The following is a 52506-nucleotide window of genomic DNA, read 5'->3' as shown; positions in this document are numbered from 1 at the left end:
AACGCCTTCTGGCGCGACGGGACGGTCCGATCCTGCCCCTGATCCCGGGCTTGCCCGACCGCGCCCGCGTGTTGGGAGAGCGCCACGTCTGCGTCGATACAACCGCCGCCGGAGGAAACGCGGCCCTTTTGGGGGGTGCGGCGTAAGCATATCTTGACGCTGGGCCGGGAAAAGCCCAGCGTCGCCCCATGTTTCCGATCCGAGATCATAACCCTTCGGGGCGCGCGCCGTATGTCGTCTATATTCTGATGGCGGCCAATATCCTGATTTTCCTCAGCTATGTCGGCGTTATGGACAACGCGCGACTGATCAACCAGCTTTACTACGACTATGCAGTCATCCCCGCGCACATCACGGACGGGTTCAGCTTTGAAACCCTGGTGACCTCGATGTTCTTGCACGGCGGCTGGATGCATCTGGCGGGGAACATGCTGTTTCTGTGGATCTTCGGCGACAATCTGGAAGACGAGATGGGCCACCTGCCCTTTCTGCTATTCTATGTACTGTCCGGCATCGGAGCAGGCCTGATTCATGTCCTGACCGCGCCAGACTCCATCGTGCCGACCATCGGAGCCTCTGGCGCCATTGCTGGTGTCATGGGCGGTTACCTCTTGCTGTTCCCCAAAGCGCGGGTCGATGTTCTTCTGATCCTGATCATCTATTTCCGCGTCTTCACCATTCCTGCCTTTATCATGCTGGGCATCTGGCTGGGGATGCAGTTTTTGGGTAGCCTGGCCAGCAACCCTGATGAGGGTGGTGTCGCCTACTGGGCGCATACCGGCGGCTTTGTGGTCGGATTGGTGCTGTGCATTCCGGTTTGGCTGCGCCGGGGCGGACCCGGTTTCTGGAACCGGACCCATGGCCACCCGCCTCACCCCGAACACAAGTACAAGCTGACCCAATCCCGCATTCCGAAAGTGCCTCGCAGATGACCAGAATGACAGCCACCTGCCATTGCGGCGCAGGGGAAATCGAGGCCGAGTTTCCTGAAGGCCTGTCCTCGGCCGCCCGTTGTGATTGCTCATTCTGCCTGCGGCGCGGAGCAGCGGCGGTCACTGCGACCACCGAAAGTCTGCGCGTATTAAAGGGTGCTGAGAACCTCAGCCTGTACGCCTGGGGCACGCACACGGCCAAGCATCACTTCTGCAAGACCTGCGGCATCTACGTGTATCACCAGCGCCGGTCCGACCCCGCCGAATGCGGCGTCAATCTGGGTTGTATCGAAGGCGGCAATCCCCGCATGCATGGGCCAATACCATGGAACGACGGCGTCAATCACCCGTCTGACAGATCGGAGTGATCCAGGGGGCGCCCCCCGCTCAGGAACGTGATTTCAGCAGCGGCCTTTGTCACAAGGCCTGCCAGTTCCGGCGCACGTGTTTCGTCAAACCGCACCGACGGGCCAGAGACAGATATTCCCGCACAGGGTTCACCCCGGTCATTGTAGATCGCGGCACCGATGCAGGACATGCCCTCATACCGTTCTTCCCTGTCCAGCGACCAGCCACGCCTGCGCGTTTCGACCAAATCCAGCAACAACTGCGGTTCGGGCACGTGCGTATGCTGGGTAAAGGCGGTCAGTTCCGTGCCGCGGAGGACTTTTTGCAGGGAAGCTTCCTTCATAGCCGCCAGAATGGCTTTGCCTGTTCCTGATGCGTACATAGGTGTTCGCGCCCCGGGCGGAAAGAAAGCGCGGATCGGGTTCGATGTTTCAACCTGCCCGACAAAGACCACCTCGGCGCCATCCGGTACCGCCAGATTGGCCGTTTCCCCACTGTCCTGCATGAGACGGCGCAAAATGGGGCGGCCAATCTCCAAAACACTGTTGCGCCGCAAAAAGGATGCGCCGGTCCGGTAGGCTTCGATCCCGATCATCCATTCCTGCCGTTCATCGTCAAAAGTCACATAGCCGTGCTTTTGCAGGGTCGTCAGAATCCTGTGTGTCGTGGCCGTTGGCACATCGATTTCTCGGGCCAGATCGCTGAGGGCCGCACGTTCGAAACGGGCAACCGCGCTCAGAACACCCAGCGCCCGGTCCAGCGATTGCATGGTCCCGGCCGAACTTTCCTTGAACAGGGATTTTGGTCTGCCGCGTGGTCGTTTTTGATTGTTCATTTCTGTTTCCTGTTCGCAATTTCGCCTGGCCATAGATTGGAAATTTTCAGGCCATATTCCGGCTTACAAATTTGAGAAACTGAAAATCTCATAATTTCAGGGTATTACATATTTAATTGCAAAAATGAAAATATTTTTCAAGAAAATTGCAAGCTGACGCCTGCGCAGTCACAATTCTGACAAAGCGGAGGACTCAGTCATGTCAAACCAGAATCCGGTCTTCATACCCGGCCCGACCAACATCCCCGATCGTCTGCGTCTGGCCATGCATGTTCAGACACAGGATCACCGTGCGCCGGATTTCGTCGAAACCTTTGCCCCCGTGCTGGAGGACACAAAGAAGGTGTTCGGCACCGCCGATGGCAAGATCATCACATTCCCGGCCAGCGGAACCGGAGGGTGGGAAGCGTCGATAACCAACACGCTCAGCCCCGGCGACAAGGTTCTGGTCGCGCGCTATGGCGTATTCAGCCACCGCTGGATCGATATGTGCGAGCGGCACGGGCTGGACGTACAGGTCATTGAATGCGCCTGGGGAAGCGGCGCGCCGGCGGATCAGTTCCAAGCCGCCCTTGCTGCAGACACGAACCACGAAATCCGCGCTGTACTGGTCACTCACAACGAAACGGCGACCGGTGTGCGCTCGGACATCGCTGCAGTTCGCAATGCTATGGAGGCGGTCGGCCATCCGGCGCTTTTGATGGTCGATTGCGTCAGCTCGCTTGCCTCGATGCCGTTCGAATTTGATCAATGGGGTGTCGATATCGCCGTGTCGGGCTCGCAAAAGGGGTTCATGCTGGCAACCGGAATGGCGATCCTGTGCGCCAGCCCCAAGGCGCTGGAAGCGATGCAATCCGCGAAACTGCCGCGCACCTTTTTTGACTTCCGCGACATGCTTGCGGCCAACGCATCCGGCGGCTTTCCATATACCCCGCCCCTGCAACTGATCTACGGTATGCGGGAAAGCCTGAGAATGTTGTTCGAAGAAGGGCTCGAAAATGTCTACGCCCGCCATTTCCGCCTGGCCGAGGGCGTTCGCCGGGCCGTGGATGCGTGGGGGCTGAAGCTGGTGGCGCAAAGCCCGGATCTGTTTTCGGATACCGTCAGCGCGGTTTATGTTCCCGATGGGTTCGACAGTAACGCCCTGACCGACCACGCCTTCAACGCCTATGGTGTCTCGTTCGGAGTTGGTCTGGGGCAACTGAACGGCAAGGCGTTCCGTATCGGGCATCTGGGATCGCTGACCGACGTTATGGTTCTGTCTGGCCTCGCCACGATCGAGATGGCCATGGCCGATCTGAACTACCCCATCAAACTGGGCAGCGGTGTTGCCGCGGCACAGGATTACTATCGCAGTGGTCCGTCCGGCCATGCTCAGGCTGCAGCGTAGGAGGCGAAGATGCTGGATCAAGTCACCGCAGCCGATCTGACCATCGCCGACATGCGCGCGGCGCATGAGCGGATCAAACCCCATATCCGCCGCACCCCGGTCATGCGTTCGGAATATCTGGATGACCTCACCGGTGCACAGTTGTACTTCAAATGCGAGAACTTTCAGGAAGCCGGCGCCTTCAAGGTGCGCGGTGCGTGCAACGCCGTCTTCGGGCTGAGCGAAGAGAAGTCCGCCAAGGGCGTCTGCACGCATTCCAGTGGCAACCACGCCCTGTCCCTGTCCTACGCGGCAGGCCGGCGAGGCATTCCGTGCAACGTGGTCATGCCCCGCACTGCACCGCAGGCCAAAAAGGACGCGGTGCGCCGCTATGGCGGTACGATCACCGAATGCGAGCCGTCGACTTCGTCCCGCGAAGCAACGTTCGCCGAAGTACAGGCCCGAACCGGTGGCGAGTTCGTGCATCCCTATAACGATCCTCGCGTCATTGCGGGTCAAGCGACATGTTCGGCGGAATTGCTGGAACAGACGGATGGCGTGGATGCCGTCATTGCCCCGATCGGCGGTGGCGGCATGGTGTCGGGGACTTGCCTGACCGTCTCCAACCTAGCCCCGGAAACTGCGATTTACGCGGCTGAACCGGAACAGGCGGATGACGCATATCGTTCATTCAAAGCGGGTCGGATCATTGCAGATGACGCGCCCAAGACGGTGGCCGACGGCCTGCTGGTGCCTCTCAAAGAAAACACATGGCATTTCGTTTCAAACCACGTCACCGACATTTTCACCGCGACCGAGGATGAGATCATCAATGCGATGAAACTGACATGGAAGTACCTGCGCGTGGTGATGGAACCTTCGTCGGCGGTGCCGCTGGCGACCATTCTCAAAAACCCCGAAGTGTTCCGGGGCAAACGCGTCGGGGTGATCATTACCGGCGGAAATGTGGATCTGGACAAGCTTCCCTGGCTGGCAGGGTAAGGAGGATGACAATGAACAAACCTTTAAACATGGACGAACTGGAAGTTGGTTTTGACGTCCCCGCCGCCATTGGCATGGATGAAAGCGAAATCCAGACCCCCTGCCTGATCCTGGACCTTGACGCGCTGGAGCGGAACATCCGCAAGATGGGCGACTATGCCAAGGCACACGGGATGCGCCACCGGGTGCATGGCAAGATGCACAAATCGGTGGACGTCGCCAAACTGCAGGAAGAGCTCGGCGGCGCTGTTGGCGTGTGCTGCCAGAAAGTGTCCGAGGCCGAGGTGTTTGCCCGCGGCGGCATCAAGGACATTCTGGTGTCAAATCAGGTGCGCGACCCGGCCAAGATCGACAGGCTGGCGCGACTGCCAAAATATGACGCCCACGTCATCGTCTGTGTGGATGACATCGACAACGTCGCCGATCTGTCCGCCGCGGCAGTGCGGCACGGAACGGAACTGAGTGTTTTTGTCGAAATCGACTGCGGTGCGGGGCGCTGCGGTGTGACGACAACAGCGGATGTGGTTGCGATTGCGCAAGCCGTTGATGCCGCTGACAACCTTAAGTTTCTGGGCATTCAGGCCTATCAGGGCGCAATGCAGCACATGGACAGTTTTGACGATCGCAAAGCCAAGCTCGATGTTGCAATCGCCATGGTGGCGGATGCGGTGCAGGGGCTGAAGGCCGTCGGACTGGAACCTGAACTGGTTTCGGGCGGTGGCACGGGGTCTTACTACTTCGAATCCAATTCTGGCGTTTACAATGAACTTCAGTGTGGGTCCTACGCCTTCATGGATGCCGACTATGGCCGGATCCTCGACAAGGACGGCAATCGGATCGATCAGGGGGAATGGGAGAACGCGTTCTTCATCCTGACCAGCGTGATGAGCCATGCCAAAGCCGACAAGGCGATCTGCGATGCAGGTCTCAAGGCCCAGTCAGTCGATAGCGGGCTGCCCTTTATCTATGGGCGCGACGATGTGGAATACATCAAATGCTCGGATGAACACGGGGTGATTTCCGATCCCGGCGGAGCGCTGAAGGTGAATGACAAACTGCGGCTGGTGCCTGGCCATTGCGACCCGACGGCCAACGTCCATGACTGGTATGTTGGTGTGCGCGACGGCAAGGTTGAAACGCTGTGGCCGGTTTCTGCCCGTGGCAAAGCCTACTGACCGGTATCCAATCTGACGGACGGGGCAGTTTACAATCTGCCCCGTTTGCTACGTTCTTCGCCAACACTCAGGAAAGGCGCAAACGATGTACATCGTTCCCGAAAAGGAAATCGGAGCCCTGATGGGCCGAAAGGAAAGCTATGCGGCTGTCGAACAGGTATTTGCCGCGATGGCGTCAGGGGATGCATACAACTTTCCGGTTGTGCGCGAAGCCATTGGCCATGCGGATGCGCTATACGGGTTCAAAGGCGGATTTGACCGGGCAAGTATGACATTGGGCCTGAAGGCCGGGGGATACTGGCCCAACAATCTGGAAACGCACGGTGTGATCAACCATCAGTCCACCGTTTTCCTGTTTGACCCGGATACCGGACGGGCAAAGGCAATGGTTGGTGGCAATCTGCTGACCGCCCTCAGAACCGCAGCGGCCTCGTCCGTGTCGATCAACCATCTGGCCCGGAAGGATGCCAAGGTGATTGGCATGGTTGGCGCAGGGCATCAGGCTGCCTTTCAACTGCGGGCGGCGCTGGAACAGCGCAAGTTTGAAAAGGTCATCGGCTGGAACCTGCATCCGGAAATGCTGCCCAATCTCGCCAAGGTTGCCGAAGACGCGGGATTGCCGTTCGAGGCCGTGGACCTGCCGGGTCTGGCCGAAGCGGATGTGATCATCACCATCACGTCGTCCTTCGCACCTTCACTACTGTCGCAACATGTGTCGGATGGCACGCATGTCGCGTGCATGGGCACCGACACGGTTGGGAAACAGGAAGTGGAAACGGATCTGATCATTCGCGCCAGTGTCTTCACGGACGAAGTAGCGCAAGCGGTGACGCTGGGTGAGTGCCAGCACGCGGTCGCGGCTGGGGCAAAATCCGAAAAGGACATTCGGCAGATCGGCGAGGTCATCAACGGCACGCATCCGGGCCGCACCTCGGCAGAAGAGGTCACGTTATTCGATGGTACAGGCGTGGGCCTGCAGGATTTGGCCGTCGCCAGCGCGGTGGTCGATCTGGCGATCGAAAACGGCGTCGCCATCGAAGTCGACTTCTGAAACGAGAAACGCGCCCTGATTGGGGCGCGTCATCGAAAATTTCGCTGTGGCGGGATTGTTCCGTTATCCCCGGATCACCTTGGCGAAACTGTCAAAGATCGGCTCGTTGGCGCAGATGACTTCGCCGTCGGACAGAATTTCGCCCTCAGGGTCCAGCGCCTGAACCAGCCCACCCGCTTCTTTCACGATGATGATGCCTGCAGCCAAATCCCAAGCGTTCAGGCGGCGTTCCCAAAACCCTTCGTACCGGCCAGCCGCGACATAGGCCATGTCCAGCGCAGCGGCACCCCAGCGGCGTACGCCGGCGCACACCGGCATCAGCCGGGCCAAATCCTGCAACGTCGCAGGCAAATCGGAACGACCGCCAAACGGCAGACCCGTGGAAAACACGGATTCGATCATGCGGTGCCGGCCCGAAACCCGGATACGATGGTCATTCATCCATGCGCCTTCGCCCTTTTCGGCAAAGAACATCTCGTCCTTGGCCGCATCGTAGATCACACCGGCGACGATCTTGCCCTTGTGTTCCAGCGCGATGGAAATCGCCCAGTGCGGAAGGCCGTGCAGAAAGTTGGTTGTGCCGTCCAGTGGGTCCACAATCCAACGACGGGTCGGATCTTCGCCGTCGATCGAACCGCCCTCTTCTGCCAGCCAGCCATAGGTTGGACGCGCGCCGAGCAGTTCCTCTTTCAGGATCGCCTCGGCTGCAATATCGGCCTTGGAAACAAAGTCTCCGGCACCCTTCATCGACACCTGCAGGTTCTCGACTTCACGAAAATCCTTGACCAAAGAACGCCCCGCCTTGCGCGCGGCCTTGATCATGATGTTGAGATTTGCACTGCCAACCATTGTGTATGGGCTCCTGTCCGGTCAAACCGCGCGTATACTGATGCATTGCGCCGTTGCCAAGAGGGTTGATGCGCATAGCAGCCCCACAGCTCGCGCCGTGGCTTGGACCTATTGCGCCTGAAGCCTGCGTGCCTCGGTCCGGGCCAGATTGACCAGTTCCTGCACAAACGGTTTTTCCAGATCTTCTGACCGGACCGCCGCGTACAATCTGCGCGTGATCCCTTCGCTGGTCAGGGGCCGGGTGACGTAGTCCGAGTTGTACTTGACCTCGCGCACGACCCAGTCCGGCAGAACCGAAATACCGCGGTTTGAGGCCACCAGCAGCAGGATGACGGCAGTCAGCTCCACCTGACGGATCGATGCAGGCTCCACGCGGGCGGGTATCAGCAACTGGCTGAACACGTCCAGCCGCGTGCGTTCGACCGGATATGTGATCAGGGTCTGACCGCGAAAATCCTCGGCCTCGATAAATTCCTTTTGCGCCAACGGATGGGCCGAGGCAGCGACGAAAACCGCGTTGTAGTCGAACAGTTCCACGAACTCGACACCCGGCAGGTCCTCGGGGTCGGAAGAAACAACCAGGTCGACCTCTTCTTTCTGCAAAGCCGGAAGCGCGTCAAAGGCCAGGCCCGGGCGAATGTCCACGTCGACATCCGCCCAGGATTTCCGGAATGATTCAAGCACCGGAAACAGCCATTCGAAACAGGCGTGGCATTCGATTGCGATATGCATGCGCCCGGTTCGCCCGTCCCGAAGCGATGAAAACTCGTGCTGGGCTGCCTCAACCTGCGGCAGGATCTGTTCGGCCAGACGCAACAGGCGTACACCCGCCGCCGAAAGCTTCATCGGTTTCGAGCGGCGCAGGAACAGTTCAACACCGGCCTGATCCTCTAACCCCTTGATCTGATGGCTTAACGCAGACTGGGTAATGTTCAATTGATCTGCAGCCCGCGCCAGTCCACCGCAATCATGGATCGCCTTGATCGTACGAAGGTGGCGGAATTCAATGTGCATTACTGTTCGACTCATGTTGTTCTTGAATTATATGAGTTTGTCTCACATAGCGGGACGTGGCACAAGGGATCCAGGTTGTTAAGACGAGGCCACGATGACCAAGCCAGATATCTCATTCGAGTTCTTTCCGCCGCAGACGCTCGAAGCTTCCTTTCGGTTGTGGGACACGGTTCACATTCTAGCACCGCTGGCACCACGGTTTGTCTCCGTCACTTATGGTGCAGGCGGCACCACACGCGAACTGACACGCGATGCCGTGGCGACCCTGCACAAGTCGCTGGATCTGCCGGTGGCCGCGCACCTGACCTGCGTCGATGCCTCGCGTCAGGAAACCCTGGAGATCGCCGACACGTTTGCCCGCGCGGGCGTTCAGGACATCGTTGCCCTGCGCGGTGATCCGCCCAAGGGTCAGGATCAGTTCGTTCCGCACCCGGACGGGTTCGCAAGCTCGGTCGAGCTGATTTCCGCGCTGGCCGAAACCGAGATGTTCTCGATCCGTGTCGGCGCCTATCCAGATATCCACCCAGAAGCCTCCAACGCGCAGGCGGATATCGATTGGCTCAAGGCCAAACTGGACGCAGGCGCGGAAGAGGCCCTGACACAATTCTTCTTTGAGGCCGAAACCTATTTCCGGTTCCGCGACGCGTGCGAAAAGGCCGGCATCGACAAACCCATCGTGCCCGGCATCCTGCCCATCGAGAACTGGAAGGGCGCACGGAATTTTGCCCGCCGCTGCGGAACGCGCATTCCGGCCTGGGTCGAAAACGCTTTCGAAAAGGCCGTGCGTGATGATCGCGAAGACCTGCTGGCGACGGCAATGTGCACAGAATTGTGCTCGGACTTGCTGGAGGGCGGCGTGGACAAACTGCATTTCTACACGCTGAACCGCCCCGAGCTGACCCGTGATGTCTGCTTTGCGCTGGGAATTACGCCGAAAACTGAATTGCAGAACGTCGCCTGACCCGGTTGGCACGTTCCATTCTGCCCCTGTTTGGCCACCGCCAGACAGGGGCTTTTTTTCGAAGGCTCCTTTATTTCAGACGGGATGCCCCTTCCGGGTGCGCCTGACGGACAATCCAAGATGGAATTGCCGCATTGTTCCCGCAACGCCTTAAATTTACCTGAAAATTTGACAAAGCCATGAAGCTGCTCAATGTGGTTTCAGTGTAGTGTTTAATGAGTGATTTGAGTATGGAGCCTGCTGACAAGATAAGGGCGCGCCAGGATGCTTTGGCACATCTCGGCCTGGACCCGTCTGCTAATTCCGATGACATCCGCGAGGCGTGGAGACATATCGCGTTTCATGCCCATCCGGACCACACCGAAGGTGACAGTTCCGGCTTTGCCAATGCCAAGGCGGCCTACGATCTGCTGCGCCGAGAGGGCATGGTTGCAAAAGGGACTGCCGGGTCAGCCGCCCGAAAGCCACGCCGTCCGAAAATTCGCAAACGGGTCATCGAACTGGACGCAACCGCAATCGACGCCTGCCGGGATATGCTGCGCAACGTCCTGTCGCAATCGAATGGATCAGATGCTGATCCGGTTTCTTCCGGAAAAGGTGCCAAGTCTGCATTGTCCGACCACATCCCCGAGGCTGTCGGGTGCAATGGTCGGCATCTGACTTATTTTGTGACCTCCTCAGTTTGCGAAGGGGCAAACCGCGTGGCCCTGCCTACATCGGTCCTGGCCGGTTGCCGGCACGCCGAAACCGAGGTTTTGAGTTTTCAGTCGAAAGAGTCAGGCGCAGGAGAGGTTGTGGTTCCTGACGCAATCATGGCCCGCAAGTTTCCCGGTGCCAAAAGTGTCAGGATCCGGTTCGAATCCGATCAGCGCACACGCGACGATTATTGCATGGCAAGTTGAGCCCTTGCCGCAAAGCCAAAGCCCGGCATCGGTGGGGAGCCGGGCTTTGGTGATTTAAACAGGTAAGGCTCAGTTTGTTACAGGGCCTTCCGAAGTGAACTTTGGGATCACACTGGTCGAGGCGGCGTCGGGTTCGATACCCGGCCAGTTGCCTTCGGCCAGATTGATGTTGCCGGGCACGTCCTCTTCCCAGAACCCGACCACAACATCGGTAATGTTGAGGTACAGCTTGTCATCCACGATGCGCCACAGGTTCGGATTGCCCGGGACTTTGCCGCCTTTGGAAACGCCATAGGCGCAATGTCCGTCATATTGCGGAGCGTAATAGGCAGGATTTTCAAGGAACTTGTCGCGGTTTTCTGCGCTTGAAAAGGCCCACGTGGCACCATTGTATTCTGCCGTGAAGTTTGCGTTGCCGCGAACGGCTTCGGGCTGAGACTGCCCGACCGGAACCTGATCCAGGCCGCGATAAGCGACAACGTCGTAGCCCGAGACGGCAAATCCGGTTCCGTCAATATACTGATCACCGGCAAAGGCGGGCACGGCCAGGGTCAGCGCGGTGGCAAGGGACAAGGCAAAGCGTTTCATGTCATAAATCCTATTGGGTCCGGGGTTAGCAGGATCGCCCGTTTGGCGGGTCTGGTCAGAGAATAGGCAATACACGGTCAAAACATAGCCCCGCTCGCGCCGCTGTGAGGTCGAATGAGATTTCGTGACGGGTTTTGCAGCCATTGTTACAAAACAGACCTGTTAACCGGGGTTGGACTCTGCCGATTGCAATATTAGCTGTTGGGATGTCGGACAATTCCTCCCACTTTGCTGAGAAAGGCAAGATAGAGATGAGCGAGCAACCCACCTATGAACCCCCGAAGGTCTGGACATGGGACAGCCAAAGCGGCGGACAATTCGCCAATATCAATCGCCCGATCGCAGGCGCGACCCATGACAAGGACCTTCCGGTCGGTCAGCATCCCCTGCAGCTTTATTCGCTGGCCACGCCCAACGGGGTCAAGGTCACTGTCATGCTGGAAGAACTTCTGGCGCTGGGGCACAAGGGTGCCGAATACAATGCGTGGCTGATCAATATCGGTGAAGGGGATCAGTTCAGTTCAGGATTTGTCGAGGCCAACCCGAACTCGAAGATCCCGGCCCTGTGGGACCGGTCGGGTGACAAGCCGGTGCGCGTGTTCGAAAGCGCCTCGATCCTGTTCCATCTGGCCGAGAAATTCGATGCGTTTCTGCCCAAGGAAGGGCCTGAACGCACGGAAGTCATGAGCTGGGTGTTCTGGCAGATGGGAAGCGCGCCCTATCTGGGCGGCGGGTTCGGCCATTTCTATGCTTACGCGCCAGAGAAATGGGAATATCCGATCAATCGGTTTGCAATGGAAACCAAGCGGCAACTGGACGTGTTGGACCGGGAACTGGCCAACAAGACCTTTATCGCGGGCGAAGACTATACCATTGCCGATATGGCAATCTGGCCGTGGTACGGGCAACTGGTTCTGGGCCGCCTTTACAGCGCAGCCGAGTTCCTGGACGTTGAGTCCTACAAGAACCTGATGCGTTGGGCCAAGGCGGTCGATGCGCGGCCCGCGGTACAGCGAGGCCGCATGGTCAACCGGGCCTTTGGCGAGCCGCACACGCAGTTGCACGAGCGTCACGACGCCAGCGATTTCGAAACCCGGACGCAGGACAAACTGGAACCTGCCGCCGAATAGTCTTGCCGCCCTGCCCGTCACGGTAGGGAGTATCCGGCTAGCGAATTACTTCAGAATTGGCGGCCGCTCGGGATCACTACCGGGGGCAGAGCGCCCGACATCACGTTTTTCGGGCTGCGGCAGGTCAAACCGCAGCCCGACTTTTTCCAACCTTAACGTGACTTGGTCCCCGGACGCGAAAAAGCCGACATCCATCGCGCCAGCTTCGATTCCGGAAAATGTCAGCGCTTCGGACGCGGCTTTGGCAAGGGCCGGTTCTGCGCCTTCGACCGCCCCGACAAAACCCAGCAAATGACCAGATGCTCCGCTGGCCGATCTGGTTCCGGCCAGGAAAGCAGCCTGCGCCAACCCCACCGCCGTCGCCAGTTTGGTATCAAGCGCCGTCAGCAGTTCATCCGGCAGACCCGCCGGGGGAAAGAACTCGGCGAGTTGTTCCTGAACCTCTTGCGGGGAATGCTGAAGGGTCTCCGTCAGCCATCCCAAAGCCTCTGGCGGAATCAGCATCGAGGACGGGGCGACCTCGAGGTTGAGCCCCAGACCAATTCGCTGCCCTGCCAGCAGCGATGACAGAACCCGCCCGGACAGGGCCACATAAGGAACGGGACGATCTGCAAACCGGGCAAGCCGGTCTTCGCGATCAAACGCCAGCACAAAACGTCCGTCCGCCACATCGAAAACCTCGGGCGAGACGTTATCGTCCCGCGCTTCTTCCGTCAGCAGCAGGAACAGTTCAGCGTCTGCCAGCCGTTCAAAGAACTTCAGCCGGGCTGCGTCATCCTGTGGGGCAGCCTCCATCGCGGAATGGGCGGCATCCAAGGCCGTTGTCTCAGTCATTCAGAACCTCTTGCACCCTGGCGCGCAGAACCGGCAGCAGGTCTGCCTCGAACCAGGGGTTCTTTTTCAGCCATGCCGTATTGCGCCAGGACGGATGAGGCAAGGCAAAGACCTGCGGCGCGTGGTCTCGCCAGTTCCGGACCGTCTCTGTCACGGACGTACGCGTACCCAGATGGTAGGTATGGGCATGGGCACCGACCAGAACAGTCAGCGGAACCGCTCCCAATGCCTGCATGACTCTGTCATGCCAAGTCTCGCCACAGATTGCGGGCGGCGGCAGATCGGCATTGCGCGCATCATAGCCGGGGAAACAGAAAGCCATCGGAACGATTGAAACACGGGATCGGTCATAAAACACGCTCTCATCAATCCCCAACCAGTCTCGCAATCGGTCGCCCGAAGGGTCTGTGAAGGGACGACCTGAGTCATGCACCCGCGCGCCCGGTGCCTGTCCTGCAACAAGGATCGGCGTTCCGGGACGGAACCAGACTACCGGGCGTGGCTCATGCGCGGTCTGCGTCGCGGCAAAACGCGCTTCGCAGATCCGGCAGGACCGGATTTCCTGGGCAAGAGTGGTCATCTGGTGGCAGCACTTCCTGAGACAAGTTTCCAAACGGGCTTCGCTGAAAGATAGAGACCGCGCGCGCCTGCGCCAACTGCCGTTATATCACAAAAGCCACAGCACCTTGTGGGGCGCATTGATCATTTGTTTCACAATTCGACATAATGTAGCCAACAAGAACTCGTAAACGATGCGTTCTTTCATCGAGGAAAGACCGCAACTCCGAAGCGAAACAGGCCAGCAATGCTTGAATTCGAAAATGTCAGCAAGTCCTTCTGGACCGGCACCCGGCGCAAGGTGATCCTTGATCGTGTTTCCTTTCGGATCGAACTTGGCCGCTCGGTTGGGATACTTGCACCCAACGGAACCGGAAAAACCACGCTGATCAACATGATGGCCGGTCTGGAAAAACCTGACGAGGGGGTGATCCGCCGCGAATGCAAGGTGTCCTTCCCAATGGGGTTTACCGGAGGGGTTTCCGGCAAGATGTCGGCGCTGGAAAACTCGCGCTACATCGCAAAGATCTACGGCATGGACCCCGATTATATCGAGGCATATTGCCAATGGCTGTGCGGTCTCGGCGAATACTTCAACCAACCGCTTGCGACCTATTCATCCGGCATGCGGGCCCGGTTCACGTTTGCGCTGATGCTTGCGCTGGACTTCGACATGTACCTAATAGATGAGGGCATGCCCGCTACAACCGATGTCGAATTCAACAAGAAAGCGGGCTCGATCCTGAAAGAGAGATTGCGCACCACAACGCTTGTGATTGTGTCGCATTCTCCAACCACTCTGGAAAAATTTGCGCGTCAGGCAGCGGTTCTAGTGGACGGGCAGCTTTACATGTTTGAAACCTTGGAAGAGGCAAAACAGTTATATGACTACCAAACCCAAGGCTAGAAAATACAACTGGCGCCGAAAACGCCAAGGCGAAGGTACACCAGATGCGCGCGCAGATGCGATTTCGCGTATTCGAAGTGCGACTCAACCACCCGAAGCGGCCAACAGTAAACAGCCCGGAACTGAACTGGACGAAATCAAGCGCGAGGGGCTGACCGGGCGCCAGTTACGCATGGCGCGACGGCTGGCACAGAAGAACGGGCTGGCGGCCACGTCGGATTATGACGCGGTTCGCCTGTTGCGCAAAAAGGGGATCGACCCTTTTCAGGGCAACAACCTGCTGGATCTGGCGGCTGCGGGTAACAAGGACGAGCAGAGCACGGCTCAGGTCGAGGACAAGGTAACGGTCCACCTGCCGCAAACTGTCGGAGATAAATCCCATCCCCTGCCCGGCCCGGAGTGGAGCCCGACTGAACGGCGCAACTATGAGATCAGCCAGATCCAGAAAGAGGTCGCCCGGCGTCGCAAACGGAAATTGTTTACCCTGTTTGCCCGTCTGGCCGCGTTTGTGCTGCTACCCACATTTGTTGTGGGGTATTATTTTTACCGCGTAGCGACCCCGATGTATGCCAGCGACTCGGCGTTTTCGATCCTGCAGGCCGACGGCGGCGGCGGTTCGATTGGCGGCCTGCTTTCAGGAACGCAGTTTGCAACGGCACAGGACTCGGTCGCGACGCAGGAGTTTCTGGAATCCAAGGATGCCCTGCAACGTCTTGAACGCGATACCGGCTTTGCTGAAATCTTTAAGCAGGACTGGATCGACCCGGTGCAGCGGCTTTCCCCCGACGCCAGCCTGGAAGAGACGTACAAACTGTACAAGCGCATGGTGACAATCGGCTACGACCCCACGGATGGAATCGTCCGGATGGAGGTTGCGGCCCCGGATCCGGATATCGCCGTTGATCTGTCGAACCGGCTGATTTCCTATGCCGAAGATACAATCAATGGCTTGACCGAACTGAAGCGCGAAGACCAGATGCGGGACGCTATGAGGGGGTTTGAAACCGCTCAGGAAGAGCGGCGCAAGGCGCAGGAAAAGCTGATCGAACTGCAACTGGAAGGCGCGGTGCTTGATCCCGAAAACGTTCTGGCGGGACTACGCGGCCGGATCAACGAGATCGAGATTTTGTTGCAGGACAAGGAGCTGCAGCTGGCCGCCCTTCTGGACAACCTGCGGCCCAACAAGGCTAAGGTCGATGGCGTTACCGCCGATATCGAACGGCTTGAGGTCGTGCTGGAGGAACTGAATGCCGAGATGCTGGATGCCTCGGCAGGCGAAAACTCGCTGGCGCGGCTGAGTGTCAGAATTCAAATGGCACAGGCTGATCTGGCGGCGCGGGACATGATGCTTCAAACAGCCATGCAGCAAGTGGAAACAACGCGCACCGAAGCCAACCGTAAAGTTCGGTACCTGACAGTCTCGGTCAACCCCGTCCCCAGTCAGGAACCCAGCTATCCGCGCAAGTTCGAAAATACGATTTTGGCTTTCCTGTTGTTTGCTGGTATCTACCTGTTGATCTCGCTTACCGCGTCGGTCCTTCGTGAACAGGTATCCTCGTAAGACATATGAAACATGTAAAAATCTCCGACCTGACGGTTGGCAACGATCTTCCGCTGACCGTCATCGCCGGCCCCTGCCAGCTTGAAACCGCCGATCACGCCCGGATGATCGCAGGCACCATGAAAGAAGCCTGCGATGCCGCAGGCGCGCAGTACGTTTTCAAGGCCTCCTATGACAAGGCGAACCGCACGTCGTTGTCTGGCAAGCGCGGCATGGGCATCGATGCCGGGCTGAAGGTGCTGGACGACATCCGCAGTTCGATGGGCATCCCGGTACTGACGGATGTCCACACCGAGGCCCAGTGCGCAATCGCGGCCGAGGCGGTGGATATTCTGCAAATCCCTGCCTTCCTGTGCCGACAAACCGACATGTTGCTGGCCGCTGGTGAAACCGGCAAGGCCGTCAATGTCAAAAAGGGTCAGTTCCTGGCGCCGTGGGAGATGGGCAATATCGTCGACAAGATCGAAAGCACCGGCAACCAGAACATTCTGCTGACCGAGCGCGGCACATCCTTTGGCTACAATACATTGGTGGCCGACATGCGATCGCTGCCGCAAATGGCTAAAACCGGCTATCCGGTCGTGATGGATGCCACACATTCGGTTCAACAACCCGGCGGCAAGGGCGGCTCGTCCGGCGGGCAAAGGGAATTCGCGCCGGTGATGGCCCGTGCGGCGGTTTCGCTGGGCGTCGGCGCCGTGTTCATCGAAACCCACCAGGACCCGGATACCGCGCCGTCCGACGGCCCCAATATGATTCCGCTGGACCAGATGGGACAGCTGATTGCCACATTGATGCGTTTTGATGCGCTGGCCAAAGAAAACCCGATTCAGATTTAACGATTGAGAAGAATTATGACCAAACCCACGCCTGAGGTGACCCCCAACACCTGGAGCTTTCTGCGCGATGCGATGATCAAACCCACCGGGTTCCGCGAATATGACGCCCGCTGGAAATACCCCGAGGAAATCAACCTGCCCGGCATGACCGCGCTTGGTCTGGGGCTTGGCACGCAGATGCGCAGTCGCGGGATTGAACCGGTGATTGCAGTGGGCAACGATTACCGCGACTATTCTCTGGCGATCAAGAACGCGCTGATACTGGGGCTGATGCAGGCGGGTATTCAGGTCAAGGATATCGGCCCGGCCCTCAGCCCGATGGCTTATTTCGCGCAATTTCATCTGGACGTGCCTGCCGTGGCGATGGTCACGGCCAGCCACAACCCGAACGGCTGGACCGGCGTCAAGATGGGCTTTGACCGCCCCCTGACCCATGGTCCGGATGAGATGTCCGAGCTGCGCGATATCGTCCTGAACGGCGAAGGTATCCCGCATGAAGGTGGGTCTTATGAATTCGTCGATGGCGTGAAAGAGGCGTATATTGACGATCTGGTAGGCGATTTCAGAATGTCCCGCCCGCTGAAAGTTGTGTGCGCCACAGGAAACGGGACGGCATCGGCCTTTGCCCCTGAAATATTCGAGCGGATGGGCGTCGAGGTCGTGCCTAGCCACAACCGGCTGGATTACACCTTCCCGAACTACAACCCCAATCCCGAAGCCATGGAGATGTTGCACGACATGTCCGACACTGTGAAATCCAGCGGCGCCGATCTGGCGCTTGGGTTTGACGGGGATGGCGATCGATGCGGTGTGGTCGATGACGAGGGTGAGGAGATTTTCGCCGACAAGGTCGGCGTCATCATGGCCCGCGATCTGGCCAAGCTTTATCCCAATTCGACCTTCGTGGCCGACGTGAAATCTACGGGCCTGTTCGCCAGTGATCCAGAGCTTCGGGCGCATGGCGTTAAGGCGGATTACTGGAAGACCGGCCACAGCCACATGAAGCGCCGCGTGAAAGAGATCAACGCCTTGGCCGGGTTCGAGAAATCGGGCCATTACTTTCTGGCTGAACCAATTGGTCGCGGCTACGACTGCGGCATGCGCGTGGCCGTCGAGATCTGTAAACTGATGGACCGCAATCCTGATCAAAGCATGTCTGACCTGCGCAAGGCGCTGCCAAAAACGTGGTCGACGCCGACCATGTCACCCTATGCAGCAGACACCGAGAAGTACGATATCCTGAACCGCCTGGTCGACAAATTGGTCGCCAAGGCCGACGCTGGCGAAAGCTTTGCCGGACGTGCGATCAAAGAGGTCGTTACCGTCAACGGTGCCCGTGTCATTCTGGACAACGGCAGCTGGGGTCTGGTACGCGCCTCTTCGAACACGCCCAACCTTGTTGTGGTTTGCGAAAGCAGCGAGAGCGAAGGCGAGATGCGCGCCATATTTTCGGATATCGACGCGGTCATCCGTACTGAACCGGGCGTCGGCGATTACGATCAGACCATCTGATGTAACAACCGGGGCGCGGATCGCGCCCCGGGTTTTTCTGACCTGGCCGTCATTTCAATCCGCGCCCAGCAGTTTCAGCAGACCTTTTTTGGCCTCTTCCTCAAGCTTGTTCCTGATGGCATCTTCGATTTGATCACTCTCCGTAATCGTTGTGTCCAGTTCGCCGCCGACTTTTTCAAAGACCTTCTGCTTGGCGTCATCTTCAAGCTTTTTCAATTCTGCATCAGCCGCGGCCTCGATCACCTTGCTCAGGTCCGGCCGGATCGAGGGATTGCTCCAAGGCCCCTGTATCCGCACCGGCACGGCGATGCCCTGACCCGAATTTGCCCGCAATGCGACCGGGGTGAACAGGTAATCGATGTCCCGGGCACCCAGCCCGACGCGACCTTTTCCATCCGCCCGGTAGTTATCCAACAGCATCAGCAGATCGTTATTGGTCAGCGTGCCTTGATCCATGGTGAACATGGCCGACAAGCTGTTGAAAACCGTTGTGCCGCCCGTGCCCTGCCCCCGGCCCATCAGACGGTCGAGATCGATACCTGCGATTACCCCTTTGCCAACATTGACGCCCCCTTTTCCGCTGAGGGATCGCATGATCTGGTCTTCGGTTTGCCCGACGCCCAGAAACTCGAGCGTTCCCGATCCGGTGCCCGAAAGCCGTTCGATCCCGGCCAGCGTTGAGAGCATCTGCTTCAGGTCAATCCCGTCAGCCCTAAGGTTGCCGCCCACGGACAGCCCGTTCCGGTTGTTGACCACCATCTGCCCGTTCAACTGTCCTGAGAACAAGGTTGCCGGGTGCATTTGAAACACAGCCCGCGCGCGATCAAGGCTCATGGTCAGATCGCTTTGGCCGAATGTCATTCCAGGAACCGCAATCGAGGTGGCCGTCAGGCGGATATTGCCGTTGGCCAAAGCCAGGGCTGATGCATCAATCGGGTCTTTGGACCAACCCGTGTCAGGCGCAGATGCATTGGTTGCTCCACCACCGGTGGAGGCATCGGTGCCAGCAATCTGAGACAGATCCAGATCACCCGCGTTCAGCCGCGCCGTGATCTGAGGCGGATCGGAAATGACAATGTCCGCCTCGCCAGTCAGGCGGTTGTTGTCCAGAATTGCGGTCATATCCCGCAAGGCGACCCGACCGTCGCTGGTATAGGTCATCTGACCGGATACATTCGCCGTACGACCCAGCCCCTGCGGCACATAAGTTCCGGCCTGCCCGAAGGCCGCCAGCATTTTCTCGGTGATTGACGATTGGACCTCAAGCTGGCCGTCCATTTCCCCGGCCAGGTTGACCCGTCCGTCAAACCCAATCTGGCCACCCGGTGCCTTCAGCAACAACCCCAACGCGGTCACGTCTCCAGACGAAAATGCGGGTAGGTCGGGTATTTTCAGATCGACCTTCACGGTGCCGCCGGGCACCGCCATGCTGGCCTCCATCACCATTGGAGCGGTGACTTCGGGCCAACTGGCCGACAAATCGACATTCGCGAAATCCATCGTTGTGACACCGTTTTCGACGTAGATCAGCCGCACACGGGTCAGTTCCAGAAACTCCAGCGTGACCGTGCCAGCTTCGGCATCCGGCGCAGATCCCCCGGGATCGCCACCCGAAGTGGCAGCCGTCGCAGTGCCAAGTTCCCAGTTTGCGCGCCCATCCGACACTTCCAGTCGAAGAACCGGGTTTTCTGCCACGACCCGTTTGATCCTGATGTCACCGGACAACAACGCCGCTGCGTCGACACCGACCATCAGGCGTTCCGCGCTCAGCATTGGTTCTGGCCCGGCCCATGCAGCGTTACCAAACGTGACGGGCCCGGTTTCCATTCCCAGAACCGGCCAGAAGGACAGGTTCACGTCTCCGGACAGGTTCAGGTCGCGACCTGTCTGCGCCCGAACCTGCTCGGCCAGAATCGATCCCAGTTTTTCGCCCGGCATCAGCAACAACGCGCCAATCACCAGCCCGATTACGGCAACGAATACGAACAGGATCCGCAAAAACCACTTCATCTTTCTGCTCTCCGCCTTTTTGGCTTTTCTTTGCTTGAGATCATTCAAATCAAAAAGCGGGATTTGCAAGGGGAAGCGTTCCCCACTATATGCCGCGCCATGAGCACGAACCCGCCAAACCTCCGCCCCGACCTGGCGCCTGCCGCCCGGATCACCGATACGCCCCGTCCGAACCAGCCGACCATCGGTATGGTGTCCTTGGGCTGCCCCAAGGCTTTGGTCGATAGCGAGCGTATCCTGACCCGTCTGCGTGCCGAAGGGTACGGCATTTCGCCCGACTATTCAGGGGCCGATGCCGTCATCGTGAACACATGCGGGTTCCTGGACAGCGCCAAGGCAGAATCGCTGGATGCAATCGGCGAAGCGTTGGTGGAAAACGGCAAGGTTATCGTGACGGGCTGCCTAGGCGCGGAACCGGACTACATCCGCGAGCATCACCCGCGGATCATGGCCGTCACCGGCCCACATCAATACGAACAGGTGCTGGATGCCGTGCATTCCGCTGTTCCGCCCGATCCGGACCCGTTCGTCGACCTGCTGCCTGCCTCGGGCGTCAAACTGACACCACGCCACTACAGCTATCTGAAGATTTCGGAAGGCTGTAACCACAAATGCAAATTCTGCATCATCCCTGACATGCGCGGGAAACTGGCAAGCCGCCCCGCCCATGCGGTGCTGCGCGAGGCGGAAAAGCTGGTTGAAAGCGGTGTGCGCGAGTTGCTGGTAATCTCGCAGGACACCTCGGCCTATGGGCTGGATCGCAAATACGACGTCAACCCGTGGAAAGACCGCGAGGTACGCAGCCACATCACCGATCTGGCGCGCGAGTTGGGACAGTTGGACGCCTGGGTACGGCTGCATTACGTCTATCCCTACCCGCATGTGCGCGAACTGATCCCGTTGATGGCGGATGCTGGTTGCAATGTTCTGCCCTATCTGGACATCCCCTTTCAGCACGCCCATCCGGATGTTCTGAAACGCATGGCCCGCCCGGCCGCTGCGGCCAAAACACTGGATGAAATCGCCGCATGGCGCGCGACCTGCCCCGACATCACCCTGCGTTCGACCTTTATCGTGGGTTATCCGGGCGAGACAGATGCCGAATTCCAGACCCTGCTGGACTGGATGGACGAAGCCCAATTGGATCGCGTTGGCTGCTTTCAATACGAAAACGTAGACGGTGCCCGGTCCAACGACCTGCCGGATCACGTTCCTGCTGACGTCAAACAGGACCGTTGGGAGCGTTTCATGGAAAAGGCACAGGCAATTTCAGAGGCCAAGCTGGCGGCCAAGGTTGGTCAGACGATTGAGGTCATCGTCGACGAAATCGACGAAGACGCCGCCACATGCCGCACGAAGGCAGACGCGCCCGAGATCGACGGCAACCTGTTCATTGACGAAAACTTCGAAACCCTGAAACCGGGCGACATCGTTTCTGTCGAGGTCGACGAGGCCGGAGAGTATGATTTGTGGGGAAAACTGGCCTGACCAAAAGACGTCAATCGCCGTGACGACCGGCAATTGGTACATTCAGATCAGGGCACGGATTTGCAGGCGGCCCTGAAAAGGACCGCCTGCGAAAGGCTTATTGGGAAACTGGATTACAGACAGTCTGACCCGCTTCGGTTGTGGCCAGTTCATAACCTGCCGGACAGCTCGGAGAACCGTATTTGTCATAGTCAGGCTGGATATAGACCGGGGCCGGCTCTTCCTGCTGAGAGCAGGCGGTCAGAATAAGGGCAAACGCACCTACGGCTGCGAGTTTCAGTTTCATGTCCGTCAATCCTCTATTACTTTTCTGATATTGCCCGGTTTTTCGGGCCAATCTCAGAATAAGAGTTGGCGGGCGTTCTGGCAACTAAACAGATCACAAATTCGTTATTTCGGGCAGAGTTACGCTGGTAAAGGCGACCACGAGCGCTGAAAATTCCTCAACCGCTACCCTTTTCAGGCCTATGTTCTAAACTATTGAAATGACATCAGCCAACAACGGAGCAGCCAAATGTCCGACAGCCCGATCATTGCCCAGAAAGGCCCTTATCCGGTCGAAGTGACCGAAGGGAAAAGCTATTTCTGGTGCGCCTGCGGTACGTCCAAGAAACAACCTTTTTGCGACGGATCTCACAAAGGAACCGGGCTGGAGCCGGTGAAATACACTGCCGAAGCAACGAAGAAGGTGTTCTTCTGCGGCTGCAAGCAGACATCGAAGCCGCCATTGTGCGACGGCTCACATTCGCGTCTGTGAAGACTTTCTAAGCGCCTCAAGAGCAGAGGCGTTTGCGCAGAAATCAGGCGCCTTTTCCGGTGTGGACTGCTGCGTTGCCAGCCATAACTCACATTTGCTGCTGCACTCCGCTGTCCGGCACCGAGTAACGATTTCGGCAAATCCCTGGGGCGACAGTTTCCCTTCGGCCATCGCATCCGAGAACGAAACCCCGATGATCCGTGCGGTCGATCGGGTAAGCCAGAAGTGCTTGTCGATATCTCCCAGTCTGTCCGAATCCATCACTTGCATCCTTTTTGCCGGGTTTTCAGCACCGCAAACTGAGCCTTGTTCATACAGATTTCAGGGGCGTTGGACGCGTCTTCACAACGGTCCAACCATTCAGGACAGGCACTGGCCCAGTTACAGCCCCGGCATCGCTGCACCATGTTGCTCCAGTCCCGCTGGGTCAGGTGCCCGCCCTTATGCGCTGCGGCGATGTCTACGCCGGTCGCCTGCCCCATGCGCAGGACCAGTCGAAGATGGGTCATGATGTGTCCCAGTGGTGACATGGTACATCCGGCCGCTCAGGGTTTCAGTTTGTTCAGCAATTCCTGATTTCGGCAGTATTCCGGCGTCTGGCTTGTGGCTACCGCTTTGGTCAGGAAGTTCTCGCAATGGCCGGGATTGGGGCAATCGGTGCAGCGCAGAACGGCATCGGAAATCGCGTCGATCGAAACCTGGCCAGCGATGGCGGCTTCTTCCAGATCAACTCCGACAGTTGTGGCCATCTGGTCCAGAAGACCGGCATGGCGTCGCAATGTGTTACGGCTGAGCATTACGCATCCTTTCCCGTTCGCGTTACAAGAAAGGATATCGCACCCGTTCGCGTCAGCCTTTGACCCAGGTCAAGGTGCTGGCGCCTGATGATCCAGATAGGCGCGCGTCGCATCCTGCACGCGCCGAAAGCGATCGCCCCCCAGTTTTTTCCCGCCGTACCAGCGCGTTACTACGATCAGATGGCTGTCCAGACCTGCCCGCTCCATCATTCGCAGGATCACCATTCCGGCCCCGCTTTCGCCGTCATCCGCTTTGAGCGCACCGGTCGGCAGTACCGCAGCCCAGGTATTGTGCGTGGCTTTCGCATAGCTCTTGTCAGATTTCAGCTCACTCAAAACCGCATCGATTTCATCCCGGGTCTTAACTGGCGCACCGGATACCGCATACTTTGAACCGCGATCTGTCAGGATCACGCCCATCCGGACAAGCGATGTCATGGGGTCAGCCCCAGTTGCCGGGCGGTTTCCTGAACTATCTGCACACGCTGCGCGTTAGGTGGATGGGTGCCAAGAAACTTGTCACCCGGATCAGGAATGCGATTGAAATACACTGCCCCCACCAAGGGGTTGTATCCCGCCCTATAGGTAATGACGGTGCCCAGTTGATCGGCCTCAAGCTCGAAATCCTTCACATAGGCCTGCACACCGACCTGTGCCCCCAGTTTCTGCCAAGCTTCGACATCAGCGTCATCTCCTCCGTCGAGGCGCGCGAGGTCACCGAAAATCACCGCGCTTTCCTGCGAATTGTTCGACTGCCTGGCAAGGTGACCCAAAACGTGATGCGCGGCCTCGTGCCCCATGACAAACGCCAGTTCGTCGGCGTTCTTTGCTGAATTGATCATGGTCTGTGTGAAAATGATCACCGGTTGCCCGTTATCATCCAATGTCTGAAACGCGTTTTCTGGGGCCCGTGGGTTCAGATCAACCATGATCGTAAAGTCGCAGTTCCGGTTGCCCGACTGTCGCAAGCATTCAGTGCGCGCCGCTTTGCCGACTGCTCGGCTGATTTCGCGGAACTCTGCGGACGAGACCTGAGAACCCGGGCTTTCGCTGTCCCAATCCTCGGCAGGCAAAACGCGCAAAGTACCGCCTTCGCAGGCCGCCAGCAGAACAGAAACCAGCAAAAATATCAGGCGGCGCATCAGTAATCCTTTGGACCGGTCATACCGTATCGCAACCATAGCGTGCCATGCCGGGAACGGCCACGTCTGATTGGCAGTCAATGGGTTGCATTACCTGCGTCGGCCCTGCACTTTGCCTTTATGTTTTCGATTGAGCATGAATTCGACTCGACGGTCATTACCCTGGTGGACGAAGGCGAAAAGCCTTTGAACGAAGATGTCGTCATCAACAGTTTCGCAGAATGTGTGACGCTTGAACAATTGGATCCGCGCACGGACCAGGTTCAGAAAATTACCCTGTCACCCGAACAGGTGCGCGACTTGGCGGCGGCGCTAGACCTGCCTGAGGGGGTCTATCAGATACGCGAAACGCCACCTCAGGGATCATAGACAAAGGTTTTGTCACGAGCGGTCTGACCGTGCTTCAGGATCAAGGCAGACGCCGAAATCCCCATGGAGCGTGCCAAAAGATTCCGAACCGCCTTGTTTGCCCTTCCGTCTTCAGGTGCGGCGGTGACACAGACACGCAGAGTGGTGCCGTCTACCGCAATGCTGTCACGCGCTGCTTTTGGAGTAACCCTGACCGAAATCTGTTTGCCCGGCACGGCAAGTGCGCTCAGATCAGGTAAATTTCGTAGTTTTGCTTTGGCCATCCTGCTTCCCTGTTCGCAACACCCTTGCATGAACGGGGACAGAGTGAAATTGATCTGACACCAAAACAGCTTGCCCTTGAATCAGAGGCAGTGCCACCCAAGATACAAACTGCCTATGTAAAGGAAATTAACATATGCCTCTCAAGAATCAGGCTGCTCTGGAGTTTCTGCAAATCCGCCGCTCACGTCCGGCCAAAACGCTGATTGCACCGGCCCCGACGCGGGAAGAGCTGATACCTCTGCTTACGGCCGCGGCTCGCAGTCCGGATCATGGCAAGCTCGAGCCCTGGCGTTTTCTTGTGTTGGAAAAAGGGGCGATGGCCCGTCTTTCGGAGCTGACCGGGGACTGCGGCGCTCGACTGGGGAAATCGCCTGAAGATATTTCCAAGGCCCGCAGCCAGTTCGACATGGGTCATCTGGCCGTCGCTGTGATCGAGGTTCAGAAACCATCGGAAAAAATTCCCGCCATCGAGCAGACCTACTCCGCCGGAGCGGTCTGTCTGGCGCTTTTGAACGCGGCGCTGGCTGCCGGCTGGGGCGCGAACTGGCTGTCAGGCTGGCAAGTCCATGACCGCAAGTTCTGCAAGGACGCTCTGGGCCTGGCCGATCACGAGCGTGTAGCGGGCCTGATTCACATCGCGACCGAAGGAGCGGAACCACCGGAGCGCCCCCGCCCGGATGTGATGGCACTGACGCAATGGGTTGTTGAATGATTATCTTTCAGTCGTTCTTCCTGGCGCTCGGCCAGATCGGAGATCCGAGATTCCGCAAGGTCCTGCTGCTGGGCGTCGGCTTGACTTTCGCATTGCTGGTCGTGGCTTATGCCGGTTTCCTGTGGCTTATCAATGCGCTTGTCGGCGACCAGGCCACTTTACCCTTGCTGGGTGAGGTCACGTGGCTGAACGATCTGCTCAGCGTGTCCTCACTGCTGTTGATGATGGTACTGTCCGTGTTTCTGATGGTGCCCGTCGCCTCGGCCATCACGTCGATGTTTCTGGATGAGGTCGCGCAGGCCGTCGAGGACAGGCACTATCCCAATCTGCCGCTGGTTGCAGGAATTCCGGTATCCGAGGCGTTGAAGGATACGGTGAACTTTTTGGGCGTTCTGATCACGGCCAACCTGCTGGCGCTGGTTCTTTACGTGATCTTCACGCCGCTTGCCCCGTTTATATTCTGGGCGCTGAACGGATTCCTGTTGGGGCGTGAATACTTTACTCTGGCAGCAATGCGCAGACTGGGCCGCGATGGCGCGCGCAAGCTGCGCGCCAGGCATTCCGCAACCATCTGGATAGCCGGCACGTTGATGGCAATTCCGCTGTCAGTGCCGCTTGTAAACCTGCTGATCCCCATTATCGGGGCAGCCACGTTCACGCATATCTACCATCAACTGTCAGCCACGGACTTGTAAGGACTATCCCTGCCGGTCAAGCTGATTCAGCCAGTCGAAATCCTGCACCGAGATCACGCCGGACACGATGATACCGGCGATGATGGCCCACAGGACGGCCGAGATTCCGGTGGTGATCCACATCTTTTTCTTCATGTGATGCACTTCCGGAGCACCCGCATGGGTGCCCGGAACGATCTCGCCCAGATCGCCCTGCGTTTTGATCCGGATGGGCAACACCACCAGCAAGGTCATGAACCAGATGACCGCAAACAAAACAATCGCTGCCGTGATCGTCATATCAGACCCTCCGAGGCTGTGGTCAGACCTGCTCGAGTTCGACCAGACATCCGTTGAAATCCTTGGGGTGCAGGAACAGAACAGGTTTCCCGTGGGCACCGATCTTGGGCTCTCCTGATCCCAGGACACGGGCGCCGGTTTCCTTCAGGTGGTCACGAGCGGCAATGATATCTTCGACCTCGTAACACACATGGTGAATGCCGCCCGCAGGGTTCTTTTCCAGAAACCCGTTGATCGGGCTGTTGTCGCCCAGCGGATAGAGCAGTTCGATCTTGGTGTTCGGCAACTCGATGAAAACGACGGTTACACCGTGGTCCGGCTCATCCTGAGGCGCGCCAACCTTTGCGCCCAGCGCGTTGCTGTATTGCGCGGATGCGGCTTCGAGGTCCGGAACGGCGATGGCGACGTGGTTCAAACGTCCGATCATTGTGCTCTCCTGTCGTTTCTGCGTTGCAGCGTTTATGGGCGCAGACGATCAAAAGGGCAAGGCGCGACGGCCCCGCCCAGTTATTGCCTTTAGGCGTCAGACACCCAGACACCAGCGCATGACCGCCTTTTGCGCGTGAAGACGGTTTTCGGCCTCATCAAAAATGACCGAGTTCGGGCCATCCATAACCTCGGACGTGGCTTCCTCTTCCCGGTGCGCCGGCAGGCAATGCATGAACAACGCGTCGGGTTTGGCGTGGGCCATCAGTTCGGCATTGACCTGATAGGGGCGCAGCAGGTTGTGACGGCGTTCCTTGGCCGACTGGGAATCGTGCATCGAGACCCAGGTGTCGGCGACCACCAGATCGGCACCTTCAACCGCTTTGTAGGGATCACGTTCGACCACGATCTTCGAGCCCTTCTGACGGGCAAAGCCCATGAACTCTTCCTCCGGATCGAATTGAGCGGGTCCCGTAAACGTCAAATCGAAGCCGAACTGGCCTGCAGCATGCAGGAACGAAGCACACACATTGTTGCCGTCGCCTGTCCAGACCACCTTCTTGCCGGCGATGGGGCCGCGGTGTTCTTCAAACGTCAAGACGTCCGCCATGATCTGGCAGGGATGGGTGCGATCTGTCAGACCGTTAATGACGGGGACATCCGAGTACTCGGCCATTTCGGTCAGAATGGTTTCGTCAAAGGTCCGGATCATGATCATGTCGACATAGCGTGACAGCACACGGGCGGTGTCGGCGATGGTTTCGCCATGGCCCAGCTGCATATCCTTGCCGGACAGAACCATGGTCTGCCCGCCCATCTGGCGCACGCCCACATCAAACGACACGCGGGTTCGGGTCGAAGGCTTTTCGAAGATCAGCGCAACCATGCGATCCTTGAGAGGCTGTTCATCGTCATGAGCCGCCTTGGGGCGGCCGAGGCGCGCCGTTTTCATGGCGTCGGCTTGGTCGATCATGCTGCGCAGGGCTGCCGCATCGGTTTTATGGATGTCGAGAAAATGGTTCATTTCATTTCGCTTTTGGCTGTCGGACGCCGGGGGCCAGCCCCCGGACCCCCGGAGTATTTGGGAAAAGATGAAGATCAGGCGGTTGCGAGACTGGCTTCGACCTGTCGGGCGGCTTTTTCCAGGTGGATCATGGCCTGCGCGATATCGTCCTCGGTCAGCGTGAGCGGTGGCAGGAGGCGAATGACGTTGTCGGCGGCAGGGACAGTGATGACCCCGTTGTCATAGCCGGCATTCACCACGTCTATGTTTGTCGGCTTGCATTTGAGGCCCAGCATCAGACCGGCGCCGCGCACTTCTTCGAACACGTCAGGATGATTGGCGATCAGGCTTTCGAGTTTCTGGCGCAGCAGGCCGGCCTTGCGATTCACGCCTTCGAGGAAGGCCGGTGTGGCGACCTGATCGATCACTGCACAGCCTACCGCGCAACCCAGCGGGTTGCCGCCATAGGTGGACCCATGTGTGCCCGCTGTCATGCCGTTCGCAGCATCCTCGGTTGCCAGCACGGCACCCAGCGGGAAGCCGCCTCCTATACCCTTGGCAACCAACATGATATCAGGCGTAATACCCGCCCATTCATGAGCAAAGAGCTTTCCGGTACGGCCGACACCGCATTGCACTTCGTCCAGGATCAGCAGGATTCCGTTTTCGTTGCAGATCTGGCGCAGCGCCTTGAGTTCCGCATCCGGAACCGGGCGAATGCCCCCTTCGCCCTGAACGGGTTCGATCATGATCGCGGCTGTATGTTCAGTGATGGCGTTTGTGACACCGTCAAGATCGCCGAAGGCTACATGAACAAAACCGGGTAGCAGCGGACCGAAGCCCTTGATCATCTTCTCGGACCCGGCGGCGGCGATACCTGCCGAGGAACGCCCGTGAAAAGATCCCTCGAAGGTAATGATCTCGATCCGCTCCGGCTGATCTTTGTCATAGAAGTGCTTCCGAGCCATCTTGACGGCCAGTTCACAGGCTTCGGTACCGGAATTGGTGAAGAATACGGTATCCGCGAATGTGTGTTCGACCAGTTTGTCGGCCAGCGCCTGCTGTTGAGGGATCTGGTACAGGTTCGAAACATGCCACAACGCGTGCGCCTGATCCGTCAGAGCCGCAACCAGTGCCGGATGCGCGTGACCCAGCGCGTTCACCGCGATCCCGGCGCCGAGGTCCAGAAAACGTCGGCCGTCCGCCTCGGTCAGCCAGGCACCTTCGCCTTTCACGAATGAAAGCGGTGCGCGATTGTAGGTCGGCAGAACGGACGGGATCATCGGATCATCCTTTTCAGATTGGTTAAGCCCCGTGAGTGATACACTAAGGCCGGTTTCGTCAACTGATTTGGTGGAGATTGCGCTGATTTGAACAGCACAAAGGATCAACAGGGCCGGTTACGCGGTCAGGCGTCGGCGTCGGAGGCGCAGGATATGTGCGTGTTTGATCATGCGGGCCGTATAGCGGGACCTTCGGTTTCTGAAAACCCCGAAATTGAGTGGATCGCATAATTTCACTCTGACACAAGCATTTGGCACTTGTCATTTCGCCCTGCGTCGCGCACCGCTGAACCATGACCCCGGCGCGCCAGAACCCTGCCCTTGCGGCTATTCTCATCTTTGTTGCAAGCGCGCTGATCGCGGGCACAACACTGCTGGCCAAGGCGCTGGGCACCGATACGCTTGGTCCGGCGCTGCATCCGATACAGATCAGCCATGGGCGGTTTCTGTTTGCCTTTGTCGTGATCATCAGCGCGGTCTTCGCGCTGCGTCCGAACCTACGGCGACCGCATTGGGGGCTGCATGTCGGGCGGACCAGCTTTGGCTGGTTGGGGGTCACGCTGATGTTTGCCTCGGTCGCGTATGTTCCAATAGCGGATGCGACTGCGATTTCCTTCCTGAACCCGGTCTTTGCGATGATGCTCGCCATCCCTCTTCTGAAAGAGGGGGTCGGTCCCTGGCGCTGGCTGGCGGCAGCGGTGGCCCTGACAGGCGCGCTGATCCTGTTGCGCCCCACGCCGGCCAGTTTTCAGCCCGCAGCGCTTTTGGCGTTGACGGCGGCTGCGGTGATCGGGATGGAGCTGATATTTATCAAGAAACTCTCGGGTCGTGAAATTCCGATCCAGATTCTGCTGGTGAACAACTCTATGGGGCTGGGCATCGCAACGGTCGCGGTAATTACGGTTTGGCAGCCGCCCACCGCAGCACAATGGGTCGCTCTGGCGGGGATCGGTGGGCTCATGGCCTGTGCGCAAGCCTGTTTTGTCAACGGTATGGCCAGGGCTGACGCCTCATTCGTGGCGCCGATCAGCTACGCGACCCTGATCTTTGCCGCCCTGTACGATTTTGCTGTATTTGGCGTGATTCCGGATGCGGTCAGCTTGGCAGGCTCGACAATCATCCTGACCGGCGCCTTGATTCTGGTCTGGCGCGAGGCCCGCGCGCGGCAATAAAAATATCCGGAAACTTCCAACGCTTTGGCCCGAGGGCGACCTCGGTGTCGCAAATCTTCACGACACCTGATCCGAGACCCGCATTCTGGTCGAAGTTGTTTGTTGTTTAGAGAGATTACGCGATGCACGAACGCCGAATCCCGGAATGGGTCCGCCATGCTCCTGCCCCGTCGGTTCGCGAGTTCGGACTGCTTGCGGGTTTTGAGGCGATTGTTCGCGGCATTCTGATTTCGGTCTTTCCGCTGGTGATGTATCGCGCGCTGGGCGACGCGTCTTCGGTTTCCTTTGTGTATTTTCTGGTGGGGATCGTGTCACTGACGGCCGGTCTGATGGTGCCATTCATCATTCGCTTCATTCCGCGGCGCTGGGCGTACACCATCGGCTGCGTGATGTTCATGGTCAGCGCTGTTCTGGCCATCGAGGGCAGCCCGACCGCCGTGGTGACTGCCTTGGCCATAAACACGGTGGCGACAGTTGTGACATTTGTCTGCTTCAACGCTTACGTGCTGGATTACATCAGCAAAATCGAACTTGGACGCTGCGAAACCAGCCGCATGTTTTACAGCGCGCTGGGCTGGACTGGCGGACCGATGGCCGGCGTATTGCTGATGGAACTATGGGCACCAGCGCCTTTCGTGATCAGCGCGGTCGCCTCTTTTGGCATGCTGATCCTGTTCTGGAGCATGCGCCTGGGCAATGGCAAACTGATCACCAAAGCACGCGGACCGGCAACGAATCCACTGGCGTTTCTGCCTCGTTTCTTCTCCCAGCCCCGGCTGGTGGCCGGATATCTGTTTGCGATGATCCGCTCGTGCGGCTGGTGGATCTATGTGGTCTACCTGCCAATCTTTGCCATTCAGAACGGGCTGGGTGAACAGCTTGGCGGCATTCTGCTGTCGGGAACCAATGCAATGCTGTTTGTCGCCCCATTGATTCTGCGCTGGGTCCAGGCGCGGTCTTTGCGGGCTGCGGTTCGGACGGGATTTGCCGCCTGTGGGGTCTGTTTCGTTGTCGCAGGGGCGGTGGCGGGATGGCCCATCGCGTCGGTTGCGGCGCTGGTTTTGGGGTCGGTCTGGCTGATCGTGCTGGATATCTGCGCCGGATTGCCGTTTCTGATGGCCGTGAAACCGTCGGAGCGGACCGAGATGTCTGCTATCTATTCCAGCTATCGGGACGTATCGGGCATTCTGACGCCGGGCGTGGCTTCACTGGTACTTCTGGCTACGCCGGTTGCAGGCGTGTTTGCGGCCGGTGGTGTCGCCCTGTTTGGGGCATGGGCGGTAGCGGCACGGTTGCACCCCAGGCTGGGACGACCCCGGGTCCCGTTGCAGCCGGGAGCGCTGGCCGAAGCCGCCTAGGCCTTTAGCCGATATCCTGTGCGCAGCATCTGCCAGGTCAGCGCGCCTATCAGGCCCGTCGCGCCTGCGCAGACGGCCATGCCCAGCCACGGCGAACTGTCGGACACGCCGATCATCCCGTAACGCAACCCGTCAATCAGATAAAAGACGGGATTCAGATGGCTCAGGCGGTTTAGCACCGGTGGCAAGGCTTCGACCGAGTAGAAGGTGCCCGACAAAAAGGCCAACGGTGTGACAATGAAATTGGTGATCGCCGCCATCTGGTCGAATTTGTTGGCGAAAATTCCGGCAAGCAGCCCGAGTGCCCCCATGAAAGCGCCGCCAAGCAGCACAAAAATCAGCGCTGTCAGCGGATGTTGCGGCACCAGCCCCAGGACCACCGCCAGCGCGATGGCGACAACGCAGGCAATCAATAGCCCCCTAGCGATGCCGCCGGCCAGATAGCCCAGCAAAATCTCCAGCGGCGAAAGCGGAGGCATCAGAGTGTCGACAATGTTTCCCTGCACCTTGGCGATCACCATCGATGATGATGTGTTGGCAAAGGCGTTCTGAATGACTGTCATCATCATGATGCCCGGTGCCAGGAAGGTCAGGAACGGCACACCCATCACGTCCGGCCTGCCGGGGCCGATAGCGATATTGAAGATCAGCAGGAACAACCCCGCGGTCACCAGCGGGGCCAGCAAAGTCTGCGTCCACACCGCCAGAAAGCGCAGGGTCTCGCGCTGCGCCAGCGTGTAAAGGCCCATCCAGTTCACTGCTCCGAAATGGCGCGTATTCTGATCTGCGGGAATTTGCATCATCTGACCTCAACCTGATTCGAAGACAGCTTGTAACTCGGGCTGCAGTGATTAAAATAGGGGGCTGATACGAATTCCCAAGGCGGCCCGAATCCGGGGCCGCTTTCCGCTTTTGAAAGGCAAATGATGTCCTGGACTGACGAGCGTGTAGAACTGCTGAAGAAGATGTGGGGCGAGGGCCAGTCGGCCAGCCAGATCGCCAAGGAACTGGGTGGCGTGACCCGCAACGCCGTGATCGGCAAGGTGCACCGTCTGGGCCTGTCGAACCGGACCACTGGCGCGGCACCAGCCAAGGCTGAACCCAAGGAAAAACCGGCCCCCGAACCCAAGGCGGAAGCCAAGCAAAAACCTGCACCTAAGACTGAACCGGCACGCCCGGCCCCTGCCCCGGCAGCCGAAGCCAAGCCCGCCATTCCGGCCCGTCGTCAGATCATCCCGGCCGGTCAGCCCCTGCCGCCGCAACCGTCGGCCAACGAGATCAGCCCCGAAGCGCTGGCCAAGGTCAACGAGGTCGAAAAGAAGGCCAAAAAGCTGACTTTGATGGAACTGACCGAGAAAACCTGCAAATGGCCGGTTGGCGACCCCGCAACCGAAGATTTCTGGTTCTGCGGTCTGCCGGTTGAACAGGGCAAACCCTATTGCGAGGCGCATGTGGGCGTGGCCTTTCAACCCATGAGCGCCCGCCGCGACCGCCGTCGCTGACCGGGATGCGCCAGGAGCCGACCGCGCTGGAGGATACCTGGCTTGCGCGGGCGAAACGTCTGCTGGCGCTGTCCGAGACCGGGCAGCACTTTACCACGGACGGTTTTGACCGCGAACGCTATGACGAGATCGCCGCGTTGGCGCGCGCCATGCTGGCTGATCTTGGCCACGTCCCGCTGTCACGGATCGAAGGGCTGATATCCGACCATACCGGCGGTTACGCAACGCCCAGCATTGATATTCGCGGCGCAATTATTCGCGACGGCCGAATCCTTCTGGTCCGTGAACGCAGCGACGGACGATGGGCGATGCCGGGCGGTTTTGCCGATATCGGCAGTTCCCCGGCGGAAAACATAGAACGTGAAGTCTGGGAAGAGGCCGGACTGCGGGTCCGCGCACGTCAGCTTTACGCGCTGCGACACAAGGCACGCCATCCGTATCCGGCGGACATACGGGATTTCTACAAACTGTTCTTTCTGTGCGAAGAAAGCAGCGTCACAGCACCAGAACCAGGCATGGAAACAAGTGAGGTCGCGTTTTTTGCGCCCCAGGATCTTCCGGAGCTGTCTTTGGTTCGGAATCTGCGGTCAGATATCGAAGCCGCATTTACGGCACTCACGAACGGGTCGACTGTCACCCTGTTCGATTGACATCAACTTCCCACCGTAATCAGTTGTTCTGGTAGAAGAATGACAGCTTGCGGCTGGTTCCGCTGGGCGGGCGTGGGAACGGTGCAGCGCGCCTGACCTGTTCGCGGGCTGCGCGTTCAACTTCGAGCGAGCCGGAACTGTCCACGATTTCGACCCAGGCCAGTGAACCGTCGGGATCGATCTGGAAAAACACCTGCGCAAAACCTCGGGCCGAAACAAACACAACCGGTGCGCGATTCAGATGCACCAGAACCTGCCCGGCATAGTTGGTTACATCGGAATTCCCAGGCCCGCGCCCGCCCGAGCGCGATCCCCCGCTGCCCTGCCTGAACCTATCGATGCCTTCGCGGCGATAAACGGTCAAAGGCGAATCGACTACCTGATCAGGAAAGCGCAAGTCGCTGAAATCCCTCGATCCCTTCAATACACCTTGCCGTTCCGTTGTTGGTCGCCGGTCCGGAAGGCGTGGCCTGATTGAGGTGGTCACGGCGAGCTCTGAATCTTCAGATTCTTCCACCGTTTCCGCCGCATCCGGTATCGGTGACAGAGCGGCGATCTCCGGTTCCACCGCTTCCTGCACGGGTGGAACAATGGCCGTGACCGGCGGGGTGGCGACCGCTTCAGGCACGACAGGCAGAGCGGCAGGCTGTTCGGGTTCTGCCGCTGCCTCGATTGCATCAGGATCGCCCTGAGGCGCTTTGGCCGCGGTTTCCGCCTCAATGGGGTCGGAGTTGGCTTCATCGGCACTGGGTTTGTCGTCACCATCGGCTTCTTCGGCTGTAACTGAAGGCTGGACCGGCTCTGCAATCTCTGGCTGAACGATTTCGGCTTCGCCGGTATCAGGGGACGGCACCGGCTTTGGGTCGTTTGAGGCGACCAGCGCCTCGGTGATCGGAACCGGTTCCGTCCGTTCGGGCTCGGGCGGCGTTTCCTCTGGCGGCTCGGGCGTTTCAGCAGGCTCGGGTTCGACGGGTTCCGCCACGGGCTCGACCAGATCCTCGAAGGCATTGCCCATTGCCACCCTGTCAGGCCGGGTATCCGGTGTCTCAGATCCGGGCAGCGCCGGTGTCGTCAGAGTAAGCCCCATCAAGTGAACCATCACGGAAATCGCGATCGCCACGGCGGCAATCAGGGCAGAACCGCGGATCATTCGAGCGCCTGTTCGGTCACGACAAAGACCGATGTTGCCCCCAGACGGCGCAAGGAAGTGGTGATTTCGATCAGGCGCTGACCCTGCGCATTGCGGTCCGGAACGATCCGTACCGGACCTGCATCATGGGTTTGCATATAGGCCTCGGCGCTGGATGGAGCACCGCGAAAACTAAGTGTTCCGTCGCTGTGCAGCACCAGCGCGTCGGGTGGTTCGCGCCCGGCCAGATCGGACGTGTTCACCAGCTCAAGATCCCCGTCCATTGGTGGTGCCAGCGTGCCCGTTATCAGAAAGAAAATCAGCATCAGGAAGATGACATTGATCAGCGCGATGGTGGAATCACGTTTACGGCTGGGGCGGGTACGGCGGATCATGGCCTTACTCCAGCACCAGAACGCTGAGGTCTTCACGGCCGCGCAGCAGAGCCAAAATATCAACTAGATGCTGTGCTGTGGCGTCGTTGTCCATGCTGATCAGAACCTGACCCGCTTCGACCTGGGCCGCCAGTTCCTCGGGCGTGACCGGCGCGCCGTTCAGTACTAGCCGGGTCGCCCCCAATTGCACGAAAGCGCGTTCCGACGGCGCATCCGAGGCCGCCCCACCGCTGGTTGCGCTGCTTAGTTCGATCTCGCCAAAGCGGGAAAAGGTCGAGGACAGCATGAAGAACAACAAAAGCAGGAAAATGACGTCAATGAGTGGCGTCATCGACAATGGGCGGCGAACGAAGGGTGCGGTATTACGCATGTTCGGGCGCGACCGGGGTATGCGCTCTGCCCGTCGCGGCCTGAATGCCCTGCCCCGGAACCAGCACGGTCCGCAGTGCCTTGTCAGCGAACACACGCTCGCGTGCTGTCCGGCTTTCGAACCACGACAACACCATCGAGGTTGGCATAGCGACCGCCAGCCCGACTGCCGTGGTGATCAGCGCAACCCAGATACCGCCAGCCAAAAGCGAGGGATCGACCGAAGCCCCGGCGGATTGCAGGCTCTGGAACGCTTCGATCATACCCAGAACGGTTCCGAACAGCCCCAGCAGCGGCGCGAGTTGCGCAACGGTATCAAGTAGGCGAAAACCCCGCTCTAGCCCCGCCAGCGCCAGCCCGGCCTCGGCATCCAGCCGCTCAGACAGGCCCGGTGCATCCGGTGCGTCCATCGCCGCATTCACGAGCGGAGCAAGGTAGCTGTGGCTTTGTGTCAGACGGTCACGCGCAAGCTGCCGATCACCCGCATCCCAGGCCGCCAGCGCCTGAGACAACACCCGATGCCGACCCACGCCGCACGCGGCAAACTGCCAGAGCTTGTACAGCGTGACGGCGAGCGTCAGCACCGACATCACGATCAGGATCGCAACCACCGGCCCACCCAGGGCCACGATCTCGCGCAGCGCAACCAGCGGGCTCATCCCAGTAGCTCCACGTCGACACGGCTGCCAAGCGTCAGCGTTTCCCGGCATATGTCGCTTTCTGCCCCGTTGACCTGACAGGAATTCGTACCATTAAAAAGAACCTGACCGATCTTCTCGCAGGACAATCCGGAAAGGTTGAACTGGCGCACGCGCATACGGCCCTCGGGAAGGTCCCTCAGAAGCAGAAGCGTCAGGCGATCCACGCCTCCGGAGGTGTCGAAAATCACGGCTTCAAACGAAACAGCGTCAACACCTTGCCCCGTGTCATTTCGCACCACGAAAGTCATCTGGCAGGCGTCATCAATATCCTGAAGTGTGTTGAGTTCGACAAACAGTTCCGCCGCAGAGCTTTCATCGGATTGCGCCAGCGCCATGGCGGGCAACATTCCCAGAAAGAGCCCGGCTAGCGCGAGACGTCGAATTAACATGTGCGGGCTCCCGAAGGTTCAGCAGTTACTTTGTTGACCCCGGGGATCGCCCCCCGGGGTGTGGTTTTCATACCCAAGATAGGTGCGATGAAAAAGACTTGCAGGCGGCCTTGTGAAAATTCGTGCATTTTTTGGGAAAAGCCCGACATGCCTGATCAAACAGACCTGTTGGGCCAACCGACTGTTGCCCCGCTTGGCGTCAGCGCCCGAATGCGCTGTTCGGGGTCCATTTCATTTTTTCACCCGCTTTGCCCCATTTCATCATCAGGCAGGATGTTCCGTATTTCTGGAAATACTTAATATTCAGCGGGTACCACCCGGCCTTTGGCACTTCGACCTCGGTGCGCTGGTTGGCTTCGCAGCCCTGGCGTCCGTTGACATATCCGATCTGTTGACCGCCGACATAGGCGTCAATTCCATCGTTGGACCAGGTTTCCAACTCGTAAATGCCGGGCGAGTCAAAACGGATAAAACCGGTAATCTCCGCCGCCACATTATAGGCTTCGTTGAAAGTCATGACAGGATCACCATCCGATGTGTCACGGTAATCCAGTCCCCTCAAAGGCGGACCCGCCTTGGCCTTTTTCAACAGGAAACCAACTTTGGCGAGGTTCTGAATCTTGCGCGGCGGATTCCCCTCCCATGCGTATTTCACATTCAGTCCCGCCTTCGCGTTGGGCTGCGGGTTTGCGGGTTGCAGTTTCAATGGCGCGGACATGGCCGTGCTGCCGATTACTGCCGCGACTGTGGCCAGCGCACCGATCCGAAAGAGTTTCATGGTCTTCTCCCTGAGTGTGGTCCTTTGGGGTTTCTCCCCTTCCGACCTTTTTATTGCGAAGACACTAGGACGTGAAAATTCACCTCGCAAGTCGGTTGAAGTTCACAATCTCAACGTCAGGCCCTTACGTCCTTTGGTGAATCCATTACAACATAGGACGTAATTGAGGTCACATGCGGCAGGGTTCCCAGCACCTCGGTATGGAAAGTCTTGTAGGACGGCAGGTCGGCACACTCCACCCGCAGCAGATACTCGATTGTTCCGGTAATATTGTGGCATTCAACCACTTCCGGCGCACGCTGCAATGCGCGCTCGAACCCTTCCTGCGCGGCTTTGGTGTGCTCGCCCAACCCTACGCCGATATAGGCCACAAACCCCACTCCCAGGGCTGCGGGGTTTAGAACCGCGCGATAACCCGTGATGACACCGGCACGTTCCAGTTCCTGCACCCGGCGCAGACAAGCAGACGGCGACAGACCAACACGGTCAGCAAGGTCCAGGTTGCTGATACGACCGTCCCGGGACAGCTCTCGCAATATTTGGCGGTTTATTTCGTCAATCTTGGTCATTGATTGCAAAACTAAGGGAAGTACGCATCAAAACGCAATTTCATTTACCGGTTTTGCCTCAATTATTCGCTTCATGACCTATGAACTTCTGCTCGCCCTGATCGCTTTTGCATTCGTTTCCTCGATTACGCCGGGGCCGAACAATCTGATGTTGATGGCATCGGGTGCCAATTTCGGGTTCCGGCGCACCGTCCCGCATATGCTGGGGGTCGGGCTGGGCTTTGCCTTCATGGTTCTGCTGGTGGGAACCGGACTGGTTCAGATCTTCGACCGTTATCCGGTCAGCTATACGATACTCAAAATCGCATCCGTAATTTATCTGCTGTACCTAGCCTGGAAGATTGCCAATGCCGCGCCGACGCAAGATCAGGCCGTGAAGGGTACACCAATGACGTTTCTTCAGGCCGCCTCGTTTCAATGGGTCAACCCCAAGGCGTGGGCCATGGCCCTGACAGCAACTGCCGCTTATACGCCGGATCAGACGCTGGGTGCGATCATGGTCGTTGCAATGGTTTTCGGAGCGGTCAACCTTCCCTCGGTCAGCGTCTGGACCGTTCTTGGACAACAGATGGCGCGCGTTTTGACAAACCCGCGCCGATTGCTTGCCTTCAACTGGACCATGGCGGTGCTGCTGGTGGCCTCGCTTTATCCGGTGCTGTGGCCGAGTTGAGCTATTTCAGTGGCAGACAGATTTCAGTCAGCAGGTCTTCTGGCGCGGTGTCGCGCGGATCGTTGAGGTAAATTTCATAGCAAGGCCGATCCGCCGGTTCCTCGCCAGATTCAGGCAGCCAGTTGCCGAACAGGCTGTGATAGGCGGCGTGAATTCCTGAATACGGGCCCTTGTAGGTCAGCACAGCGGTATTGCCGCCGGGGATTTCCAGAGCTTCCATACCGTCGGGGGTCGCACCGCCGCGATGTTCGGCACCGGCATAGCTGCGCAATTGATCTTCGGGCACGTCATCGGGACTGTCGAGGTAGACCCCGATAACAGGACCCATCTGCGGCCACAGTTGGCGGGATTCGCACAAGGTACCAAAGGCTTCAAAGCTTTTGCCGATCTCGGCATACGCGCCTTTGTGAGGCAGCGCGACAACGCGGCGGGCGGGTTCGATTCGTTTCGTGACAGGGTGCATTGGATATTCTCCGGTTCTGAAATTTGGGTTGGCTGGCAGGCATTGCCCGGCCTTCCGAAAACCGGCGGGGCTGCTGCCATAGGCCTCGGAAAAGGCCCGCGCAAAGGATTTCAGGTTGGGATAGCCGATATCAGTGGCCACCTGCGCAACCGGCTTGTCGGATTGCACCAGCCAGCACGCCGCCCGATGCAACCTGATCCGGCGCACGGCCTGCGCGCAGGTTTCGCCAGTGATGGCCCGAAACACACGATGCCAGTGAAACCGCGACATGGCCGCGACATCGGCCAGCGTGTCCAGTGACAAATCCCCGGCCGGATGATCGTGGATATAGGCCAGAACGCGCAAAATGCGGTCTTCATAGCTGGCTGTCATCGGCTCCCTTCCTTCTTCTTGCCTGACCGGGATCGCATATTCCGCGACCACAAATCTTGCTGAATTCTCACCAACCAATACACTGAAACGCTACGATCTTCGCTTGGACCAATCCTGAGCCCGAACGATGGCCCAAAACAATGGACTTGCATGACATGTCTCACTCACTAGTTTGGCCGCGGTTTGGCTGCTTCCGCATTTTTTGACTTCTCGCAGAGAAGCCAAAAACACTCTTCTGCCGACGCAGGGCATTTGGCTCAGAACGATCCCAGGTCTGAAACCCTAATTGAGGATCGGCCAAGCCTTGGTCGGAAACTGATCAGCGATCCGTTCAGTGACATTCCGGATGCGATTCATCAACATCCGGGATCCGTCGGCGCCACGAGCAATAGTCAGATCTGTCGAGCCAAAAACACGGGATGGAAGTGAGAACCGGGTCTAATTGCCGAGGGTGGGTGCCGATGACCTTGCGGCTGTGAAACAGCCATACCCGCTACGGATCAGGTTCAGGACCCGGCTTGCCTTGTGTTGCATTCCTCTGGCGGCAAGTTCATATAGCGGGGAAATTCCGCGTTGAGAGGCGTCATGACCCAGTATCTGGATTTCGAGAAACCCCTGGCCGAGATCGAAGGCAAGGCCGAGGAACTGCGCGCGCTGGCCCGTGCCAACGAAGAGATGGACGTGGCCGAAGAAGCTGCTGCGCTGGACGCCAAGGCGGCCAAACTTCTGGATGAGCTGTACGGCGATCTGACCCCGTGGCGGAAATGTCAGGTAGCACGCCACCCGGAGCGCCCCCATTGCAACGATTATGTCGGCGCGCTGTTTACCGAGTTCACGCCCCTGGCCGGTGACCGGAACTTTGCCGACGACCTGGCCGTGATTGGCGGTCTGGCGCGGTTCGACGACCAGCCGGTGATGGTGATCGGGCACGAGAAAGGCTCGGACACCAAGTCCCGGATTGAACGCAATTTCGGCATGGCCCGCCCCGAAGGCTACCGCAAGGCCGTACGTCTGATGGAGATGGCTGGCCGTTTTGGCCTGCCGGTGATCACGCTGATCGATACCGCAGGCGCCTATCCCGGCAAAGGCGCCGAAGAACGCGGCCAGTCCGAAGCAATCGCCCGGTCGACAGAGATGTGTCTGAAAATCGGTGTACCACTGGTCTCCGTCATCATCGGCGAAGGCGGTTCGGGCGGTGCGGTTGCGTTCGCTACGGCAAACCGTGTCGCGATGCTGGAGCATTCGGTCTATTCGGTGATCTCGCCCGAAGGCTGCGCCTCGATCCTGTGGAAGGACTCCGAGAAAATGCGCGAAGCGGCCGAGGCCCTGCGCCTGACCGCGCAGGATCTGCACAAGCTTGGCGTCTGCGACCACATTATCCCGGAGCCCAAAGGCGGTGCCCATCGTGATCGTCCGGCGACAGTTGAGGCAGTGCGCGCATCAATCACGGCCATGCTGGCCGAACTGGCAGGCAAAGACGCAGCGGCCCTGATTCAGGACCGCCGCCAGAAATTCCTCGACATCGGATCGAAAGGGTTGGCGGCCTGAGCCGTCAGCCCCCAAGCCTGCGCAGCAAGTCTGCCGAGGGCGTCCCAGTTACGGCCAGACCGCTGGCCCGCTGGTAGTCGCTGATGGCGGCTTCGGATTTCTTGCCGATCACACCATCCGCCCCTTCCGTGTCATACCCGGCCGACGTCAAACGACGCTGCAACTCCTTGCGGTCCTCGAGGGTCAGGCCGTTCTCGTCCGGCCCGAACGAGGCCTGAAACGGCGCGCCGCCGGCGATCCGGTCGGCCAGATGCCCGACACCGATCGCGTAGCTGTCCGAATTGTTGTAGCGCTTGATCACCTGAAAATTGCGGAACACCGCGATGCGCGGTCCGGGCGTCTGCGGCTGCAGCACTGCGACAGGTGTGCCTGACACCGTTCCGACCTCGCCACCCCACTTCTGGCCCCGCACCCAACCGGCGCGCGCCAGATAGGCCGCGGTCGAGGCCAGTGAGTCGGTCGGATCGTCCGACCAGATATCCCGTCGCCCGTCGCCGGTGAAATCCACCGCGTAGGCCAGATACGACGTCGGAATGAACTGGGTATGCCCCATCGCCCCGGCCCAGCTGCCGGTCATTTTGTTGGGGGTCGTATCGCCGTTCTGCAGGATCTTCATCGCTGCGATCAACTGCTTTTCAAAGAACTCCCCGCGCCGTCCGTCGTAGGCCAGCGTCGACAGAGCCGAGATCACCGCCACATCGCCCCGACGCGCGCCATAGCGACTTTCCAGCCCCCAGACCGCAACCACGATTTCACGGTCGACGCCGTATTGGGCTTCAATTTGCGACAAGGTTGCGCCATGGCGCTGCAGCATCTGTTTGCCGGTGCTGATCCGCTCGTCCGAGGCCGCAATGGCCAGATAATCCTCAAGCGAGCGCTTGAACTCGACCTGGTTGCGGTCACGTTCGATCACGCCGGGCAAATATCCAGCCCCCTGAAACGCGCGATTGATTGTGGCCTGCGAAATCCCCTGAGACGCCGCGCGTCCCTTGAACCCGGCAACCCAGGCATCCCAGCCTGCATTGGGCACAGCCTGCATCCGTGTGGCCGGCCCGCGCGCAGGTGAACTGATATCGGAACAGGCGGCCAGCAGCGCCGACCCAAGCCCCATAGAGAAGGTCCGTCGATTGATCATGTCTGAAATCTGCTCTTGTTGTGGTTTTGGCCAGAGTAACGCAGACCGCGCTTTTGAGCCAGAACGTCGCTGGCCTGCGCCTGTCTCGAATGGGGCAACCGGGATGTCGTCGGCAATAAGCCGCCTAGCTGACCAGCAACCGCAAGCCCTGCGTCACATCGGACCGTACCGCCAGCCGTAATCCTGGCTCATCGCCAGCCTTGAGCGCAGCTATGATCAGCTTGTGGTAGTGCGGCGGCTCTGTGCGCCGTAGCCGCCCATAGAGTGCGCGCATCGTCGGGCCCAGTTGCAACCAAACGGTTTCCGCAATTGCCAGCATCGCCGGTGCCTGCGCCCGAAGGTACAAAGTGCGGTGGAACTCAAGATTGGCGCGGATATACCCGACCGCATCCCGTTTGGTTACCATTTCCGCAACCGTCATGTTGATGCTCTGCAGCCGGTCAATTAGCGCCATGTGCGCCCGTGGCAGTGCCCGGCTTGCCAGTTCAACCTCAAGCAGGGCGCGCAAGGCCGCGAGTTCCTCGATCCGGTCGTTGCCAAGTTCCGGGGTCGATACGCGACCTGACGACGACAGGGTCAGTGCCCCTTCGGCCGCCAATCGGCGCACCGCCTCGCGGGCCGGTGTCATGGATACGCCAAACTCTTTGCCGATCCCGCGCAGGGTCAACGCCTGCCCCGGGGCAATATCCCCATGCATGATACGGGACCTGAGCGTCCGGTAGACGCGGTCGTGCGTTGCGGTCTGGGACTCGGTGGAACGTGTGCTCAACATGCGCCCATGTGATCACAAATATCAGCCGGGTCAACTCGTCCCGGCTTCAAATCGGTATTGATGCAGCCGCGCCCCGTTGTCGCGCAACCACCGCCGCTGATCCTTGCAAGGCCCGAAGATCCGCTCGACCTGTGCCCAGAAAGCCGGAGAGTGGTTCATCTCAACCAGATGAGCCACCTCGTGGGCCGCGACATAATGCAAAATTTCTGAGGGTGCCAGAATCAAGCGCCACGAGAACATCAGCGCACCGACGGAACTGCACGATCCCCAGCGCGACCGCGTATCCCGAAGAGTCAGGCTTTTGTACGGACGGCCCAACATGGCGGCATAGTCATCGCAGGCTTCTGTCAACCGGTCGCGCGCGAGTTCCTTGAGGAATCGGGCCAGTCGTCGCCCCTCGGCCCCCGAAGGAACCGCGATCTGGTCGTCATGCATCTGGATCCTTCGCCCCGTCGCGGCAACGATTTTTCGCTCGGACCCTTCGATTGGAAGGAAACCGCCGATTTCCACCGGCGTCCGGCCGGGCTGGTTCTGCAGATGCTGCCGGATCCAGTTTTCCTTTGTGCGGGCGAAACTCAGCGCTTCGGCCTCGGGCACGCCTTGCGGGAAGGTCAGCGTGACCCGCCCGTCCAGTTGGGAAATCCGCAGACTGATCCGCCGTGCCCGCGCCGACTTGCGCAATGTCAAAGGCACCGGAGGCGTCCCGGGCAATGCATGTTTCCCCATATCCCAACTTCTCCTGCGCAAAGGCTTTGACAGTGCCGGCCGCATGTGGCACGTGACCTGAATCGTTGATACGACTCACCTGATATCAAGGGGATTTGACATGCCCAAGGAAGAATGGGGCGTAAAGCGCGTTTGCCCGACCACTGGCAAGCGGTTTTATGACCTGAACAAGGACCCGATCGTAAGCCCCTACACCGGCGAGATCGTGGTTATGGAAACCGGCAAAAGCCGGATGATCGCCGCCGACGCCGAGGATGCTGCATCCGCCAAGGCGCGTGAATCGCAGTCTGACGATGACATCGCTCTGGACGATGACGTCGATGTCGATCTGGACGATGATCTGCTGGATGATGACGATGACAATGACAACGTGTCGCTGGACGACATCACTGACATGTCATCGGAAGACGAAAACTGAATTCGTCCCGAGGCGGCCCCCGGCCGCCTCGTTTCATTTTTGCGGATCAGCAAGACGGCAAAAATTTTGCAAAACCGATTTTTTGGACTTGCACTATCCGGCACCGTCTCATAAACGTCCGTCCACCGCACAGGCGGTACCTGCATGGGGCCTTAGCTCAGTTGGGAGAGCGCTTGCATGGCATGCAAGAGGTCAGGGGTTCGACTCCCCTAGGCTCCACCATTTTTCTCCTCAGTTCGAATTCACTGGCAGTCACACGGCTTTGTAAATAAGGCCTTTGACGTGTCCGTCTTTCTGACCCCCAAGGAAACTTGGGCTCTGGCAGAGTTCCCATTGTGGGGGTCTGTGTGGGGTTCTCCAGTGGGAAAGTATGCGAGATGACCAAACTAACGGACAGACAAATCAAGGCTGCGAAACCGGGCGACAAGAAGATCAAGCTGGCAGATGGCCTCGGCCTGACGCTGATCGTTCACGCGAAGGGCAGCAAGACATGGGTCTGGCGCTACAGGGTCGGTGGAAAGCAGTGTGAGATGACTTTGGGCTCCTATCCCTCTGTCGGCCTCAAAGATGCGCGCCAGCGCGTTGAGGTGCAGAGGAACCTGCTTGAAGATAACATCACCCCCGATGTGGCGGAGATGCAGGCCCGGTCGGGCCTGACGGACACCACCTTCGCCGGTGTCGCACGCGCATGGCTGGCAGCGGAGCGTTCACACTGGGCAGAGAAGACTTATGTCCGCGCCCGCAACCGGATCGAAAAGGATGCCATCCCTCTGCTGGGAACTGTGGAAGTCGCGGATATCACGGCAGTCGATATCAAGGCCGTTGCGCTCAAGATCGCAGATCGCGGGAGCCATGAAACTGCGCGCCGGGTCATCCGCATCCTGCGACAGGTTCTGGGCTATGCGGAGGCCGAGGGCCTGATCTCTGTCGTACCGGGTGCAAACGTAATCGACCGCTTCAAGCCCCAGCCAAAGAAACACCACCCCGCTATCGTTGAGCCAGAGCGTCTGGCGCAATTTCTGCTGTCGCTGGACGCGTGGCCGCATCAGACCTTGGGCAAGCCTCTGGTTCAGATCATTGCGCATACAGGTCAGAGGGCCGGTGAAGTGCGCAAAATGCGCTGGGCGGACATTAACATCGGTGAGCGTGTATGGAATAACCCCGTCACCAAGACGGGCATTACGATTGCCATTCCCCTGACGGACCCGGTGATCGATATCCTGAATGAGATGTACAAGCTCAACGGCCACCGCGAATTCGTCTTTGCGAGCGAGAACGGCCCCGTGTCTGAACCGGCCACAATGAACATGATCCGCAAGATCGGATTTGATGGAGAGACCGACGCCCACGGGTTGCGGGCTACGCTGCGCACATTGGTGACCGAGCGGCTCGGGTTCGATTAGAAACTGGCAGAGGCACAGTTGAGCCACGCATCTAAAGAGCAGCATGGCCGCGCTTATGACCGCACATCCTTCCTCGCCCAGCGCCGGGTGATGATGGAAGCCTATTCGCAGTTTCTGGTTCAGTTGCAGAAGGGCCGTGCTAACGTCGTGCCGATGCTTGTGAAGGCAAAGGTATGAGTGAGACGGATAGTCAGACAGAGGCAGAGCGCGTATTGGCGCTTCTTGAAGAACTGCGTACGCGGGTCAGTTCGCAGCCCGATCTACCCGATGATGCGATGTTGTCAGATGAACTTGTCGGTGTTCTGGACTTCTTCAATGGGGTTGGTCTTGAGTTCCCCTTCATGAAGCGATTGCTTAAGCAAGAACGGCAGCGGCAGCATAAGGTACGCATGGGCGGCAATTCCATTACCCTCGAAGAAACCATACTTCGAGCAAAGGTTGTGGCGGCAATCAATCACCTGATCAAGGCCGAGGGCGAAGCCAACGAGGAAAAAGTGCGCAAGGATGTTGCCGGTTATGCAGGTGTCGATGCCGCAAAAGCGGCACGCTGGCATAAGGAATGCCGCGACTTGCAACCACCAAAATTTTCCGATGTGGGAGGAGAGGCTATTTACCTTGGGCGGATTGATTGCCAGATCGAAAAATACAGGTTGGAATTGGAGCGCAAACACAACTCCATGACACCCCATAAAGCGGTCATGGACCTGTTTGAGCCATAAAAATAAGCCCAACGAACAAGGGTATCAGTTCGTCGGGCATGCATGACTTACAACGTTGCCAGTATCTTTTTGTAGGAGGCTGGCAATGTCAGATCACATCGAAGTGCCCGTTCCACACCGTCTCTATGATGAGCGGTATCTGGCGGCGCTGCTCTGTCTCAGCGACGACGAGTTCTATCTGTTGGACCACTGGCGCGAGTACCATCTCGGCCCGAAATTCATGAACCTTCCCACGGGACAAATCCGGTATCTCGGCAGCGACATCACCAATTGGATAGAAGCTGGGCCAGGAAATGATGGAGAAAGTTTTTTTCAAGCGGTCACGGGCTGCAATTGAAAAAGCCAACGGCGAAGAACCTCAGACGGAGGCGTCTGCATGAGTGTCGCCCGTATGCCTATCCACCCCGACAGCTTCCCGAAAACAGGGAACGTCACACTGAAACAGCTTTCCACACACAGCGGTGCGTTGGGCATGTTCCCCGGATCGCCAAGCACGTGGTTGCGTATGGTGGACAGCGGCGATGCGCCGGAACCCATCCAGATTGGTCGCCAGCATTTTTGGCGCGCTGAACATGTCCGCGCAATTGCGGCGGGTATCGACTGGCGGCTTGTGAAGATCGACACGCCTGATCTGGCAGCGGAATAGGAATAGAGAAACCCCGCCGCACGGAGAGCGCAACGGGGCCAGTGATGATTGTTGCTCTCCCAAGACCAAGGAAAGGAACAAAGCATGCAGGCAAAATCTGCAGCATACCGGACCGAAACGCAGCGGTGGCGGGCATGAGGGGACCAATGAAAAATTTGACCGAGCGTCTCCGCATCGTCGAGGAATCACACGCGGACAAAATTCTCGCCGCCATTGGTGCCAAACCACAAACTGGAAAAAAGCATCAGCGCTGCCCGTTTCCTGACCATGAAGATAAGAACCCTTCATTTCGCTACGATGCAGACGCTAATCGTATTTTTTGCGCGTGCCTGCCCGAAACAGGGGTTTCGCTGACCGATGCGCTAATGAAGGTACGAGGCCTTGCCGACTTCAACGCTGCTGTACGCGAGATTGAAGCCATAACTGGCGAAAAGGTTCTTGAAGGACGGCGGAAGCAGAAGCAATCGGAACCGGGAGAACAGGCGGCCTCGGAGAACCGTGAAGAAACTGATGAACAAGCCGTGCAGCGAGAAGCGGAAGAAAGAGCACGCTCCGACGCGGCATCTGATGAAAAGGCTGCTAAGATCGCATGGGTGCAGAAGCAGGTTGCGAAGACACGTCCTTTAGCCGGCTCACCCGGCGAAGAATACTTGCGCAACATCCGTGGATTGGTTGGGATCGATCTTGAACACGACGCTTTGCGATTTGCTCCAGATTTCCAATGCAAACCGGGTGGTAAGAAAAGCCCGGCTCTAGTGGCGGTGGTTACGGATGACGATGGAAATATTGTTGGCATGCAGGGCACAATCCTGAACCGCAATGGGCAACCGATACGCGACGAGAACGGCAAGAAGACCAAACTGAGCGCAGGCTACATCGGGGATGGTTCAGTTCGGATCAAAAACAAACTGGGTACAGGCACAATTGCGATCGCCGAAGGTATCGAAACCGGATTGACCCGATTGTTTGCTGGGCCAGCAGAGATCAGGGTGTGCCTCGGGTCTATCCGCCCCGAAACGATAGGAGCAAACGCCGGTCGGATTGAGATCATTGCCGACAGCGACAAAGCGCAGGACTGCCGCCAGATCGCGCGTGAATTGGCGGCAGAAAACCCAAATGCACGGGTCCATGTCGTCACGGTACCCTCAAACCTTAGTGAAAAGGCCGATTTGAACGATCTGCTCCAGGATATGGGACGTCGGGCTGTTGCCGCCGCCGTGGATGATGCCGACCGCATCCACGCGCGGCGGCGCAGGTCCAACGTTGAGCAGCTGGTCCGCGGTAGCGACGAAGAGATTGCCGATCGTGTGCTGGAAAACCTAGAAGATCTCTTTGGTCGCATTGTCATCACTGAGGGCACAGTTTGGATTTACGATGGCAAGCTTTGGACTGCTCTCAACGACAATCGGCTTCCGCGTGCCATCGCGCGCTTTGACGGTGCCACTTACCCTACGCCGTCCAACGGCATTGGCGAGGTCAAGATCACGTCAAGTAAGGCGCAAAGTGTCAAGTCGCTTCTCATGTCCAAACGCGATGACGATGGGTTTTTTGAAGGTGCGCCTGTTGGCATCACCTGTGAAAGCGGGTTCGTTTTGTTCGAACAAGACGTTGCAACAGATGAATATGTCCCACGGCTCGAACCACATGCCCGCAAACACCGGGCCCGGCATGCCGTACGTGGTGTATGGCCAGTGCAGGATGCTGAGAAGCGGCTTTTGGGAAGCGACGTGATGAAGCTGCTCACGGGTTTGTTCTCAGCTAAAACGACTTTGAGGCGGCTGCAACACGAGGCTCCAAACCTTGAGTTCGACTTGGACATGGCTGAACAAGACAAAAGCGCGCGGATTGAGCTGATCCTGCAGACAGCCGCCGCAGCGGCACTTGGTATCGGCACGCAAATGAAACACCCGCAGGCCCTTATTTGGATTGGGCCGGGCGGCGCAGGAAAAAGTACCACGCGCAAGGTCATCTCATCATTGATCTCAGCGGATGCACTTCAGTCGGTGCCGCCAGCCAAGATGGGACAAGACTACTTCGTCTCAGTTTTGCGCGGGTGTGCGCTGAACGTTGCGGAGGAGACGTCGGATCGTGATCTTTCAGGCGACGCGCTAAAAAAGGTCATCACCGGGGACATCTGTCATGCCCGGCTGCCATACGGCATACCGTTCTATTTCACTCCCACGGCGCAGCATGTGTTCATCTGCAATGAGCTGCCCGCATTTAGCGGGGGGATCGACAGCGGCGTTGAGCGCCGCTTCAAGGTTCTGGTCTTCGACAAAGCGTATTCTGAAGAGCAGGCCGACGAGGGATTGGCAGATCGCATAATCGAACACGAGGCGGATCTTCTACTACATCTTGTCGTGGTTGCGGCTGCGGAACTTTTGACCACGCGGCGCATGGCGGATCCCATGACATCACGCATAGCCAAGGAGGCGTGAATGAGGGATGCGGACCGGGTTCGTGCGTGGGCGGCAGAGAGACTATCCATCAAGGCAAACAACGTCGTCACTGTTGCTGATCTGTATTCGAATTTCCGTCAGTGGTGTGCCGCAGAAGGTGTATCGGACAGCCGAATTCCTGCGCGCAACAGCTTCGCTCGACGCTTGCGTCATGTAGAGCCCCGTCTCGTTCCAGGACCCAATAGCAAAGGCGCTCGATTCGAAAATGCTATCCTCAAGACGGCCTGATTTAAAGTGGGACAGCTTGTAACGAGGCCAAACGAACTAGGCCGGCCATTTCGTTGTGGGTGGACATGCAATAAAACCTCCCAACTTCCCTGTCGGGCGTTTGGTTGGGAGGTTGGGATGTTTTGTGTCTCGTCCGTCTGTATATTTTCTGTTGTTCACATCAAGCATAATGCTGATTTTTAACGCCCGACGTTCATTGCAGCGTCGCGGTGCGACCTCGCGAGGACCTCCGTGTTTCGTCCAGCGTCTGACGCATTGCTGCCAAACCAGCCCGCTCGACAAACTGGTCCATCGGGTCGAGTTCATCCCAAGTGCGAGATGCGGCAGCAGGCCAGAACTGCGGATGACTGTGCCGCATTTGGCTGAGCCGCCATTCACGGTGGCAGAGTTGCGGTGTCATAGCTTCAGGATCGCTCAGGAAGCGCGCAGCGACACCACAGCAGGCCTGCCACTGCCGGTCATGCACAATCGGGCTTTCCTCGCCGCTCGTTGCTGTTTGGGCTTCACAGTAGGCCATAGCGATCAGGACGATGTGCCTTGCTGCGGCAGCTTCAAGTTGGATATCTTGCTCGATGTGATTTCTCCTATTCATCATGTTGATGCGCATCCCGTTGGCTGTTGCCACCGGCGACCACCCCAAGGCGGGGTTGGTGATCACGATTTTCGTGACGCTCTGGATTCTGTTGGTTTCGCCCTGCCTTAGGCTCATCAGTGGATCGGCGCTAGACCCAGACCATTCGCACCGGTCGCAAGCATGTCTCGGGCGGTCCATACCCCGGCGGTCTTCCGCGACTTACGGGCAAAGCTCGGTAGACGAGCGTCATCATGTTTGGGGGAATTGCGGGCTGTCCGCCCACGTTTGGTATATAATCGCTAAGTCTGTCAGCTTCAAGGAGCGGGCGGCGTAGCGCGGACAAAACAAAAAGCGGCTACGTCTTTTAGAAGGAACAACGTCTGCTTCGCGCTCAAAATCAGCCGCTCATGCCAAGTGCAGCGAATGACTGTTCTGAGCCCCAAGCAGTCAATTGGCAAAACAGTATCCTATCCGAAAACCGACTCTACGCTTCTGGATCCTCCGAAGATTTCCCGAGCTCAGCGAGGTCCTCCCAAACACCTTCAGGAATGGACCACTCTGCCCATTCCATCGCCTGTTGAACATGCTGAGGCCATGTCACTCCGCAAATCGTCGAAGTGATGTCGTCATTTTTCAAAGAGTGTTGCAACGCGACCGCCCCGACTGGGACATCGTAGTGCCCGCATATCTCTTCAACAGCACGTATTGGCGCAAGTACTTCATCATCTGCAGGTCGATAGACATAAAAGCGATGGATCGCGCTGCCTCGGGCAAGCGCACCCCCGGAATAAGGTGCCGCGTTCAATATCGAAACCCCTCGTGACTTCGCGAGTTCTATCAGAGGTGCCGCGTTGTCGTTTACCAGCGTATGCCGGTTGTGTGTCAGGACTACGTCAAAATCCCAACCCTCCAAAATTGGCATCATCAAGTCGATACGTCCCGCTGCGATTCCGACCGCCTTTGCCAGACCTTCCTCCTTGATGCGGAATAACTCTTCAATCGCGCCACCCCGTCTTTTGACCTCAGATAGATCATTTGCATATTCGACATCATGGACGTGGAGTATATCGACGCTGTCGACACTTAGGGCCGAAATACTTTCCTCGAATGACCTACGTGTCTGAGAAGCATCAAAGGCACCGGTTTCCATATCCCGGTCGACTTTGGTGGAAAGCACCCGTCCGACCGGCCAACCGCCAAGCTCACGAATGACTTTACCTATGCGCTCTTCACTTCGTCCCATGGCATAGCAACGGGATGTGTCCAGGAACGCATTTGGCTGCGAAAGAATTGCCCGAATTGTATCAATCGCGCGCTCTTCCTCAACCTCATACCCATAGATCTCCGGAATACTGCCCAACCCTGTCGACCCAAACCCGATGCGAGGGACTCGTATCCCTGTCTTACCAATTTCGCGTAGCTCTGCCATGCCAACCTCCCAATTGGTTCTGGACATTCACAGATGTTGCGCCAGTGGTTTATTGAAAACAAGTCAGGCATGTCGCTGGAGTTACTTTCCGGCCTCAACGCAATTGTTCAAGCCGCAAATTCACCAGGCTTTTTCGCGAACGACCGGTTTGTCTGCGCAGCTGTCGTTCACGCCGAGCGCAGCGAAGTCAAAAAGGCCTACGGCCGAGTTTCGGCCGCAACTTCTGTTCGTTGGAAGTGATTGCAGCAGGCTTTGCTGATGCCTGATTGCGATCTCGTTGAATTGACAAGGTGTGATGATCTAGGATTATGGAAAGATGAGCAAAGTGCAACGCCCTCCG

At 58.4% G+C, this 52506-nt stretch carries 65 protein-coding genes and 1 tRNA gene (1 of these 66 only partly in view); 34 read left to right on the top strand and 32 right to left on the bottom strand.

The genetic code is table 11. The annotated features are described in order from the left end of the window. The 3 genes in view from putA to ACR1XU_RS00320 are tightly spaced (at most 42 nt apart) and all read left to right on the top strand, a layout consistent with a single transcriptional unit that may run on beyond the window. On the top strand, positions 1-146 hold the 3' end of the coding sequence (putA, locus tag ACR1XU_RS00330) for a bifunctional proline dehydrogenase/L-glutamate gamma-semialdehyde dehydrogenase PutA (protein ID WP_480908654.1). It extends 3256 nt beyond the left edge of the window; the window shows 146 of its 3402 coding nt (coding positions 3257-3402); its start codon lies off the left edge, out of view; its stop codon occupies positions 144-146. Between the two features lie 42 nt (positions 147-188). Further along, positions 189-932 carry a rhomboid family intramembrane serine protease gene (locus ACR1XU_RS00325; protein ID WP_480908652.1) on the top strand — a complete coding sequence of 248 codons (744 nt, stop codon included), beginning with the start codon at positions 189-191 and terminating at the stop codon, positions 930-932. Beyond that, positions 929-1300, top strand: a complete 372-nt coding sequence (locus ACR1XU_RS00320) for a GFA family protein (RefSeq protein ID WP_480908650.1) — start codon at positions 929-931, stop codon at positions 1298-1300. The genes ACR1XU_RS00325 and ACR1XU_RS00320 overlap by 4 nt, the downstream gene beginning before the upstream one ends. Here ACR1XU_RS00320 and ACR1XU_RS00315 read toward each other — a convergent pair. Further along, complete coding sequence (locus tag ACR1XU_RS00315; protein ID WP_480908648.1) at positions 1276-2115, bottom strand: IclR family transcriptional regulator; 840 nt, start codon at positions 2113-2115, stop codon at positions 1276-1278. The genes ACR1XU_RS00320 and ACR1XU_RS00315 overlap by 25 nt on opposite strands. Positions 2116-2314: 199 nt before the next feature. On the opposite strand from ACR1XU_RS00315, the gene bhcA reads away from it, so the two are divergent. The 4 genes from bhcA (at position 2315) to bhcD (ending at position 6712) form a co-directional block, all read left to right on the top strand. Next, positions 2315-3505: an L-aspartate--glyoxylate aminotransferase BhcA gene (gene bhcA / locus ACR1XU_RS00310; RefSeq protein ID WP_170805254.1), complete on the top strand. Its 1191-nt coding sequence runs from the start codon at positions 2315-2317 to the stop codon at positions 3503-3505. A 9-nt stretch (positions 3506-3514) separates the two neighbouring features. After that, on the top strand, positions 3515-4486 hold the full coding sequence (gene bhcB, locus ACR1XU_RS00305; RefSeq protein ID WP_480908646.1) for a beta-hydroxyaspartate dehydratase BhcB: 972 nt from the start codon (positions 3515-3517) through the stop codon (positions 4484-4486). Positions 4487-4497: 11 nt separating this feature from the next. Beyond that, positions 4498-5661, top strand: coding sequence for a 3-hydroxy-D-aspartate aldolase BhcC (bhcC, locus tag ACR1XU_RS00300; RefSeq protein ID WP_170805253.1), 1164 nt, complete (start codon positions 4498-4500; stop codon positions 5659-5661). Between the two features lie 85 nt (positions 5662-5746). Next, positions 5747-6712, top strand: a complete 966-nt coding sequence (bhcD, locus tag ACR1XU_RS00295) for an iminosuccinate reductase BhcD (protein WP_170609717.1) — start codon at positions 5747-5749, stop codon at positions 6710-6712. Positions 6713-6775: 63 nt separating this feature from the next. Here the strand turns inward: bhcD and ACR1XU_RS00290 are convergent, their stop codons facing one another. Together ACR1XU_RS00290 and ACR1XU_RS00285 are read right to left on the bottom strand one after the other, a co-directional pair. Next, the gene (locus ACR1XU_RS00290) at positions 6776-7561 is read right to left on the bottom strand and encodes an inositol monophosphatase family protein (protein ID WP_170609715.1); all 786 of its coding nucleotides are present in this window, start codon (positions 7559-7561) and stop codon (positions 6776-6778) included. 108 nt (positions 7562-7669) lie between these two features. After that, positions 7670-8575: a LysR family transcriptional regulator gene (locus ACR1XU_RS00285; RefSeq protein ID WP_170609713.1), complete on the bottom strand. Its 906-nt coding sequence runs from the start codon at positions 8573-8575 to the stop codon at positions 7670-7672. A gap of 94 nt (positions 8576-8669) precedes the next feature. On the opposite strand from ACR1XU_RS00285, the gene metF reads away from it, so the two are divergent. Next, positions 8670-9536, top strand: coding sequence for a methylenetetrahydrofolate reductase [NAD(P)H] (gene metF, locus ACR1XU_RS00280; RefSeq protein ID WP_170609711.1), 867 nt, complete (start codon positions 8670-8672; stop codon positions 9534-9536). Between the two features lie 215 nt (positions 9537-9751). Further along, positions 9752-10438: a J domain-containing protein gene (locus ACR1XU_RS00275; RefSeq protein WP_480908643.1), complete on the top strand. Its 687-nt coding sequence runs from the start codon at positions 9752-9754 to the stop codon at positions 10436-10438. Between the two features lie 69 nt (positions 10439-10507). Here the strand turns inward: ACR1XU_RS00275 and ACR1XU_RS00270 are convergent, their stop codons facing one another. Beyond that, a complete protein-coding gene (locus ACR1XU_RS00270; protein ID WP_170682070.1) occupies positions 10508-11026 on the bottom strand; it encodes a YHS domain-containing (seleno)protein in 519 nt (172 codons plus the stop codon). A 251-nt stretch (positions 11027-11277) separates the two neighbouring features. Between ACR1XU_RS00270 and yghU the strand changes: the two genes are divergently transcribed. Further along, on the top strand, positions 11278-12156 hold the full coding sequence (yghU, locus tag ACR1XU_RS00265) for a glutathione-dependent disulfide-bond oxidoreductase (protein ID WP_170816741.1): 879 nt from the start codon (positions 11278-11280) through the stop codon (positions 12154-12156). 45 nt (positions 12157-12201) lie between these two features. Here yghU and ACR1XU_RS00260 read toward each other — a convergent pair whose 3' ends face one another. Both ACR1XU_RS00260 and ACR1XU_RS00255 read right to left on the bottom strand, forming a co-directional pair. Beyond that, complete coding sequence (locus tag ACR1XU_RS00260) at positions 12202-12990, bottom strand: SseB family protein (RefSeq protein ID WP_480908641.1); 789 nt, start codon at positions 12988-12990, stop codon at positions 12202-12204. Next, positions 12983-13570, bottom strand: a complete 588-nt coding sequence (locus ACR1XU_RS00255; protein WP_480908639.1) for a uracil-DNA glycosylase family protein — start codon at positions 13568-13570, stop codon at positions 12983-12985. Before ACR1XU_RS00255 ends, ACR1XU_RS00260 begins: the two co-directional genes overlap by 8 nt. A gap of 225 nt (positions 13571-13795) precedes the next feature. On the opposite strand from ACR1XU_RS00255, the gene ACR1XU_RS00250 reads away from it, so the two are divergent. Genes ACR1XU_RS00250 through ACR1XU_RS00235 form a run of 4 tightly spaced genes read left to right on the top strand, consistent with a single transcriptional unit; the run spans position 13796 to position 18367 of the window. Further along, the gene (locus ACR1XU_RS00250; RefSeq protein ID WP_170609701.1) at positions 13796-14455 is read left to right on the top strand and encodes an ABC transporter ATP-binding protein; all 660 of its coding nucleotides are present in this window, start codon (positions 13796-13798) and stop codon (positions 14453-14455) included. Continuing rightward, positions 14433-16016, top strand: coding sequence for a KpsE/RkpR family capsule polysaccharide export protein (locus tag ACR1XU_RS00245; RefSeq protein WP_480908637.1), 1584 nt, complete (start codon positions 14433-14435; stop codon positions 16014-16016). Before ACR1XU_RS00250 ends, ACR1XU_RS00245 begins: the two co-directional genes overlap by 23 nt. Positions 16017-16021: 5 nt before the next feature. Further along, positions 16022-16855, top strand: a complete 834-nt coding sequence (kdsA, locus tag ACR1XU_RS00240; protein ID WP_480908635.1) for a 3-deoxy-8-phosphooctulonate synthase — start codon at positions 16022-16024, stop codon at positions 16853-16855. 15 nt (positions 16856-16870) lie between these two features. Next, entirely contained in the window at positions 16871-18367 is a 1497-nt protein-coding gene (locus ACR1XU_RS00235) for a phosphomannomutase/phosphoglucomutase (RefSeq protein WP_480908633.1), read from the top strand. Positions 18368-18421: 54 nt separating this feature from the next. On the opposite strand, the gene ACR1XU_RS00230 is transcribed toward ACR1XU_RS00235, so the two are convergent. After that, the gene (locus ACR1XU_RS00230) at positions 18422-20377 is read right to left on the bottom strand and encodes an AsmA family protein (RefSeq protein ID WP_480908631.1); all 1956 of its coding nucleotides are present in this window, start codon (positions 20375-20377) and stop codon (positions 18422-18424) included. 99 nt (positions 20378-20476) lie between these two features. On the opposite strand from ACR1XU_RS00230, the gene rimO reads away from it, so the two are divergent. Further along, positions 20477-21865 carry a 30S ribosomal protein S12 methylthiotransferase RimO gene (rimO, locus tag ACR1XU_RS00225; RefSeq protein WP_480908629.1) on the top strand — a complete coding sequence of 463 codons (1389 nt, stop codon included), beginning with the start codon at positions 20477-20479 and terminating at the stop codon, positions 21863-21865. Positions 21866-21962: 97 nt separating this feature from the next. On the opposite strand, the gene ACR1XU_RS00220 is transcribed toward rimO, so the two are convergent. After that, on the bottom strand, positions 21963-22151 hold the full coding sequence (locus ACR1XU_RS00220; protein WP_170609689.1) for a hypothetical protein: 189 nt from the start codon (positions 22149-22151) through the stop codon (positions 21963-21965). Between the two features lie 228 nt (positions 22152-22379). Between ACR1XU_RS00220 and ACR1XU_RS00215 the strand changes: the two genes are divergently transcribed. Continuing rightward, positions 22380-22622: a CDGSH iron-sulfur domain-containing protein gene (locus ACR1XU_RS00215; protein WP_170682079.1), complete on the top strand. Its 243-nt coding sequence runs from the start codon at positions 22380-22382 to the stop codon at positions 22620-22622. Here ACR1XU_RS00215 and ACR1XU_RS00210 read toward each other — a convergent pair. The 5 genes from ACR1XU_RS00210 to ACR1XU_RS00190 form a co-directional block, all read right to left on the bottom strand. Continuing rightward, the gene (locus ACR1XU_RS00210) at positions 22605-22883 is read right to left on the bottom strand and encodes a DUF6455 family protein (protein ID WP_480908627.1); all 279 of its coding nucleotides are present in this window, start codon (positions 22881-22883) and stop codon (positions 22605-22607) included. The genes ACR1XU_RS00215 and ACR1XU_RS00210 overlap by 18 nt on opposite strands. Then, positions 22883-23152: a DUF6455 family protein gene (locus ACR1XU_RS00205; RefSeq protein WP_480811934.1), complete on the bottom strand. Its 270-nt coding sequence runs from the start codon at positions 23150-23152 to the stop codon at positions 22883-22885. The genes ACR1XU_RS00210 and ACR1XU_RS00205 overlap by 1 nt, the downstream gene beginning before the upstream one ends. A gap of 15 nt (positions 23153-23167) precedes the next feature. Further along, positions 23168-23419 (bottom strand): DUF6455 family protein, encoded by a 252-nt coding sequence (locus ACR1XU_RS00200; protein ID WP_170609681.1) that lies wholly within the window; start codon positions 23417-23419, stop codon positions 23168-23170. A 69-nt stretch (positions 23420-23488) separates the two neighbouring features. Continuing rightward, entirely contained in the window at positions 23489-23857 is a 369-nt protein-coding gene (locus tag ACR1XU_RS00195; protein WP_170609679.1) for a YigZ family protein, read from the bottom strand. After that, positions 23854-24561: a M48 family metallopeptidase gene (locus ACR1XU_RS00190; RefSeq protein WP_480908625.1), complete on the bottom strand. Its 708-nt coding sequence runs from the start codon at positions 24559-24561 to the stop codon at positions 23854-23856. Before ACR1XU_RS00190 ends, ACR1XU_RS00195 begins: the two co-directional genes overlap by 4 nt. A 120-nt stretch (positions 24562-24681) precedes the next feature. Here ACR1XU_RS00190 and ACR1XU_RS00185 point away from each other — a divergent pair, with 120 nt between their 5' ends. Further along, positions 24682-24930, top strand: coding sequence for a hypothetical protein (locus ACR1XU_RS00185; protein WP_170609675.1), 249 nt, complete (start codon positions 24682-24684; stop codon positions 24928-24930). Here the strand turns inward: ACR1XU_RS00185 and ACR1XU_RS00180 are convergent. Further along, on the bottom strand, positions 24918-25193 hold the full coding sequence (locus tag ACR1XU_RS00180; RefSeq protein ID WP_480908623.1) for a DUF167 domain-containing protein: 276 nt from the start codon (positions 25191-25193) through the stop codon (positions 24918-24920). The two genes, ACR1XU_RS00185 and ACR1XU_RS00180, sit on opposite strands and share 13 nt — an antisense overlap. A gap of 134 nt (positions 25194-25327) precedes the next feature. On the opposite strand from ACR1XU_RS00180, the gene ACR1XU_RS00175 reads away from it, so the two are divergent. Continuing rightward, a complete protein-coding gene (locus ACR1XU_RS00175; protein WP_480908621.1) occupies positions 25328-25906 on the top strand; it encodes a nitroreductase family protein in 579 nt (192 codons plus the stop codon). Next, positions 25903-26601, top strand: coding sequence for an EI24 domain-containing protein (locus ACR1XU_RS00170; protein WP_480908619.1), 699 nt, complete (start codon positions 25903-25905; stop codon positions 26599-26601). Before ACR1XU_RS00175 ends, ACR1XU_RS00170 begins: the two co-directional genes overlap by 4 nt. A 3-nt stretch (positions 26602-26604) precedes the next feature. On the opposite strand, the gene ACR1XU_RS00165 is transcribed toward ACR1XU_RS00170, so the two are convergent. The 4 genes from ACR1XU_RS00165 to ACR1XU_RS00150 all read right to left on the bottom strand — a co-directional run bounded on the left by ACR1XU_RS00165 (position 26605) and on the right by ACR1XU_RS00150 (position 29592). Next, complete coding sequence (locus ACR1XU_RS00165) at positions 26605-26880, bottom strand: DUF1467 family protein (RefSeq protein ID WP_170609668.1); 276 nt, start codon at positions 26878-26880, stop codon at positions 26605-26607. Positions 26881-26902: 22 nt separating this feature from the next. Beyond that, the gene (mce, locus tag ACR1XU_RS00160) at positions 26903-27307 is read right to left on the bottom strand and encodes a methylmalonyl-CoA epimerase (protein WP_170609666.1); all 405 of its coding nucleotides are present in this window, start codon (positions 27305-27307) and stop codon (positions 26903-26905) included. Positions 27308-27403: 96 nt separating this feature from the next. Further along, complete coding sequence (argF, locus tag ACR1XU_RS00155; RefSeq protein WP_480908677.1) at positions 27404-28330, bottom strand: ornithine carbamoyltransferase; 927 nt, start codon at positions 28328-28330, stop codon at positions 27404-27406. Positions 28331-28404: 74 nt separating this feature from the next. Continuing rightward, positions 28405-29592 carry an acetylornithine transaminase gene (locus ACR1XU_RS00150; protein WP_480909068.1) on the bottom strand — a complete coding sequence of 396 codons (1188 nt, stop codon included), beginning with the start codon at positions 29590-29592 and terminating at the stop codon, positions 28405-28407. 293 nt (positions 29593-29885) lie between these two features. Between ACR1XU_RS00150 and ACR1XU_RS00145 the strand changes: the two genes are divergently transcribed. Both ACR1XU_RS00145 and ACR1XU_RS00140 read left to right on the top strand, forming a co-directional pair. Beyond that, positions 29886-30764 (top strand): DMT family transporter, encoded by an 879-nt coding sequence (locus tag ACR1XU_RS00145; protein WP_480909069.1) that lies wholly within the window; start codon positions 29886-29888, stop codon positions 30762-30764. A gap of 122 nt (positions 30765-30886) precedes the next feature. Next, positions 30887-32122, top strand: coding sequence for an MFS transporter (locus tag ACR1XU_RS00140; RefSeq protein WP_480909070.1), 1236 nt, complete (start codon positions 30887-30889; stop codon positions 32120-32122). Here the strand turns inward: ACR1XU_RS00140 and ACR1XU_RS00135 are convergent. Further along, positions 32119-32922, bottom strand: a complete 804-nt coding sequence (locus ACR1XU_RS00135) for an ABC transporter permease (protein WP_480909087.1) — start codon at positions 32920-32922, stop codon at positions 32119-32121. The two genes, ACR1XU_RS00140 and ACR1XU_RS00135, sit on opposite strands and share 4 nt — an antisense overlap. Before the next feature lie 126 nt (positions 32923-33048). Between ACR1XU_RS00135 and ACR1XU_RS00130 the strand changes: the two genes are divergently transcribed. Continuing rightward, a complete protein-coding gene (locus ACR1XU_RS00130; RefSeq protein WP_170610884.1) occupies positions 33049-33624 on the top strand; it encodes a GcrA family cell cycle regulator in 576 nt (191 codons plus the stop codon). Positions 33625-33629: 5 nt separating this feature from the next. Next, positions 33630-34274: an NUDIX hydrolase gene (locus ACR1XU_RS00125; protein ID WP_480909071.1), complete on the top strand. Its 645-nt coding sequence runs from the start codon at positions 33630-33632 to the stop codon at positions 34272-34274. Between the two features lie 19 nt (positions 34275-34293). Here the strand turns inward: ACR1XU_RS00125 and ACR1XU_RS00120 are convergent, their stop codons facing one another. The 7 genes from ACR1XU_RS00120 to ACR1XU_RS00090 all read right to left on the bottom strand — a co-directional run bounded on the left by ACR1XU_RS00120 (position 34294) and on the right by ACR1XU_RS00090 (position 38604). Then, positions 34294-35424 (bottom strand): energy transducer TonB family protein, encoded by a 1131-nt coding sequence (locus ACR1XU_RS00120; protein WP_480909072.1) that lies wholly within the window; start codon positions 35422-35424, stop codon positions 34294-34296. Further along, positions 35421-35798 (bottom strand): ExbD/TolR family protein, encoded by a 378-nt coding sequence (locus tag ACR1XU_RS00115; RefSeq protein ID WP_170609652.1) that lies wholly within the window; start codon positions 35796-35798, stop codon positions 35421-35423. Before ACR1XU_RS00115 ends, ACR1XU_RS00120 begins: the two co-directional genes overlap by 4 nt. A gap of 4 nt (positions 35799-35802) precedes the next feature. Then, positions 35803-36168: an ExbD/TolR family protein gene (locus ACR1XU_RS00110; protein WP_480909073.1), complete on the bottom strand. Its 366-nt coding sequence runs from the start codon at positions 36166-36168 to the stop codon at positions 35803-35805. Next, positions 36161-36826 carry a MotA/TolQ/ExbB proton channel family protein gene (locus tag ACR1XU_RS00105; protein WP_170609650.1) on the bottom strand — a complete coding sequence of 222 codons (666 nt, stop codon included), beginning with the start codon at positions 36824-36826 and terminating at the stop codon, positions 36161-36163. Before ACR1XU_RS00105 ends, ACR1XU_RS00110 begins: the two co-directional genes overlap by 8 nt. Further along, complete coding sequence (locus ACR1XU_RS00100) at positions 36823-37257, bottom strand: hypothetical protein (RefSeq protein ID WP_480909074.1); 435 nt, start codon at positions 37255-37257, stop codon at positions 36823-36825. Before ACR1XU_RS00100 ends, ACR1XU_RS00105 begins: the two co-directional genes overlap by 4 nt. Positions 37258-37456: 199 nt before the next feature. Then, on the bottom strand, positions 37457-38035 hold the full coding sequence (locus tag ACR1XU_RS00095; protein ID WP_480525524.1) for a PA14 domain-containing protein: 579 nt from the start codon (positions 38033-38035) through the stop codon (positions 37457-37459). 116 nt (positions 38036-38151) lie between these two features. Next, positions 38152-38604, bottom strand: coding sequence for an Lrp/AsnC family transcriptional regulator (locus ACR1XU_RS00090; protein ID WP_170609644.1), 453 nt, complete (start codon positions 38602-38604; stop codon positions 38152-38154). A 73-nt stretch (positions 38605-38677) separates the two neighbouring features. On the opposite strand from ACR1XU_RS00090, the gene ACR1XU_RS00085 reads away from it, so the two are divergent. Continuing rightward, positions 38678-39274, top strand: a complete 597-nt coding sequence (locus ACR1XU_RS00085) for a LysE family translocator (protein ID WP_480909075.1) — start codon at positions 38678-38680, stop codon at positions 39272-39274. A gap of 1 nt (position 39275) precedes the next feature. Here ACR1XU_RS00085 and ACR1XU_RS00080 read toward each other — a convergent pair whose 3' ends face one another. Continuing rightward, on the bottom strand, positions 39276-40109 hold the full coding sequence (locus ACR1XU_RS00080) for an AraC family transcriptional regulator (protein WP_480909076.1): 834 nt from the start codon (positions 40107-40109) through the stop codon (positions 39276-39278). 585 nt (positions 40110-40694) lie between these two features. Here ACR1XU_RS00080 and ACR1XU_RS00075 point away from each other — a divergent pair. Then, positions 40695-41657, top strand: coding sequence for an acetyl-CoA carboxylase carboxyltransferase subunit alpha (locus tag ACR1XU_RS00075; protein WP_480909077.1), 963 nt, complete (start codon positions 40695-40697; stop codon positions 41655-41657). A 4-nt stretch (positions 41658-41661) separates the two neighbouring features. Here ACR1XU_RS00075 and ACR1XU_RS00070 read toward each other — a convergent pair whose 3' ends face one another. The 3 genes from ACR1XU_RS00070 to ACR1XU_RS00060 all read right to left on the bottom strand — a co-directional run bounded on the left by ACR1XU_RS00070 (position 41662) and on the right by ACR1XU_RS00060 (position 44290). Further along, positions 41662-42792: a lytic murein transglycosylase gene (locus ACR1XU_RS00070; protein WP_480909078.1), complete on the bottom strand. Its 1131-nt coding sequence runs from the start codon at positions 42790-42792 to the stop codon at positions 41662-41664. 124 nt (positions 42793-42916) lie between these two features. Continuing rightward, positions 42917-43564, bottom strand: coding sequence for a GntR family transcriptional regulator (locus ACR1XU_RS00065; RefSeq protein WP_170609635.1), 648 nt, complete (start codon positions 43562-43564; stop codon positions 42917-42919). 30 nt (positions 43565-43594) lie between these two features. Continuing rightward, positions 43595-44290: a M48 family metallopeptidase gene (locus tag ACR1XU_RS00060; protein WP_480909079.1), complete on the bottom strand. Its 696-nt coding sequence runs from the start codon at positions 44288-44290 to the stop codon at positions 43595-43597. Between the two features lie 100 nt (positions 44291-44390). Between ACR1XU_RS00060 and ACR1XU_RS00055 the strand changes: the two genes are divergently transcribed. The 8 genes from ACR1XU_RS00055 (at position 44391) to ACR1XU_RS00020 (ending at position 49914) form a co-directional block, all read left to right on the top strand. Beyond that, the gene (locus ACR1XU_RS00055) at positions 44391-44708 is read left to right on the top strand and encodes a TIGR02300 family protein (RefSeq protein WP_170609631.1); all 318 of its coding nucleotides are present in this window, start codon (positions 44391-44393) and stop codon (positions 44706-44708) included. 146 nt (positions 44709-44854) lie between these two features. Next, a tRNA-Ala gene (locus ACR1XU_RS00050) sits at positions 44855-44930 on the top strand. Between the two features lie 155 nt (positions 44931-45085). After that, positions 45086-46111, top strand: a complete 1026-nt coding sequence (locus tag ACR1XU_RS00045) for a tyrosine-type recombinase/integrase (protein ID WP_480909080.1) — start codon at positions 45086-45088, stop codon at positions 46109-46111. An 18-nt stretch (positions 46112-46129) separates the two neighbouring features. Beyond that, positions 46130-46288 (top strand): hypothetical protein, encoded by a 159-nt coding sequence (locus tag ACR1XU_RS00040; RefSeq protein WP_480811959.1) that lies wholly within the window; start codon positions 46130-46132, stop codon positions 46286-46288. Continuing rightward, positions 46285-46830: a hypothetical protein gene (locus ACR1XU_RS00035; protein ID WP_480909081.1), complete on the top strand. Its 546-nt coding sequence runs from the start codon at positions 46285-46287 to the stop codon at positions 46828-46830. The genes ACR1XU_RS00040 and ACR1XU_RS00035 overlap by 4 nt, the downstream gene beginning before the upstream one ends. Positions 46831-46915: 85 nt before the next feature. Beyond that, positions 46916-47167, top strand: coding sequence for a hypothetical protein (locus ACR1XU_RS00030; protein ID WP_480909082.1), 252 nt, complete (start codon positions 46916-46918; stop codon positions 47165-47167). A gap of 39 nt (positions 47168-47206) precedes the next feature. Further along, positions 47207-47476, top strand: coding sequence for a hypothetical protein (locus tag ACR1XU_RS00025; protein WP_170512719.1), 270 nt, complete (start codon positions 47207-47209; stop codon positions 47474-47476). A 146-nt stretch (positions 47477-47622) separates the two neighbouring features. Continuing rightward, positions 47623-49914: a DUF7146 domain-containing protein gene (locus ACR1XU_RS00020; RefSeq protein ID WP_480909083.1), complete on the top strand. Its 2292-nt coding sequence runs from the start codon at positions 47623-47625 to the stop codon at positions 49912-49914. 442 nt (positions 49915-50356) lie between these two features. Here ACR1XU_RS00020 and ACR1XU_RS00015 read toward each other — a convergent pair whose 3' ends face one another. Together ACR1XU_RS00015 and ACR1XU_RS00010 are read right to left on the bottom strand one after the other, a co-directional pair. Continuing rightward, positions 50357-50872, bottom strand: a complete 516-nt coding sequence (locus ACR1XU_RS00015) for a hypothetical protein (RefSeq protein WP_480909084.1) — start codon at positions 50870-50872, stop codon at positions 50357-50359. Positions 50873-51221: 349 nt separating this feature from the next. Continuing rightward, positions 51222-52166, bottom strand: coding sequence for an aldo/keto reductase (locus ACR1XU_RS00010; protein WP_480909085.1), 945 nt, complete (start codon positions 52164-52166; stop codon positions 51222-51224). Between the two features lie 33 nt (positions 52167-52199). Between ACR1XU_RS00010 and ACR1XU_RS00005 the strand changes: the two genes are divergently transcribed. Then, positions 52200-52406: a hypothetical protein gene (locus ACR1XU_RS00005; RefSeq protein ID WP_480909086.1), complete on the top strand. Its 207-nt coding sequence runs from the start codon at positions 52200-52202 to the stop codon at positions 52404-52406. Positions 52407-52506 lie beyond the last annotated feature (100 nt).

This window comes from Ruegeria sp. D1(2025) (genome assembly GCF_056536425.1).
Note: the sequence above shows the minus strand (reverse complement) of the source record. Positions and strands in the feature narration are given on the sequence as shown.

Bases quoted from the DNA above. Each gene is read 5' to 3' on its own strand.
- ACR1XU_RS00315 (WP_480908648.1), bottom strand. From the start codon at position 2,115: ATGAACAATCAAAAACGACCACGCGGCAGACCAAAATCCCTGTTCAAG.
- mce (WP_170609666.1), bottom strand. From the start codon at position 27,307: ATGATCGGACGTTTGAACCACGTCGCCATCGCCGTTCCGGACCTCGAA.
- ACR1XU_RS00220 (WP_170609689.1), bottom strand. From the start codon at position 22,151: ATGAAACTGAAACTCGCAGCCGTAGGTGCGTTTGCCCTTATTCTGACC.
- ACR1XU_RS00245 (WP_480908637.1), top strand. From the start codon at position 14,433: ATGACTACCAAACCCAAGGCTAGAAAATACAACTGGCGCCGAAAACGC.
- ACR1XU_RS00090 (WP_170609644.1), bottom strand. From the start codon at position 38,604: ATGACCAAGATTGACGAAATAAACCGCCAAATATTGCGAGAGCTGTCC.
- bhcB (WP_480908646.1), top strand. From the start codon at position 3,515: ATGCTGGATCAAGTCACCGCAGCCGATCTGACCATCGCCGACATGCGC.
- ACR1XU_RS00135 (WP_480909087.1), bottom strand. From the start codon at position 32,922: ATGCAAATTCCCGCAGATCAGAATACGCGCCATTTCGGAGCAGTGAAC.
- ACR1XU_RS00205 (WP_480811934.1), bottom strand. From the start codon at position 23,152: ATGTCACCACTGGGACACATCATGACCCATCTTCGACTGGTCCTGCGC.
- ACR1XU_RS00165 (WP_170609668.1), bottom strand. From the start codon at position 26,880: ATGACGATCACGGCAGCGATTGTTTTGTTTGCGGTCATCTGGTTCATG.
- ACR1XU_RS00095 (WP_480525524.1), bottom strand. From the start codon at position 38,035: ATGAAACTCTTTCGGATCGGTGCGCTGGCCACAGTCGCGGCAGTAATC.
- bhcC (WP_170805253.1), top strand. From the start codon at position 4,498: ATGAACAAACCTTTAAACATGGACGAACTGGAAGTTGGTTTTGACGTC.
- ACR1XU_RS00140 (WP_480909070.1), top strand. From the start codon at position 30,887: ATGCACGAACGCCGAATCCCGGAATGGGTCCGCCATGCTCCTGCCCCG.
- ACR1XU_RS00170 (WP_480908619.1), top strand. From the start codon at position 25,903: ATGATTATCTTTCAGTCGTTCTTCCTGGCGCTCGGCCAGATCGGAGAT.
- ACR1XU_RS00215 (WP_170682079.1), top strand. From the start codon at position 22,380: ATGTCCGACAGCCCGATCATTGCCCAGAAAGGCCCTTATCCGGTCGAA.
- ACR1XU_RS00320 (WP_480908650.1), top strand. From the start codon at position 929: ATGACCAGAATGACAGCCACCTGCCATTGCGGCGCAGGGGAAATCGAG.
- ACR1XU_RS00065 (WP_170609635.1), bottom strand. From the start codon at position 43,564: ATGTTGAGCACACGTTCCACCGAGTCCCAGACCGCAACGCACGACCGC.
- ACR1XU_RS00200 (WP_170609681.1), bottom strand. From the start codon at position 23,419: ATGCTCAGCCGTAACACATTGCGACGCCATGCCGGTCTTCTGGACCAG.
- ACR1XU_RS00120 (WP_480909072.1), bottom strand. From the start codon at position 35,424: ATGATCCGCGGTTCTGCCCTGATTGCCGCCGTGGCGATCGCGATTTCC.
- ACR1XU_RS00285 (WP_170609713.1), bottom strand. From the start codon at position 8,575: ATGCACATTGAATTCCGCCACCTTCGTACGATCAAGGCGATCCATGAT.
- ACR1XU_RS00115 (WP_170609652.1), bottom strand. From the start codon at position 35,798: ATGATCCGCCGTACCCGCCCCAGCCGTAAACGTGATTCCACCATCGCG.
- metF (WP_170609711.1), top strand. From the start codon at position 8,670: ATGACCAAGCCAGATATCTCATTCGAGTTCTTTCCGCCGCAGACGCTC.
- ACR1XU_RS00030 (WP_480909082.1), top strand. From the start codon at position 46,916: ATGTCAGATCACATCGAAGTGCCCGTTCCACACCGTCTCTATGATGAG.
- ACR1XU_RS00230 (WP_480908631.1), bottom strand. From the start codon at position 20,377: ATGAAGTGGTTTTTGCGGATCCTGTTCGTATTCGTTGCCGTAATCGGG.
- ACR1XU_RS00255 (WP_480908639.1), bottom strand. From the start codon at position 13,570: ATGACCACTCTTGCCCAGGAAATCCGGTCCTGCCGGATCTGCGAAGCG.
- ACR1XU_RS00190 (WP_480908625.1), bottom strand. From the start codon at position 24,561: ATGCGCCGCCTGATATTTTTGCTGGTTTCTGTTCTGCTGGCGGCCTGC.
- ACR1XU_RS00195 (WP_170609679.1), bottom strand. From the start codon at position 23,857: ATGACATCGCTTGTCCGGATGGGCGTGATCCTGACAGATCGCGGTTCA.
- kdsA (WP_480908635.1), top strand. From the start codon at position 16,022: ATGAAACATGTAAAAATCTCCGACCTGACGGTTGGCAACGATCTTCCG.
- ACR1XU_RS00035 (WP_480909081.1), top strand. From the start codon at position 46,285: ATGAGTGAGACGGATAGTCAGACAGAGGCAGAGCGCGTATTGGCGCTT.
- ACR1XU_RS00005 (WP_480909086.1), top strand. From the start codon at position 52,200: ATGTTGCGCCAGTGGTTTATTGAAAACAAGTCAGGCATGTCGCTGGAG.
- ACR1XU_RS00075 (WP_480909077.1), top strand. From the start codon at position 40,695: ATGACCCAGTATCTGGATTTCGAGAAACCCCTGGCCGAGATCGAAGGC.
- ACR1XU_RS00085 (WP_480909075.1), top strand. From the start codon at position 38,678: ATGACCTATGAACTTCTGCTCGCCCTGATCGCTTTTGCATTCGTTTCC.
- ACR1XU_RS00020 (WP_480909083.1), top strand. From the start codon at position 47,623: ATGAAAAATTTGACCGAGCGTCTCCGCATCGTCGAGGAATCACACGCG.
- ACR1XU_RS00010 (WP_480909085.1), bottom strand. From the start codon at position 52,166: ATGGCAGAGCTACGCGAAATTGGTAAGACAGGGATACGAGTCCCTCGC.
- ACR1XU_RS00130 (WP_170610884.1), top strand. From the start codon at position 33,049: ATGTCCTGGACTGACGAGCGTGTAGAACTGCTGAAGAAGATGTGGGGC.
- ACR1XU_RS00080 (WP_480909076.1), bottom strand. From the start codon at position 40,109: ATGACAGCCAGCTATGAAGACCGCATTTTGCGCGTTCTGGCCTATATC.
- ACR1XU_RS00270 (WP_170682070.1), bottom strand. From the start codon at position 11,026: ATGAAACGCTTTGCCTTGTCCCTTGCCACCGCGCTGACCCTGGCCGTG.
- ACR1XU_RS00100 (WP_480909074.1), bottom strand. From the start codon at position 37,257: ATGTTAATTCGACGTCTCGCGCTAGCCGGGCTCTTTCTGGGAATGTTG.
- yghU (WP_170816741.1), top strand. From the start codon at position 11,278: ATGAGCGAGCAACCCACCTATGAACCCCCGAAGGTCTGGACATGGGAC.
- rimO (WP_480908629.1), top strand. From the start codon at position 20,477: ATGAGCACGAACCCGCCAAACCTCCGCCCCGACCTGGCGCCTGCCGCC.
- ACR1XU_RS00125 (WP_480909071.1), top strand. From the start codon at position 33,630: ATGCGCCAGGAGCCGACCGCGCTGGAGGATACCTGGCTTGCGCGGGCG.
- ACR1XU_RS00210 (WP_480908627.1), bottom strand. From the start codon at position 22,883: ATGGATTCGGACAGACTGGGAGATATCGACAAGCACTTCTGGCTTACC.
- ACR1XU_RS00015 (WP_480909084.1), bottom strand. From the start codon at position 50,872: ATGAGCCTAAGGCAGGGCGAAACCAACAGAATCCAGAGCGTCACGAAA.
- ACR1XU_RS00045 (WP_480909080.1), top strand. From the start codon at position 45,086: ATGACCAAACTAACGGACAGACAAATCAAGGCTGCGAAACCGGGCGAC.
- ACR1XU_RS00105 (WP_170609650.1), bottom strand. From the start codon at position 36,826: ATGAGCCCGCTGGTTGCGCTGCGCGAGATCGTGGCCCTGGGTGGGCCG.
- ACR1XU_RS00235 (WP_480908633.1), top strand. From the start codon at position 16,871: ATGACCAAACCCACGCCTGAGGTGACCCCCAACACCTGGAGCTTTCTG.
- ACR1XU_RS00290 (WP_170609715.1), bottom strand. From the start codon at position 7,561: ATGGTTGGCAGTGCAAATCTCAACATCATGATCAAGGCCGCGCGCAAG.
- ACR1XU_RS00110 (WP_480909073.1), bottom strand. From the start codon at position 36,168: ATGCGTAATACCGCACCCTTCGTTCGCCGCCCATTGTCGATGACGCCA.
- ACR1XU_RS00180 (WP_480908623.1), bottom strand. From the start codon at position 25,193: ATGGCCAAAGCAAAACTACGAAATTTACCTGATCTGAGCGCACTTGCC.
- ACR1XU_RS00070 (WP_480909078.1), bottom strand. From the start codon at position 42,792: ATGATCAATCGACGGACCTTCTCTATGGGGCTTGGGTCGGCGCTGCTG.
- ACR1XU_RS00025 (WP_170512719.1), top strand. From the start codon at position 47,207: ATGAGTGTCGCCCGTATGCCTATCCACCCCGACAGCTTCCCGAAAACA.
- ACR1XU_RS00275 (WP_480908643.1), top strand. From the start codon at position 9,752: ATGAGTGATTTGAGTATGGAGCCTGCTGACAAGATAAGGGCGCGCCAG.
- bhcD (WP_170609717.1), top strand. From the start codon at position 5,747: ATGTACATCGTTCCCGAAAAGGAAATCGGAGCCCTGATGGGCCGAAAG.
- ACR1XU_RS00260 (WP_480908641.1), bottom strand. From the start codon at position 12,990: ATGACTGAGACAACGGCCTTGGATGCCGCCCATTCCGCGATGGAGGCT.
- ACR1XU_RS00055 (WP_170609631.1), top strand. From the start codon at position 44,391: ATGCCCAAGGAAGAATGGGGCGTAAAGCGCGTTTGCCCGACCACTGGC.
- argF (WP_480908677.1), bottom strand. From the start codon at position 28,330: ATGAACCATTTTCTCGACATCCATAAAACCGATGCGGCAGCCCTGCGC.
- ACR1XU_RS00060 (WP_480909079.1), bottom strand. From the start codon at position 44,290: ATGGGGAAACATGCATTGCCCGGGACGCCTCCGGTGCCTTTGACATTG.
- ACR1XU_RS00325 (WP_480908652.1), top strand. From the start codon at position 189: ATGTTTCCGATCCGAGATCATAACCCTTCGGGGCGCGCGCCGTATGTC.
- ACR1XU_RS00175 (WP_480908621.1), top strand. From the start codon at position 25,328: ATGCCTCTCAAGAATCAGGCTGCTCTGGAGTTTCTGCAAATCCGCCGC.
- bhcA (WP_170805254.1), top strand. From the start codon at position 2,315: ATGTCAAACCAGAATCCGGTCTTCATACCCGGCCCGACCAACATCCCC.
- ACR1XU_RS00185 (WP_170609675.1), top strand. From the start codon at position 24,682: ATGTTTTCGATTGAGCATGAATTCGACTCGACGGTCATTACCCTGGTG.
- ACR1XU_RS00145 (WP_480909069.1), top strand. From the start codon at position 29,886: ATGACCCCGGCGCGCCAGAACCCTGCCCTTGCGGCTATTCTCATCTTT.
- ACR1XU_RS00250 (WP_170609701.1), top strand. From the start codon at position 13,796: ATGCTTGAATTCGAAAATGTCAGCAAGTCCTTCTGGACCGGCACCCGG.
- ACR1XU_RS00150 (WP_480909068.1), bottom strand. From the start codon at position 29,592: ATGATCCCGTCCGTTCTGCCGACCTACAATCGCGCACCGCTTTCATTC.